The sequence below is a fragment of the Clostridium moutaii genome, assembly GCF_041205085.1.
GTDB classification, from domain to species: Bacteria; Bacillota; Clostridia; order Clostridiales; family Clostridiaceae; genus Clostridium_B; species Clostridium_B moutaii.
On the sequence record NZ_JBGEWD010000021.1, the window covers coordinates 1 to 48,625 of the forward strand.

Annotated in this window: 86 protein-coding genes and 1 pseudogene; 82 read left to right on the forward strand and 5 right to left on the reverse strand. The window is 32.1% G+C overall.

The annotated features are described in order from the left end of the window. The 64 genes and pseudogenes from AB8U03_RS15420 to AB8U03_RS15735 form a co-directional block, all read left to right on the forward strand. A pseudogene (locus tag AB8U03_RS15420) lies at window positions 1-286 on the forward strand (DUF7666 domain-containing protein); the annotation flags it as partial. A gap of 50 nt (window positions 287-336) precedes the next feature. Further along, window positions 337-576 (forward strand): hypothetical protein, encoded by a 240-nt coding sequence (locus AB8U03_RS15425; RefSeq protein ID WP_369705446.1) that lies wholly within the window; start codon window positions 337-339, stop codon window positions 574-576. Between the two features lie 215 nt (window positions 577-791). Then, a complete protein-coding gene (locus AB8U03_RS15430) occupies window positions 792-995 on the forward strand; it encodes a hypothetical protein (protein ID WP_369705447.1) in 204 nt (67 codons plus the stop codon). A gap of 89 nt (window positions 996-1,084) precedes the next feature. Further along, window positions 1,085-1,345: a hypothetical protein gene (locus AB8U03_RS15435; protein ID WP_369705448.1), complete on the forward strand. Its 261-nt coding sequence runs from the start codon at window positions 1,085-1,087 to the stop codon at window positions 1,343-1,345. Next, a complete protein-coding gene (locus AB8U03_RS15440; RefSeq protein WP_369705449.1) occupies window positions 1,345-1,869 on the forward strand; it encodes a host-nuclease inhibitor Gam family protein in 525 nt (174 codons plus the stop codon). The genes AB8U03_RS15435 and AB8U03_RS15440 overlap by 1 nt, the downstream gene beginning before the upstream one ends. A gap of 12 nt (window positions 1,870-1,881) precedes the next feature. Next, window positions 1,882-2,451: an ERF family protein gene (locus AB8U03_RS15445; protein ID WP_369705450.1), complete on the forward strand. Its 570-nt coding sequence runs from the start codon at window positions 1,882-1,884 to the stop codon at window positions 2,449-2,451. Between the two features lie 4 nt (window positions 2,452-2,455). After that, complete coding sequence (locus AB8U03_RS15450) at window positions 2,456-3,352, forward strand: phage replisome organizer N-terminal domain-containing protein (RefSeq protein WP_369705451.1); 897 nt, start codon at window positions 2,456-2,458, stop codon at window positions 3,350-3,352. Window positions 3,353-3,366: 14 nt separating this feature from the next. After that, complete coding sequence (locus AB8U03_RS15455) at window positions 3,367-3,888, forward strand: hypothetical protein (protein ID WP_369705452.1); 522 nt, start codon at window positions 3,367-3,369, stop codon at window positions 3,886-3,888. Beyond that, complete coding sequence (locus tag AB8U03_RS15460; RefSeq protein WP_369705453.1) at window positions 3,875-4,132, forward strand: hypothetical protein; 258 nt, start codon at window positions 3,875-3,877, stop codon at window positions 4,130-4,132. Before AB8U03_RS15455 ends, AB8U03_RS15460 begins: the two co-directional genes overlap by 14 nt. Before the next feature lie 12 nt (window positions 4,133-4,144). Then, complete coding sequence (locus tag AB8U03_RS15465) at window positions 4,145-4,327, forward strand: hypothetical protein (RefSeq protein WP_369705454.1); 183 nt, start codon at window positions 4,145-4,147, stop codon at window positions 4,325-4,327. Between the two features lie 61 nt (window positions 4,328-4,388). Beyond that, window positions 4,389-4,565 carry a hypothetical protein gene (locus AB8U03_RS15470; protein WP_369705455.1) on the forward strand — a complete coding sequence of 59 codons (177 nt, stop codon included), beginning with the start codon at window positions 4,389-4,391 and terminating at the stop codon, window positions 4,563-4,565. After that, window positions 4,566-4,775 (forward strand): hypothetical protein, encoded by a 210-nt coding sequence (locus AB8U03_RS15475; protein ID WP_369705456.1) that lies wholly within the window; start codon window positions 4,566-4,568, stop codon window positions 4,773-4,775. After that, complete coding sequence (locus tag AB8U03_RS15480; RefSeq protein WP_369705457.1) at window positions 4,776-5,117, forward strand: hypothetical protein; 342 nt, start codon at window positions 4,776-4,778, stop codon at window positions 5,115-5,117. Next, window positions 5,118-5,462 carry a DUF5406 family protein gene (locus tag AB8U03_RS15485; RefSeq protein ID WP_369705458.1) on the forward strand — a complete coding sequence of 115 codons (345 nt, stop codon included), beginning with the start codon at window positions 5,118-5,120 and terminating at the stop codon, window positions 5,460-5,462. A 1-nt stretch (window position 5,463) separates the two neighbouring features. Then, complete coding sequence (locus AB8U03_RS15490; RefSeq protein ID WP_369705459.1) at window positions 5,464-5,958, forward strand: dUTP diphosphatase; 495 nt, start codon at window positions 5,464-5,466, stop codon at window positions 5,956-5,958. Between the two features lie 128 nt (window positions 5,959-6,086). After that, entirely contained in the window at window positions 6,087-6,302 is a 216-nt protein-coding gene (locus tag AB8U03_RS15495) for a hypothetical protein (RefSeq protein ID WP_369705460.1), read from the forward strand. After that, window positions 6,283-6,969, forward strand: a complete 687-nt coding sequence (locus tag AB8U03_RS15500; protein ID WP_369705461.1) for a hypothetical protein — start codon at window positions 6,283-6,285, stop codon at window positions 6,967-6,969. The genes AB8U03_RS15495 and AB8U03_RS15500 overlap by 20 nt, the downstream gene beginning before the upstream one ends. 2 nt (window positions 6,970-6,971) lie before the next feature. Then, window positions 6,972-7,316, forward strand: a complete 345-nt coding sequence (locus AB8U03_RS15505; RefSeq protein ID WP_369705462.1) for a defense against restriction DarA-related protein — start codon at window positions 6,972-6,974, stop codon at window positions 7,314-7,316. A 13-nt stretch (window positions 7,317-7,329) separates the two neighbouring features. Beyond that, window positions 7,330-7,740, forward strand: coding sequence for a hypothetical protein (locus tag AB8U03_RS15510; protein WP_369705463.1), 411 nt, complete (start codon window positions 7,330-7,332; stop codon window positions 7,738-7,740). After that, window positions 7,737-7,892, forward strand: a complete 156-nt coding sequence (locus AB8U03_RS15515) for a hypothetical protein (protein ID WP_369705464.1) — start codon at window positions 7,737-7,739, stop codon at window positions 7,890-7,892. The genes AB8U03_RS15510 and AB8U03_RS15515 overlap by 4 nt, the downstream gene beginning before the upstream one ends. A gap of 16 nt (window positions 7,893-7,908) precedes the next feature. Beyond that, on the forward strand, window positions 7,909-8,100 hold the full coding sequence (locus tag AB8U03_RS15520) for a hypothetical protein (RefSeq protein ID WP_369705465.1): 192 nt from the start codon (window positions 7,909-7,911) through the stop codon (window positions 8,098-8,100). Window positions 8,101-8,158: 58 nt separating this feature from the next. After that, window positions 8,159-8,410: a hypothetical protein gene (locus AB8U03_RS15525; RefSeq protein ID WP_369705466.1), complete on the forward strand. Its 252-nt coding sequence runs from the start codon at window positions 8,159-8,161 to the stop codon at window positions 8,408-8,410. After that, entirely contained in the window at window positions 8,403-8,558 is a 156-nt protein-coding gene (locus AB8U03_RS15530) for a hypothetical protein (protein ID WP_369705467.1), read from the forward strand. Before AB8U03_RS15525 ends, AB8U03_RS15530 begins: the two co-directional genes overlap by 8 nt. 2 nt (window positions 8,559-8,560) lie before the next feature. Beyond that, complete coding sequence (locus AB8U03_RS15535; protein ID WP_369705468.1) at window positions 8,561-8,866, forward strand: hypothetical protein; 306 nt, start codon at window positions 8,561-8,563, stop codon at window positions 8,864-8,866. Window positions 8,867-9,071: 205 nt separating this feature from the next. After that, window positions 9,072-9,656, forward strand: a complete 585-nt coding sequence (locus AB8U03_RS15540; protein WP_369705469.1) for an MT-A70 family methyltransferase — start codon at window positions 9,072-9,074, stop codon at window positions 9,654-9,656. Then, the gene (locus tag AB8U03_RS15545) at window positions 9,653-10,447 is read left to right on the forward strand and encodes a DNA-methyltransferase (protein ID WP_369705470.1); all 795 of its coding nucleotides are present in this window, start codon (window positions 9,653-9,655) and stop codon (window positions 10,445-10,447) included. Before AB8U03_RS15540 ends, AB8U03_RS15545 begins: the two co-directional genes overlap by 4 nt. Window positions 10,448-10,538: 91 nt before the next feature. After that, a complete protein-coding gene (locus AB8U03_RS15550; RefSeq protein ID WP_369705471.1) occupies window positions 10,539-11,099 on the forward strand; it encodes a hypothetical protein in 561 nt (186 codons plus the stop codon). Window positions 11,100-11,118: 19 nt separating this feature from the next. Beyond that, window positions 11,119-11,283 (forward strand): Lar family restriction alleviation protein, encoded by a 165-nt coding sequence (locus tag AB8U03_RS15555; protein ID WP_369705472.1) that lies wholly within the window; start codon window positions 11,119-11,121, stop codon window positions 11,281-11,283. Between the two features lie 64 nt (window positions 11,284-11,347). Beyond that, window positions 11,348-11,560, forward strand: coding sequence for a hypothetical protein (locus tag AB8U03_RS15560; protein WP_369705473.1), 213 nt, complete (start codon window positions 11,348-11,350; stop codon window positions 11,558-11,560). Next, window positions 11,560-11,733 (forward strand): hypothetical protein, encoded by a 174-nt coding sequence (locus AB8U03_RS15565; RefSeq protein WP_369705474.1) that lies wholly within the window; start codon window positions 11,560-11,562, stop codon window positions 11,731-11,733. Before AB8U03_RS15560 ends, AB8U03_RS15565 begins: the two co-directional genes overlap by 1 nt. 122 nt (window positions 11,734-11,855) lie before the next feature. Continuing rightward, window positions 11,856-12,290, forward strand: a complete 435-nt coding sequence (locus AB8U03_RS15570) for an HNH endonuclease (protein ID WP_369705475.1) — start codon at window positions 11,856-11,858, stop codon at window positions 12,288-12,290. Beyond that, complete coding sequence (locus AB8U03_RS15575; protein WP_369705476.1) at window positions 12,287-12,475, forward strand: hypothetical protein; 189 nt, start codon at window positions 12,287-12,289, stop codon at window positions 12,473-12,475. Before AB8U03_RS15570 ends, AB8U03_RS15575 begins: the two co-directional genes overlap by 4 nt. 13 nt (window positions 12,476-12,488) lie before the next feature. Next, a complete protein-coding gene (locus AB8U03_RS15580) occupies window positions 12,489-12,932 on the forward strand; it encodes a hypothetical protein (protein ID WP_369705477.1) in 444 nt (147 codons plus the stop codon). Next, window positions 12,932-13,084 carry a hypothetical protein gene (locus tag AB8U03_RS15585; protein WP_369705478.1) on the forward strand — a complete coding sequence of 51 codons (153 nt, stop codon included), beginning with the start codon at window positions 12,932-12,934 and terminating at the stop codon, window positions 13,082-13,084. Before AB8U03_RS15580 ends, AB8U03_RS15585 begins: the two co-directional genes overlap by 1 nt. Further along, window positions 13,085-13,603, forward strand: coding sequence for a hypothetical protein (locus AB8U03_RS15590; RefSeq protein WP_369705479.1), 519 nt, complete (start codon window positions 13,085-13,087; stop codon window positions 13,601-13,603). It abuts the gene before it with no gap. A 13-nt stretch (window positions 13,604-13,616) separates the two neighbouring features. Further along, window positions 13,617-13,970, forward strand: coding sequence for a hypothetical protein (locus AB8U03_RS15595; RefSeq protein ID WP_369705480.1), 354 nt, complete (start codon window positions 13,617-13,619; stop codon window positions 13,968-13,970). 10 nt (window positions 13,971-13,980) lie between these two features. Next, window positions 13,981-14,133, forward strand: a complete 153-nt coding sequence (locus tag AB8U03_RS15600) for a hypothetical protein (RefSeq protein WP_369705481.1) — start codon at window positions 13,981-13,983, stop codon at window positions 14,131-14,133. Between the two features lie 90 nt (window positions 14,134-14,223). Further along, window positions 14,224-14,751 carry a hypothetical protein gene (locus AB8U03_RS15605; RefSeq protein WP_369705482.1) on the forward strand — a complete coding sequence of 176 codons (528 nt, stop codon included), beginning with the start codon at window positions 14,224-14,226 and terminating at the stop codon, window positions 14,749-14,751. Window positions 14,752-14,857: 106 nt separating this feature from the next. After that, window positions 14,858-15,454, forward strand: a complete 597-nt coding sequence (locus AB8U03_RS15610) for a hypothetical protein (protein ID WP_369705483.1) — start codon at window positions 14,858-14,860, stop codon at window positions 15,452-15,454. A 14-nt stretch (window positions 15,455-15,468) separates the two neighbouring features. Then, complete coding sequence (locus AB8U03_RS15615; protein ID WP_369705484.1) at window positions 15,469-16,125, forward strand: hypothetical protein; 657 nt, start codon at window positions 15,469-15,471, stop codon at window positions 16,123-16,125. Window positions 16,126-16,317: 192 nt separating this feature from the next. After that, window positions 16,318-16,992, forward strand: a complete 675-nt coding sequence (locus AB8U03_RS15620) for an endonuclease domain-containing protein (protein WP_369705485.1) — start codon at window positions 16,318-16,320, stop codon at window positions 16,990-16,992. A 510-nt stretch (window positions 16,993-17,502) separates the two neighbouring features. Next, window positions 17,503-18,204: a phage antirepressor N-terminal domain-containing protein gene (locus AB8U03_RS15625; RefSeq protein WP_369705486.1), complete on the forward strand. Its 702-nt coding sequence runs from the start codon at window positions 17,503-17,505 to the stop codon at window positions 18,202-18,204. 43 nt (window positions 18,205-18,247) lie between these two features. Next, window positions 18,248-18,499, forward strand: a complete 252-nt coding sequence (locus AB8U03_RS15630) for a hypothetical protein (protein WP_369705487.1) — start codon at window positions 18,248-18,250, stop codon at window positions 18,497-18,499. A 9-nt stretch (window positions 18,500-18,508) separates the two neighbouring features. After that, window positions 18,509-18,742 (forward strand): hypothetical protein, encoded by a 234-nt coding sequence (locus tag AB8U03_RS15635; RefSeq protein WP_369705488.1) that lies wholly within the window; start codon window positions 18,509-18,511, stop codon window positions 18,740-18,742. Between the two features lie 81 nt (window positions 18,743-18,823). Beyond that, window positions 18,824-19,024, forward strand: a complete 201-nt coding sequence (locus AB8U03_RS15640) for a Com family DNA-binding transcriptional regulator (RefSeq protein ID WP_369705489.1) — start codon at window positions 18,824-18,826, stop codon at window positions 19,022-19,024. Between the two features lie 62 nt (window positions 19,025-19,086). Beyond that, window positions 19,087-19,344 carry a hypothetical protein gene (locus AB8U03_RS15645; protein WP_369705490.1) on the forward strand — a complete coding sequence of 86 codons (258 nt, stop codon included), beginning with the start codon at window positions 19,087-19,089 and terminating at the stop codon, window positions 19,342-19,344. Window positions 19,345-19,361: 17 nt separating this feature from the next. Beyond that, window positions 19,362-19,733, forward strand: coding sequence for an HNH endonuclease signature motif containing protein (locus AB8U03_RS15650; RefSeq protein ID WP_369705491.1), 372 nt, complete (start codon window positions 19,362-19,364; stop codon window positions 19,731-19,733). Window positions 19,734-19,998: 265 nt separating this feature from the next. Next, window positions 19,999-20,556 carry a P27 family phage terminase small subunit gene (locus AB8U03_RS15655; RefSeq protein WP_369705492.1) on the forward strand — a complete coding sequence of 186 codons (558 nt, stop codon included), beginning with the start codon at window positions 19,999-20,001 and terminating at the stop codon, window positions 20,554-20,556. Further along, on the forward strand, window positions 20,553-22,277 hold the full coding sequence (locus AB8U03_RS15660) for a terminase large subunit (RefSeq protein ID WP_369705493.1): 1,725 nt from the start codon (window positions 20,553-20,555) through the stop codon (window positions 22,275-22,277). Before AB8U03_RS15655 ends, AB8U03_RS15660 begins: the two co-directional genes overlap by 4 nt. Before the next feature lie 17 nt (window positions 22,278-22,294). After that, a complete protein-coding gene (locus tag AB8U03_RS15665; protein ID WP_369705494.1) occupies window positions 22,295-22,558 on the forward strand; it encodes a hypothetical protein in 264 nt (87 codons plus the stop codon). Between the two features lie 85 nt (window positions 22,559-22,643). Next, window positions 22,644-23,906, forward strand: a complete 1,263-nt coding sequence (locus tag AB8U03_RS15670; protein WP_369705495.1) for a phage portal protein — start codon at window positions 22,644-22,646, stop codon at window positions 23,904-23,906. A gap of 18 nt (window positions 23,907-23,924) precedes the next feature. Further along, window positions 23,925-24,800, forward strand: coding sequence for a head maturation protease, ClpP-related (locus tag AB8U03_RS15675; RefSeq protein WP_369705496.1), 876 nt, complete (start codon window positions 23,925-23,927; stop codon window positions 24,798-24,800). Between the two features lie 41 nt (window positions 24,801-24,841). Beyond that, a complete protein-coding gene (locus AB8U03_RS15680; RefSeq protein ID WP_369705497.1) occupies window positions 24,842-26,125 on the forward strand; it encodes a phage major capsid protein in 1,284 nt (427 codons plus the stop codon). 12 nt (window positions 26,126-26,137) lie between these two features. Then, a complete protein-coding gene (locus tag AB8U03_RS15685; protein ID WP_369705498.1) occupies window positions 26,138-26,560 on the forward strand; it encodes a hypothetical protein in 423 nt (140 codons plus the stop codon). Between the two features lie 38 nt (window positions 26,561-26,598). Further along, window positions 26,599-27,246: a head-tail connector protein gene (locus AB8U03_RS15690; protein WP_369705499.1), complete on the forward strand. Its 648-nt coding sequence runs from the start codon at window positions 26,599-26,601 to the stop codon at window positions 27,244-27,246. 122 nt (window positions 27,247-27,368) lie between these two features. Continuing rightward, on the forward strand, window positions 27,369-27,752 hold the full coding sequence (locus AB8U03_RS15695; protein ID WP_369705500.1) for a head-tail adaptor protein: 384 nt from the start codon (window positions 27,369-27,371) through the stop codon (window positions 27,750-27,752). An 18-nt stretch (window positions 27,753-27,770) separates the two neighbouring features. Then, a complete protein-coding gene (locus tag AB8U03_RS15700) occupies window positions 27,771-28,250 on the forward strand; it encodes an HK97 gp10 family phage protein (RefSeq protein ID WP_369705501.1) in 480 nt (159 codons plus the stop codon). A gap of 8 nt (window positions 28,251-28,258) precedes the next feature. Further along, window positions 28,259-28,723 (forward strand): phage tail terminator family protein, encoded by a 465-nt coding sequence (locus tag AB8U03_RS15705; RefSeq protein WP_369705502.1) that lies wholly within the window; start codon window positions 28,259-28,261, stop codon window positions 28,721-28,723. A 9-nt stretch (window positions 28,724-28,732) separates the two neighbouring features. After that, window positions 28,733-29,851, forward strand: coding sequence for a phage tail sheath C-terminal domain-containing protein (locus AB8U03_RS15710; RefSeq protein WP_369705503.1), 1,119 nt, complete (start codon window positions 28,733-28,735; stop codon window positions 29,849-29,851). 74 nt (window positions 29,852-29,925) lie between these two features. Further along, on the forward strand, window positions 29,926-30,348 hold the full coding sequence (locus AB8U03_RS15715; protein WP_369705504.1) for a phage tail tube protein: 423 nt from the start codon (window positions 29,926-29,928) through the stop codon (window positions 30,346-30,348). A gap of 17 nt (window positions 30,349-30,365) precedes the next feature. Further along, window positions 30,366-30,776 carry a hypothetical protein gene (locus AB8U03_RS15720; RefSeq protein WP_369705505.1) on the forward strand — a complete coding sequence of 137 codons (411 nt, stop codon included), beginning with the start codon at window positions 30,366-30,368 and terminating at the stop codon, window positions 30,774-30,776. A gap of 47 nt (window positions 30,777-30,823) precedes the next feature. Continuing rightward, entirely contained in the window at window positions 30,824-30,946 is a 123-nt protein-coding gene (locus tag AB8U03_RS15725) for a hypothetical protein (protein ID WP_369705506.1), read from the forward strand. Window positions 30,947-30,957: 11 nt separating this feature from the next. After that, window positions 30,958-31,470, forward strand: coding sequence for a hypothetical protein (locus tag AB8U03_RS15730; protein ID WP_369705507.1), 513 nt, complete (start codon window positions 30,958-30,960; stop codon window positions 31,468-31,470). Between the two features lie 27 nt (window positions 31,471-31,497). Then, window positions 31,498-31,743 carry a hypothetical protein gene (locus tag AB8U03_RS15735; protein WP_369705508.1) on the forward strand — a complete coding sequence of 82 codons (246 nt, stop codon included), beginning with the start codon at window positions 31,498-31,500 and terminating at the stop codon, window positions 31,741-31,743. Here AB8U03_RS15735 and AB8U03_RS15740 read toward each other — a convergent pair. Further along, a complete protein-coding gene (locus AB8U03_RS15740; RefSeq protein ID WP_369705509.1) occupies window positions 31,740-32,738 on the reverse strand; it encodes a hypothetical protein in 999 nt (332 codons plus the stop codon). The two genes, AB8U03_RS15735 and AB8U03_RS15740, sit on opposite strands and share 4 nt — an antisense overlap. 114 nt (window positions 32,739-32,852) lie before the next feature. Here AB8U03_RS15740 and AB8U03_RS15745 point away from each other — a divergent pair, with 114 nt between their 5' ends. The 14 genes from AB8U03_RS15745 to AB8U03_RS15810 are packed head-to-tail and all read left to right on the forward strand — an operon-like array spanning window position 32,853 to window position 44,693. After that, complete coding sequence (locus AB8U03_RS15745) at window positions 32,853-33,404, forward strand: SHOCT domain-containing protein (RefSeq protein ID WP_369705510.1); 552 nt, start codon at window positions 32,853-32,855, stop codon at window positions 33,402-33,404. Window positions 33,405-33,455: 51 nt separating this feature from the next. Further along, window positions 33,456-36,794: a phage tail length tape measure family protein gene (locus AB8U03_RS15750; RefSeq protein ID WP_369705511.1), complete on the forward strand. Its 3,339-nt coding sequence runs from the start codon at window positions 33,456-33,458 to the stop codon at window positions 36,792-36,794. 42 nt (window positions 36,795-36,836) lie between these two features. Continuing rightward, window positions 36,837-37,367: a hypothetical protein gene (locus AB8U03_RS15755; RefSeq protein ID WP_369705512.1), complete on the forward strand. Its 531-nt coding sequence runs from the start codon at window positions 36,837-36,839 to the stop codon at window positions 37,365-37,367. Between the two features lie 12 nt (window positions 37,368-37,379). After that, on the forward strand, window positions 37,380-38,363 hold the full coding sequence (locus tag AB8U03_RS15760) for an XkdQ/YqbQ family protein (RefSeq protein ID WP_369705513.1): 984 nt from the start codon (window positions 37,380-37,382) through the stop codon (window positions 38,361-38,363). Continuing rightward, window positions 38,364-38,666: a DUF2577 family protein gene (locus tag AB8U03_RS15765; protein ID WP_369705514.1), complete on the forward strand. Its 303-nt coding sequence runs from the start codon at window positions 38,364-38,366 to the stop codon at window positions 38,664-38,666. A 10-nt stretch (window positions 38,667-38,676) separates the two neighbouring features. Further along, entirely contained in the window at window positions 38,677-39,126 is a 450-nt protein-coding gene (locus AB8U03_RS15770; RefSeq protein ID WP_369705515.1) for a DUF2634 domain-containing protein, read from the forward strand. A gap of 13 nt (window positions 39,127-39,139) precedes the next feature. Then, window positions 39,140-40,258 (forward strand): baseplate J/gp47 family protein, encoded by a 1,119-nt coding sequence (locus AB8U03_RS15775; RefSeq protein WP_369705516.1) that lies wholly within the window; start codon window positions 39,140-39,142, stop codon window positions 40,256-40,258. Beyond that, window positions 40,251-40,778 carry a putative phage tail protein gene (locus tag AB8U03_RS15780; RefSeq protein ID WP_369705517.1) on the forward strand — a complete coding sequence of 176 codons (528 nt, stop codon included), beginning with the start codon at window positions 40,251-40,253 and terminating at the stop codon, window positions 40,776-40,778. Before AB8U03_RS15775 ends, AB8U03_RS15780 begins: the two co-directional genes overlap by 8 nt. Before the next feature lie 13 nt (window positions 40,779-40,791). After that, window positions 40,792-42,228 (forward strand): hypothetical protein, encoded by a 1,437-nt coding sequence (locus tag AB8U03_RS15785; RefSeq protein ID WP_369705518.1) that lies wholly within the window; start codon window positions 40,792-40,794, stop codon window positions 42,226-42,228. Window positions 42,229-42,269: 41 nt separating this feature from the next. Beyond that, complete coding sequence (locus tag AB8U03_RS15790; RefSeq protein ID WP_369705519.1) at window positions 42,270-42,626, forward strand: hypothetical protein; 357 nt, start codon at window positions 42,270-42,272, stop codon at window positions 42,624-42,626. Window positions 42,627-42,638: 12 nt separating this feature from the next. Continuing rightward, the gene (locus AB8U03_RS15795) at window positions 42,639-42,776 is read left to right on the forward strand and encodes an XkdX family protein (RefSeq protein ID WP_369705520.1); all 138 of its coding nucleotides are present in this window, start codon (window positions 42,639-42,641) and stop codon (window positions 42,774-42,776) included. A 34-nt stretch (window positions 42,777-42,810) separates the two neighbouring features. Further along, window positions 42,811-43,074, forward strand: coding sequence for a hemolysin XhlA family protein (locus AB8U03_RS15800; RefSeq protein ID WP_369705521.1), 264 nt, complete (start codon window positions 42,811-42,813; stop codon window positions 43,072-43,074). Between the two features lie 13 nt (window positions 43,075-43,087). Beyond that, a complete protein-coding gene (locus tag AB8U03_RS15805; RefSeq protein WP_369705522.1) occupies window positions 43,088-44,089 on the forward strand; it encodes a GH25 family lysozyme in 1,002 nt (333 codons plus the stop codon). 16 nt (window positions 44,090-44,105) lie between these two features. Continuing rightward, window positions 44,106-44,693, forward strand: a complete 588-nt coding sequence (locus tag AB8U03_RS15810) for a hypothetical protein (protein ID WP_369705523.1) — start codon at window positions 44,106-44,108, stop codon at window positions 44,691-44,693. Between the two features lie 23 nt (window positions 44,694-44,716). Here AB8U03_RS15810 and AB8U03_RS15815 read toward each other — a convergent pair whose 3' ends face one another. Beyond that, window positions 44,717-44,842 carry a hypothetical protein gene (locus tag AB8U03_RS15815; RefSeq protein WP_369705524.1) on the reverse strand — a complete coding sequence of 42 codons (126 nt, stop codon included), beginning with the start codon at window positions 44,840-44,842 and terminating at the stop codon, window positions 44,717-44,719. Between the two features lie 280 nt (window positions 44,843-45,122). Between AB8U03_RS15815 and AB8U03_RS15820 the strand changes: the two genes are divergently transcribed. The 4 genes from AB8U03_RS15820 (at window position 45,123) to AB8U03_RS15835 (ending at window position 47,350) form a co-directional block, all read left to right on the forward strand. Then, entirely contained in the window at window positions 45,123-45,296 is a 174-nt protein-coding gene (locus tag AB8U03_RS15820; protein WP_369705525.1) for a hypothetical protein, read from the forward strand. Between the two features lie 100 nt (window positions 45,297-45,396). Further along, entirely contained in the window at window positions 45,397-45,558 is a 162-nt protein-coding gene (locus tag AB8U03_RS15825; protein ID WP_369705526.1) for a hypothetical protein, read from the forward strand. A gap of 117 nt (window positions 45,559-45,675) precedes the next feature. Continuing rightward, window positions 45,676-46,851, forward strand: coding sequence for an FtsK/SpoIIIE domain-containing protein (locus tag AB8U03_RS15830; protein WP_369705527.1), 1,176 nt, complete (start codon window positions 45,676-45,678; stop codon window positions 46,849-46,851). Further along, a complete protein-coding gene (locus tag AB8U03_RS15835) occupies window positions 46,835-47,350 on the forward strand; it encodes a hypothetical protein (RefSeq protein ID WP_369705528.1) in 516 nt (171 codons plus the stop codon). Before AB8U03_RS15830 ends, AB8U03_RS15835 begins: the two co-directional genes overlap by 17 nt. A gap of 127 nt (window positions 47,351-47,477) precedes the next feature. Here AB8U03_RS15835 and AB8U03_RS15840 read toward each other — a convergent pair whose 3' ends face one another. The 3 genes from AB8U03_RS15840 to AB8U03_RS15850 all read right to left on the reverse strand — a co-directional run. Beyond that, window positions 47,478-47,630: a hypothetical protein gene (locus tag AB8U03_RS15840; protein ID WP_369705529.1), complete on the reverse strand. Its 153-nt coding sequence runs from the start codon at window positions 47,628-47,630 to the stop codon at window positions 47,478-47,480. Window positions 47,631-47,702: 72 nt separating this feature from the next. Further along, window positions 47,703-47,945, reverse strand: coding sequence for a helix-turn-helix domain-containing protein (locus AB8U03_RS15845; RefSeq protein WP_369705530.1), 243 nt, complete (start codon window positions 47,943-47,945; stop codon window positions 47,703-47,705). A gap of 402 nt (window positions 47,946-48,347) precedes the next feature. Beyond that, a partial coding sequence (locus tag AB8U03_RS15850) for a helix-turn-helix domain-containing protein (protein ID WP_369705531.1) occupies window positions 48,348-48,625 on the reverse strand: 278 nt, incomplete at its 5' end.

The following is a 48,625-nucleotide window of genomic DNA, read 5'->3' on the forward strand; positions in this document are numbered from 1 at the left end:
CCAGAGTGCAGCAACCAATACAGGATACCAGAGTGCAGCAACCAACACAGGATACCGGAGTGCAGCCAGTGTTGAAGGTAAGGAATCCGTTGCTATAGCCACAGGAATAGAAAGTAAAGCTAGAGGTTCTTTAGGATGCTGGATAGTAGTTGCAGAATGGTTCAAAGACGAAGAATATAATTGGCACATTAAAGAGGTTAAGACAGCTAATGTAGATGGAAAAAATATAAAAGCTGACACTTACTATAGACTAGAAGATGGAGAATTTGTAGAAGCAGATAATTAACCTACATTTCGTAAATATAGCCATACATAAAATTTTTAGGAGGTTTTATTATGGAAACAAATTATACTTTTACAGTTACTAAAGATAGAGAGGTTATATTTACAAAGGATAAAGAACAAGTAAGATATTCGCACGAGAGACTAGTAGAAAACATTATATCTTCTTTTAAGTACAGCTATGATGATGCAGACTATTACGCAAGGCACATGGAAGATATATGTTTGATTGAATATGCTAGAGCTTTTAAAAGGAGGAAAAATGGAACAGATACTTGCAATCTTAAGGCATAACTTTTACCTATATTACAAAACTTTTGGACCTTATGACGAGAACACACAGCATGCATATGAAGAATGGGAAGATACACTTATAGGACATTTGGAAGAAGGAAGGGTTAAATGAGCATTTATATATTAATTGAATATGTAGAAGAGTGCAAGAAAAGAGGCGTTAAACCTACTAAGAAAGGGCTGAAAAAATTTAAAAAGTTATGGAGGGATTAAAGATGGATGAATCTACAGAAAGGAGAACTAAAAAGGCTGTTGAATTATATTTCTCTGGCTATTCTGCAAAAGAAGCTGTGGAACAAGCCAGGCATTGGAATATGGACAATGAAGCACAGGTTTATAACGAAGATACAGGAGAAATTTATAAAGATGCAGAGATGCTTACAGATGCAGAACTTAAAGAATTTCTAAAAAATATATAAAAAGAAAGCCTTTAGTTAAAAAGGCAAAATTAAAAATCGTTAGTTCCAGTATATACTAAGCTGGAAAATAAATCAATGGAGGGTTCGGAATGAAATTAGAATATAGCAATAATGGCTGTCTAATAAGGAAGGCATATGGGCTTGATATAAAAAAAGTTGGGCAAAAGGATTATGAAAGGCTGGGGGAGTTTTTACAGAAAAGAATGCCAGAGATGAAGGAGTTTGAAGATTACCCTGCTAAGATTACAATTTCTATAGAGATTTTGGACAAAGAGAAAGTTGAAACAGAGGGCTATATATTGGAAAAATCTAAGCCAGAAGAAAATATAAAAAGTGAGGATGATGAATAATGGAAAATAGATTAATTAATGCAGAACTGCAAGAAATAGAAGGGCAGGAACAACAGGGGTTTACTGTAAATGACTTAAATCAGGCAAATTGGTGTTTTAGGAAGATAAGAGCATTGAAGGAGAAAATAAATAATACAAAGGTTCTTGCAGATAAAGAAAGGGAAAGGATAAATGATTGGGAAACTAGCGAAACCAAAAGTGCAAAAGATTCTATTGCCTATTTTGAAAGTTTATTAAGTGACTATTATATAAGGTTAAAGCAGAAAGATCCAAAAGCTAAGGTTAGTACTCCATATGGCAAAATAAGCAGCAGAAAATCGGCTAAGTGGAATTATAACAATGAAGATGAACTATTATCCTACCTAAAGGAAAATGATGCAGCACTTGTAAAAATTAAAGAAAATATAGACAAGGCTGAACTTAAAAAGAAATATAAGGGTGGAGTAGATCCAGAAACAGGAGAATTGCTTCCAGGGGTTTTAATATCTACGGAGGAAACTATACAAATTAAGTCAATAGAATAGAAGGTGACATTTTTGGAGACAAGCGAGGAAATAAAAAATATTTCTACTGCAATGATAGCTATAGAAAAAGAAATACAAGGCATGACACCGGATGCGAATAATCCATTTTTTAAGTCAAGCTATATAACTCTTGACGGGATATTGGAATATATAAGACCTATTTTAGCTAAAAACAACGTGTGGTTATTTCAAAATGCTTTTGGAGATGGGGAATATATATGTGTTGTAACTAGGCTTAACCATAGTTCAGGTGAATTTATAGAAACTGATGTGTTAAAAATGAAGCCACAAAAGAATGACCCTCAACAGTTAGGAAGTTGTATAACATACGCAAAAAGATACCAGCTAGCCTCCTTGCTAGGGATATCAAGTGAAATAGATGATGATGGCAACAGAGCAACTAGAGACAACAGCAACCAAAATAATAATAATCAAAATAAAACAACAAATACAAATAATAATTCAAATAGAAAATTTAAATGCGAAAAATGTGGATCTAATATAGCTGAAAATGTTGCACAATATAGCAAAAGTAAATTTGGACATTTGCTGTGTAGAGATTGCCAGAAAAACATGAGGTGATAGGATGGCAGACGTTAAATGGATAAAGATTGTTACAGATATATTCGATGATGAAAAAATATTGCTAATTGAAAGTTTGCCTGAGGCTGATGCAATAATAGTGATTTGGTTTAAACTGTTATGCTTGGCAGGGAAAAATAATAATAAAGGGGTATTTGTCTTAAATGACAAAATCCCCTACACAGACGAAATGCTGGCAACAATATTTAGACGGCCACTGAATACTGTGAGATTAGCTCTTAAAGTGTTTGAACAATATAAAATGATAGAAATAATAGAGGGCGTTATTACAATACCCAATTGGAGCAAACATCAAACTTTAGATCAGATTGAAAGTCGAAGAGAATATCAAAGGGAATATATGGCAAGAAAAAGATATGAGCAAAAACTTATTGCTGAAAGAAAATGTGAACCTAACAGTAAAACTAACTGTGAACCTAACAGTAAAACTAATGTTAGTCCTATAGAAGGAGAAGAAGAAAGAGACCGAGATAAAGATAATAAAGAAATAGATATAGAAAATACTAATAGAGTTTCTTGGCAGGAAATTTTGACAGCATGGAATGACTTGCCAAGCCCTATAAACCCTATTAGATCTATAACAAATAAACGTAAAGACAAAATAAAAGCACGTATGAATAGTTTAAAACTTAAGCAGGAAGATATTATGCAAGCTATTAATAACATAAAAAATTCAAATTTTACACAGGGAAAGAATAATAGAAATTGGGTTATAGACTTTGAATGGTTATTTAAGGATGATACAAATTTCAGCAAGGTGCTAGAAGGAAAATATAATGGCAATAAACCCACAAGTAAAGGACAATTTAATAACTTTAAAGGCAGAGATTACAGTAAGGAGCAAATAAAAGACCTAGAAAGTAAACTTCTGGGGTATTAGAAAAGGGAATAAATATGGGACTCAGAAAGTGGGATAACAAGAAAATAACTAAACTGAAAAAGTACTGGTTATTAAGAACTAATGCTGAAATAGGGAAAATACTAGGGATGTCTGCTATTGCAGTAAGCAAGAAAGCTTGTAGCTTAGGATTGCCAGATAAAAGGAAAATGTCCAGAAACTTAGATGGAGTGTGGTATAACCCGGATTATACACTCGATTCAAAAAATGAAGAATATGGACCAAGGCTGGACACAATTAAAGAGATTAAGGGTAGACTGGCTACAGAGAAACTTAAAACAATAAAAAAGAATTTTAAGCTGGGGGATGTACTGAAATTAATAGACCATGAGGCACCGGGTAATTCAAGCAATAGAAATAACATGGAACGTTCTATTCCTGTAAAGAAGCATGGCAAAGTAATAGGCATAACAAATTACCAGGTTGTAGTTCAAAGAAAAAATTACCCAGAGTGCTTTAAGTTTGTAGATATATTAAGTGGCAAAACAATAGTGGAGGGATTAAATGTATGTAGCTAGTCAAGGAGGCAGACCTATATCGGTAGAAGAAATAAAAGGAATAAAGAACAGATTCCGTATAAAGGAAAAGGTTCGGCTAAAAGAGCATATGGGTAGAAATAAGGATAGATACATTCGAGGCACAGTAATCCATAGAACAAACTATTTTATAACGGTTTTAGTGCGGAAAAATGGCGTAGAGAGGTATTCAGAAAGTTTTAAATATGTGGATTTTGTTTTAGGAGATATAGAAAAAGTTATTTAGGAGGTAATAAAATTGATAAGTCTACAGCAGTATCTGACAGCTGGGTTAGACTTATTCGAGGAAGGATACAAGAAAGTAGGATGTAGATACAAAGTAAATGGAGTATGGCATAGAGCAAAAATAAATATAGACAAAGGGCTTATATATAGCGCAGACGGTGAAAGAGTAATTAGAAGGTGTCATATATGTATATAGTTATTGGGATATCGGCGGTTATATGCGTGATTTTGTGTTTTAAATGGAGGGAGAAATAAAAATGTTAGATAGAAAAAATGGGAAATTAGCTTTTAATTGTTTAGATGCTCAAATATTCTTAGGAGATATGTTTGCAAAGTGTAAAAATGAACATGAAGTTGAATGGGTGCAGGAACAATTGAAAGACTGTGTGGAAGGTATAGCAGAAGAAAGATTAGAAGAATTGGAAGGTGAGTAAATGAGTAAATATGATTGCTCTATAAAGGAAAGACGAGGATGTAATTATTGTCTAAGACGAAAAACTATTTATACAAAAGATGGTGATTCCAGTGCCACCATTCTTGAAGAAGAAAATATTATGAGGTTGTATGACTACCAAGAAGAAGTAATAGGAGATATACCTATAAGATACTGTCCTATATGCGGAAGAAAGTTAGAAGGTGAATAGATGAATAAAGACTTAATTGATATAGAACCAGTTGTAAGATTTACAGAAAAGCCATATCAGCTTAGAAATAGAATTGAAAGACAATGTAACCCATATCTAGGAGAGAAAATAATTCATATGGCAAAGCCGATATACAGAAAGAGCTATGAAACATATTTATTCTGCAAAGTTTGTTTAGATGATTGGGAAAATGTATGGGATATAAAGGAATTTAGACTGTATATAAATGCTAACAATCCTAAAGAAGCGCGAGAGAAAATAATAGCTTGGCTAGATAAAAGATATATGGATTTTGAAATATTATTTGTAAATGTAAAGAAAATCGAAAGTGAGGATAAATAGATGAAATATTATAATAACACAGATAATTTTAGAAAGAGAACACATACGGTAAGAGTTACATTTCAATTTGAAGATTATAAAGGACATATAGCTTATAAAATGGGCGGAAATTGTATGGGGTTAGACATCTTAAATACATTCGACCCAGATTGCATAGATCAAGATGATATAGAAGGTCTTGTAGAAAATGATTGTAACTTTGCTTATAACGAGGATATGAATTTATTTAGTTTGACATTGAATAACGATAAAGGAGAAACAGTTGAATTTGAAGAAGATGAAGCTTCTGACATAAGTGCAAAAGTTGTTACTATAGAGATTATAGATTGCAAGGAGGACAAATAGATTGGATATAAGACAGATGTTAGCAGACCAGAAGAATTTAGATGATGAAATACTTAGTAATGCAGGAATAAAGGAATATCCTTTAAAAAATATGCAATTAGCTTTATTGGTAGAGTTAGGGGAATTGGCGAATGAATGGCAGGGATTTAAGCACTGGAAGAAGCATAAGGAAATCAACATGGATAAGTTGCTTGAAGAATTTGCAGATTGCTTACACTTTGCTTTAAGTCTACAAAACAACCTAGATACTGAAGAATTTAGTTTTGAACATATACAAAACAGTTATGATTTAATGAATGCAATTGAGGGTTCAGCTTCTATATCTAAGTTATTTATAGATGCCTATATAGAGATATCTGCAAATATAAAGAATACTTCCCTACTGCTTGTAATAATAGCTTTAGGATTAAATCTAGGAATTACAGGGGAACAGATGGAACAGGCTTATTACAAGAAAAACAAAGTTAACTATAAAAGACAACGGGAAGGCTATTAGATTAAGCAAAGATAAGCCTTAAATTAAATAAAAACATAAAGAGATATAAATACACCTTTAAATGTAAGATAGCTTTAAATTAACTGTATTAGAGTTTTAGTAAGATAGTTTAGTAGGAGGGATAAATAGTGATAGCAAGACCTAAATATAATCGTATATCTAAGAAATGGAATATAGCTTGTATGGTGGATGGAGAAGAAATACCTTTAGGACATCAAACGGGAATTTGCTTTAAAAATGTAGAGTTTGGAAGTAAGGATAAAGCAATAGAGTATATAGAAAACAGAGAAGGAATGGAACTTAAAGTAGAGGAGGCAAAGAACGTTGAAACCAATTCTATTTAATACAGAAATGGTAAAAGCAATACTAGAGGATAGAAAAACAAGTACCAGAAGAATTATAAAGCCACAGCCAAGATATGAGCTAAGACAAAGAGAGATAGACAAAGGCACAAATCGTTGGAATGAATACGGGAAAGAGAAAGTATTAGACAAAATTACAGGCTCAACTTGGGGATATGGAAGAATATGTAGATATCAAGTAGGAGATATTCTCTATGTAAGAGAAACATGGATGATTCAAAGCATGAGTAATTTTGATAAAAGAATTAAGTTTATGTATAGGGCACAAGGAAATAAGGACTTAGAAATAAGACATGTAAGTGATGAACGGTACGAAAAATTACTTAAATATGGATGTAAAAACGGATGGCAACCCTCTTTATTTATGCCACGTGAGGCAGCAAGGATATTTTTAAAGGTTACAGATATAAAAGCACAGAGATTGCAAGATATTACGGAAAGAGAGGTATTGAAAGAAGGGATTAGGAGATATCATTTCAATATGAATATGCCTGATGCATACGGAGATAAGTTATATACAGACCCCAAAGTGGCATTTCAAACATTGTGGAATAGCACGGTAAATAAAAAGGATATTGATGTATATGGATGGGATGCAGACCCATACGTGTGGGTAATAGAGTTCCAGAGAGTAGATAAGGAGGGATAAAAGTGTATAGATATTATTCAACTGAAAGACCTGTAAGTTTAGGAACTTATCCTAAGATAAGAGGTAATATGCCTATAAATATAGAGAATTTTAAAACGAAGATATATGTTCATGAAATAAACCGCGAAGCTTATGGATATTTAGAATATGAACATGAATTGACTGATAAACAGATATTTGGTTATGAATTATGCACTGGAAGAAATAGAGCTAGATATGTACTAGATAAAAAGAATATGGCAATATTGGATACTAAAAATAATTGTTGGGTGTGTGGAGTAGATACTAAAAGACCTGATTTGTTTGAAGACAAAATAAAAGAATTGTTGGATTTAGCTAATAGATAGGAGTGGGTAAACCTTGGATGATGATAAAAGCAGATTAATTCATATTGATGTAGTGAGAGCAAACTGGAATTTTGAAAAAAAGTGCAAATGCATGGATAGAAAATTTGTAATAGATCCTAGAAATAAAGAAGTATATTGTGCAAGTTGTGGAGCATGGGTGGATCCCTTTGAAGCACTTATGGAAGTATCAAATTATTTTGAAAAAGAAAATAATAGTCTTGATAGATTATATGATCAAAAACAGGAATTAATGAAATATAAACCATATTTAAGAGTTATTAAAAGTCTAGAAAAACAATATAGGGGACATAAAATGATACCTATTTGTCCAGTGTGCCGTCAACCTTTTTATCTTGAAGAATTGACAGAATGGGAAGGCAAAGACTATGCGGATGCAAGAATAAAAAGGAGAAGCAAATCTTGAGTATTAAAATAGGAGCTACAGTAAAACTAAAAAACGGTAATACAGGTAAAGTAATAGGGCAGCTAGAGAGTAGAGAATACATGGTAAAGAGCAGTAAGAAAGGAGAGGTTATATATTGCCAGAAGAAAGATATTGTAAATGTAGAGAGATAGGTAGGGAGAAATATTTATGAAGAAAAAAATTCCAATAAAAATCGTTGCCGGTAAGACATATAAGAATTTTGCTGACAATTGGAGAACGGTACTGACGGTTACAGAAAGTTCAACAGGGGTTAAGGTGATGTACGAAGATGGCACAGGGCTTCCAAGGACTTGCGAAATAGATACATTTAGGCAGTGGATAAAAAAGAATTATTACTAAAATTGAAGTATAGAAAGGTAGGCAATATGAAATTAAGGCAAAGGAGTGAATCACAATAATGAATTTTAATGTAACTTTAGATAATAAACAAATTGATGAAATTGCAAATGTTACAGCAGATAAGGTTTTAGCAACCGTTAAATACCAAAGAAACAATGAAGATTGGTATGAAAGCGAAATGAAAGATCTTAAATTAGCAGTTCGGAAAAGAGACAGTATGTTAGTTCAGAAAGATTTATGCATAGAGAGGTTAAGAGAAAGAATAAAAGAACTAAGGACCCGGTATAAAGGGAGGAATGAGAATGCGTGAAACAGATATGGATAATCCAAAAGTTAAATATATGATATGTGCTTTATGCCATAAGAAATTACATCCATTAGATGCACACATGATTAGAATAAATGGTAAATTAGATGTTGCACATATAGATTGTTGCAAAAAATTAAGGAGAAATTGAAATTGCCAAGGAAAGATAAATATTATGGTACGTATATAAACCTGCATGGATTAATGCTTAAAAAGATAAGAAAGCTTGGATATAAAGGCTATCATGCTCAATTTAGGATAGTGTGTAAAGCGAAATCAAGAGCAGAAGCCAACAGAATTGGAGAAAAGTATGGATTGGGTGAAAAAGCATTTGTTCCAAATTATACATCTGAAACAGCAAATGAAACAGCAATAAATATGGCTGATAAATATGGGCTGACAATCTGTTTAAATGGCACTACTGGGAGAAATTATATAGACATAAGATCAATTCTATAAAATTTAATTTAAGGCACTAATACACTAAATGCGGAATAGTTACAGATATAGTGTATTAGTGTAATAAAATAATATAACAGGTATAAAATAATGCTTATAAAAAATAAAAAGCCTATAAAGTTTGGTAAGCAAATAAGTATATGGGATAGAAAGATACTTAAAGGGGAGCAGTTAAAAATGGATTTAGATAAGGGAGGTAATGATTATGGGAAAATATCAAGTAATTTATACAGATCCACCCTGGAGTTATAGGCAGCAAGGGAAAACAGCTAGAGGAATTGCAGCTAATCATTATTCCACAATGTCTACAGAAGATATATGCAATTTGCCAGTAAGAGATATAGCAACAGATACATCCGTATTGTTTATATGGTCTACATTCCCCAATATACGAGAGGCATTTAAGGTTATAGATGCGTGGGATTTTATATATAAAACAGCTGCTTTCGTATGGATAAAGAAAAATAAAAGGAATAAGGATACTAATTTCTGGGGTATGGGAGCTTATACAAGGGCTAATGCAGAGGTGTGCCTATTGGCTGTATCTAAAGGCACAAAACCAGGGAAGCAAATATTAAGGCACGATATACACCAGATTATAGAAGCTCCAGTGATGTTGCATAGTGAAAAGCCCAGGGAGGCTAGAGACAGGATAGAAATGTTGTTTGGAGATGTACCACGGATAGAATTATTTGCAAGAGAAAAAGCTCTGGGATGGGATGCGCTGGGTTATGAAATAGATGAAATGGATATAAGGGAAAGCATTAAAAAGATAGGAGGGAATATATGACGGAAATCAATGTAGTTCATAATATGGATTGTTTGGAAGGTTCCAAAGATATAAAAGACAAGAGTATAGATATGGTCTTTACTGATTTGCCATTTGGTGAAACTAAAAATTCATGGGATAAAGTAATTCCTTTCAATGATCTATGGAACGTAATAAATAGAGTAAAAAAAGATAATGCTGCGGTATGTCTATTTGCTAAAGGAAAATTTCTAGGACAATTGATGTGTAGCAATCTTAAAGATTATAGATATAAGATAGTCTGCAAGAAAAAACAGCCTAAAGGATGGTTAAATGCTAAAAAAATGCCTTTAAAGGCACATGAAGATGTTTTGGTATTTTATAAAGAACTGCCAATATATAACCCTCAAAAAACACATGGGCATTCTCCCGTTCATAAATATACCAAGCATCAAACAGATGGAAGCAATTATGGGAAAACTAAAACAGGAATCAGTGGAGGAGGGAATACAAATAGAAACCCTATAGATGTTTTGGAATTTGCATGGGATACATTTCCTATACACCCTACACAAAAACCTCTGGAATTATGCGAATGGTTTATAAAAACATATACAGACGAAGGAATGACTGTATTAGATTTAACTGCAGGTTATGGGAGCATTCCTCTAACAGCCAGAAAGTTAAATAGAAATTTTATAGCTTTTGACAATGGCAAGTGTGAGAACAAAAAGAAACTAGAATATTACGGTAGATATTGGGCTGATTTAGCTAATAAAAGAATAGAAAGGGAGGTAATCTATGAAGAAAGTATATATACTATCCAGCCGTGAGAAAAAGGATATATGGTGGGGAGAGGTATTGGGTGCTGCTGTAGGGTTATTGGCAGTTATTAGATTTTTAATATAGAAGGAGAGGTAATAGATGAATAAAAGTGATATAGAGTTTTTAAAAGAACTTCAAAACGAGATGCTTACACAAGATACTGTTAGCCAGGCGGACCCGCGGTTTTGGGTAGTTATGCAAACCGTAAGGGATTATTGGGTAGATGATGATGTAGACGGATTTTGTATCTATGATAACAATAGTGCAGAAAATGCATTTGAGGGTGAATTTGAAGAATTAGTAGATTGGTTGAAAGAAAACTTTAATGTAATAGTTAAATGCGAATATGATGGAAGTTTCATTGATATAGTTTGTGAAGATGAAAATGAATTTTTCACTGACAATATATCAGAAATAGAGGACTTTTTAGAAGCATATGCTCCTGGTGAATATTCAATTTGTAATTACAGAGACAGAGAAGAAATAGCCCAAGATACAATGTTTCTTACTCTTAGAGAATGTAAGAAACATATAAAGACTAACGGATATCACTATAACAAACCTCATCCGTATGCAATGACAGCATGGAGAAGCCCACAAGTAGAAAGGTTGTATAAGATACTGCAAAATACCAATTGGGATGAATTGTTAAATTCTTAATATAAAGGAGTTGCAAGAAATGGAAAAGATGAAGGAATGCCCATTCTGTGGAGGAGAAGCGAAAATTGCTATATGGGAGCATGGATATATACCAGTTTGTAAAGAGTGCCCTGCCATGATTAAACCACTTGTTGCTTTTAGAACAGAAGAAGAAGCCATTCGTGCATGGAACATTAGAAAATGAAAGGGAGTCAAGCTAAAATTACGTAACAAGGTGAAGTGATTAAAAATTGTATAAATATAATGATTTGGAAAAACTTAGAAAATATTTAAAAGAAGCTGGAATTGAAATTGAGGAAATCCCAGAATTAAATAGATTTAAAAAAATACTTTCAGAATATTCAAGACCAGTTAGTGATAAAGAAATACTTGAAAATACAAAAAGAGATTTAAGAAAAACTAAGCTACCTAAAGGAATAGAACAAGATTTAAAATTATTATTTTGGGAGGATGAAGATTAATGTTTAAGAAAATTAATGAAACAGAAAATTTAGGCAATGAAGAGCAAAGAATAAAATATCAAATAAATAGAGCTAAAGAATACCTAGAAAAACATAAATCAAGGAATGGAAGCGAAAACAGTTTAGAATGTTGTATTATTAGTGATTTATTAAGGATAATCGAAAATAAATAGATCACAGTCTCAATATTTAAGAAATTAAGCTAAAAACATGCAACAGTTCTATATTAAGTGTATTAGATAAATAATAATGTAGTACAGTATAAAAGCTGTACTACAAACAAAGGAATGATCAGATGGGTACAAGAGAAATACATCATTGTTCTATATGTGGAACATGTTATCAAGTACAGTTACACCATGTTGCGTTTAGAAGTCGGGCTCCTCTATTAAAAAATATACGATTAAATTTTAAATATTTATGTAATAAACACCATCAAGGTAAGAATGGCCCACATAAAAACAGGTATGTTGATCTCACTTATAAGCTGGAACTTCAGGATAAATTATTTGAGTTATTCAGCAAAGATTTCTACTCAGAAAAAGAAATACAAGAGTTATTGAATACCACATCTAGTACAGCAAAAAAGATATGTAAGAAACTTAGATCATATAAAGATGGATATAGCAGTAAAGAACTTGTTAAAAGACTTATGGGAGATAGGATATATACGCAAGAGGAATTAGAAGAAGTGGAATATGAGGATCCGTGGGAAGGAGTATTGAAATGACTAAAAGCGATTTAGATAAAAGAATATGTGATGTAGAATCTAAGGCTAAAAATACAGATACTTACAGAGAGTTTATAACACAATCCGAGGATGAATTTGGGCTAAAGCATGAGCCTATAGATGATTTTACAGATATAGAATTAGAGAAATATATAGAGCGGTTAGACCATATTTGGGAGAAATAGGAGGATTAATTAAATGAAAACATATAGAACTATAGATTTACTTAATGCAGTATACAACGGAAAGATATTTAAGCATGATTTTAAGAATGCTAAGACAGGAAGAATAATTACTCAAGGAACCGACCATACAAAAGATGGTATTTACAACAGTGACCAGTCTAAGTGCTTCTTTTGGGTGGGAAGTGGAATGAATTTTATAAATGTAAAAGATATGGATACTCCACTACAACTTGAAGAGTTTCTTGAAGAAGAATGGGAAGAAGTCCAAGAGCCAGTAAGTTTTATGGAAGCTATGACAAAATGTAAGCCAATAAGAGTAGAACATAAAATGCTTGACAGGTGGGAGTACCAATATGCTGATGACTTATTGCAGAAAATGGGTGATTGCCTTACCTTAAAAGAAATTAAAGAAATAGTAGAACATGGTAAATGGTATATAAAGGAGGATGAAGAGTAATGAGTTGTAAGTGTGCAACATTTGATGAAGATACAGGAAGATATGACTGTAGTGTATCAGGAGACCAGTGCATGTATTTGTTTCCTAATTCCAAACAGTGTGCAGAAGATTATGGAGAAGGTCCGGATGCAGAAAGTGAGGATGATGGATAGATGATTTTAGCTATTGATCCAGGCAATGAAGAAAGCGCATTTGTTTTATTGGAAAATAATCTAAGCGTAAATGATAAAGGCAAAGTTGGGAATAAAGAACTTCTTGATATTATGTATGACTATTTATCAGAAGATTTAGAAAAACATGAGATAAAAATAGCAATAGAAATGGTAGCAAGTTATGGAATGGCTGTTGGCAGAGAAGTATTTGACACCTGCGTTTGGATAGGAAGATTTTTTCAACATGCAGATAGATTTGGATATACTCCAACTTTTATATACAGAAAAGACGAGAAAATGGATCTATGCCATAGCATGAAAGCTAATGATAGCACTATAACCCAGGCTTTGGTAGATAGATTTGCATATGGAGTACGAAACCATGGTAAAGGAACTAAAAAAGAAAAAGGGTGGTTCTATGGGTTTAAAAAAGATATATGGCAAGCCTATGCAGTTGGGGTTACTTATTTTGATAAGTATTTAGTAACTGAAAATGCAAATGAAATTTATAACAAATAAGGAAGGCGATTAAATGAGTATAAAACCAATAGAAACTATAGAAGTAACTAATGCTATATGGACTACTGCCAAAAGGTTAAATAGTGGCGTGGATATAATAGTACAAAAGGCAAAGGAGTATGCACAAGCTGAAAGGGATTACAGAATGGCTCTATCTATTAAAATTGTAGAATTAAAAACTCAGAGAATGCCAGTTTCTATCATAAATGATGTTGCCAGAGGTAGTGAAAATGTGGTTAATTTGAAATTTAAAAGAGATTTGGCACAAGAGGTATATAAAGCTTCAAGAGATAAATTAAATGCCCTTAGTAATGAATTAAGCGCCATGCAAAGTATTCTTAGAGTGCAAACTAATATAGAAAAGTGAGGGGGTATGTATGGATTTATCGGAAATGACAATACAAGAAATAAGAGATTGGATTAAAATAAACGAAGGGAACATAAAAGAATATGAAGAAAAAATTACAAAAATAAAAAAGTTAAATAAGAAATTAAGATATGCCATAGACGTTAAAATAGCCACGAAATAGTGTACATTCTTAATATTCAAAACAATATATGCTAAACTATATAGTAGATGTTATATATGTTCTATTATAAGTATAATAAGGAGGTGTGATATGGACACCAAATTAAAAGAAATGGAACAAAAATTATATAATTATTTCAACAGAGAAAAAAGGTTGCAGGCTCTTAATAAAAGGCTAGAGGTACTTAAAAGTCAGATTTCGCAGATAGATTATAAATTAGGACACATAGATTACAGTTTGCCGGAAGAATCTATTCAAATTGGATATGAGGAAAGGGTGCAAACAAGCCCTACAGGATATAGTTTTGCAGAGAAAACATTGTATAGCATAACAGATAAGCTAATAAAGAATAAAGCTTATAAACAACAGCAGGTAGCAGATATAGAAGATAGGATTATGCAGATACAGGAAGATAACATTATTATAGAGGATAATATAAAAGACCTGAGAGATGGAGACAAAGAGTTTCTAAAAGAAAAATTTTATGGGTACGGGAAAACGGACTGGCAGATGGGGTTCAAATACGGGATAAGTCAACCCGCAGCTACAGAGAGAAAAAATAAATTACTAAGGAATATATTAAATTGGGAAGATTGGATAATGGTTAGTAGAGTATAGATTAATTTCTATGCTCTTTTATTTTTTTAAAAAGTTCAAAAAAGTATTGACATAGTATCCACGTGGATATATAATATAAATATAGAAAGGAAAGGGGATATAAAAGATGAAATTTAATGGAGAATTAATAAGAAAGGCACATAAGTTAACAAAAGAGATTAAATCAGAATATCCGGAGGTAAATTACCAGTTTCAGTTTGGATTGAGTTTAAAATATCTCCTTTCCAATAAGGAAGAAGGGAAAATGGGTAAAATAGAAATTATCATTAACTTTATAGAAAAAGGTATAGATGAAATTACCAACCCAGCTAAACCGGATATAAAAAAGAGAAGATTAAAAATACTACAAGAAAATAAAAATTTATTTAAAGAAGAAGATTTTGAGCAATATATAACCTTAAAGGAAGGGCTTAATAAAGCCATGGAAATTGCAAGATACGCAGTAAGCAAAGGAAAAGCTCCTAAGCAGCTATATGTAATACTCCATAATATCTTATTTATGGTAGGACCAAAAATGGAAGGTATTTTTATAGAAGATAAGAAAAATTTAGTTTTAATCAAAATGCCAAAATGGTTAGCAGCAAAAAAATTAATAAGAGAAGAAACTGTTTGTAAGATAGAAAAGGAAACAGAGAAAGCAGTATATACATCTACTCGTATCTGGCTACCTAAAAACCAGATTGAAATAATAAGAGAATTTTAGAGGAGGAATTAATTATGCAATTAAAGGACGTTAAGACGCTCAGACAAGTGGCAGAGGAAACAGGTATATTTATTAAGACTCTGCAAAAAAGACTAGATAGTAAAAGTTATAATCTTATAGAAGGAAAAGATTTTGCGAGGCTTGGAGATAGGCAATCTACAATATTATCTCCTATAGGAGTAAGAAAAATAACTGAAGGAGTAGGATGCACATATACCGATATAAAAAAATACGACTTAGAAGCAGAGGATAATCTTGTATTGTCATGGACAGAGGAACGACTTGGAGATGCACAAAAATATATAGTAGTTGGAGAAATGGAAAAGGTAGAGCCACAATATTATTTTTCCGAAAAATATGAGGGATATGTAGACTTAAGTTTGGATCCATCCATGGCATTTGTATTCATAAAGGGGCTGGATGATGCAAAAGATATTTTAACAAATTATTGGCTCCTATCTAAAAAACCAATAAGAAAGTTTTTTGAACTTATTACAAAGCATGAAACCTGGTTTTTACCATGGAGTTTTAAAGAGTATATGGAGCATACTTATTTAATAGAGGAATTAGATTGCCTGCCAAAAGAGAATTATTATATACAGTATAAAAAGACACATAGTGCAGAAGAAAATAAACTTATGGCTCAATTACTTATAATTGAAAAAGATTAATAAAATATAAAAAATTCAGCTTATGAAGAGGTTATTAAGTGCTTATGAACTACTTATTAAAATATTGTCAAAATGAGATATAATAATACTAATGAGAAAATTAAATGGGATAGGGTAGCGCCCGAAAGTACATACGCCTAATGTATTTCTCATTTATTTTAATTTAGGTATTAGCACAAAGGCGGTGTTATAATGGGTTATCAGGAAGCTATAAAAGACAATATATCTATGTTCAAGGATCGATATGGGGATAATATATACCGAGCTAGATGTTATATATGTGGCAAACCTGTTAATACAAGAGTATATCATTCTAATACAAATTATAGATGCAAGGAATGCAAAGAGAAAGAAGCTAATAAAACAAGATTAATAAGTACTGAACTAAAGCGTAAAAAATTAGAAAATGCTATTAAAAGGATAAAGAGGCAAAAGAACAATATTAAGCAATATGGACATGCTATAGAAAAAATAAAGGAACTTTTGCCAACACCTAATTGGTTCCAAAGCACAGAAGAGATAATGGTTGGTATAGAATTATATAAAAGAAAGATAAAGTTTAATCATCAAGTTAAAATAAATAAATATATTGTAGATTTTGTATTACCAGAACAAAAAATTGTTTTAGAGGTTGATGGAGAATTATTCCACAATGAGTTGACTATAGAAAAAGAAAAAATAAGAGACAGTATAATACTTTTAAACTTGGGACCAGAATGGGAAGTTATAAGAATAAAAGATAAATATATAAATAAAAATATAAACAAATTAACAACTGCAATTACTAAGGTAAATAACATGAGAAAACATTATAGACTATCACACAATGGCCAATTGCCTAAGGGGTTTAATGAACATTGTGTTTGATATTATAGTATTAGGGACTACAGATAGTAAAGCGTAACAATTTAGTTAATCTTCCATTGCCTGTGGCTGTAGGGCATAATAATATACAGCCCCAAATGAGCTTATATAGCCTCTTAACAATGCGAAACTATAAGACCAGGTTAGCCACCTGCCTAAGGAACAAAGGAAACGGCTATTTAATATATCCCCTTATAAAGACACTTAGATTAAATTCTAGGTGTCTTATTTTTATGGATAATTTCTTGAAAGTGTTGTTAGGTTTTGATATTATATATTTACAATATAAATTTTAAATATATATCTTGAAAGGCGCCTGGTTTAACTGGGTGCCTTTTGTATGCAATAAAATATTAAAATTAATGATTAAAGACAAGCTAAAACGGTTATATATTAAATAGAACAAGCTTTTTAGGTTTGCAGGAGAACACCTGCCACCTTCCCAGGGGAGACGAATAGCCGGGTATGCTCCGGCTGCTCCTGAAGTATATAAAATCATGAGAGGGATTAACAATGAATGATTTGATAATTAAAAATGTAAATTTTGAAACTATAGATATGTTAGCATGTAAGACTAAAGATAAAAAAATATTTGTTGGGATTAAAAGTATATGTGGTGGATTAGGGATTGATTATTCTAGCCAATTAAAAAGAATTGGCAGAGATGATGTACTTCCGGAGGGGATGGTTAAAATGACCATACCTTCAATTAGTGGAAACCAGGAAACAAATATGATGGATATTGATTATTTACCATTTTTCTTAATAGGAATAAAAGCATCTATGTGCAGAAAAGAAGTAAGATCCAAGCTAAAAGAGTTCAAACTAAAAGCAAAAGATATATTAGCTCAAGCTTTTATAAGGGAAAGACAATATAATGGACATTATCTATTACAACGTGAAGCTGGAAAAATAGTAAGAAATATGTTAACAGATACAATAAAAGATAAAATACCAGATAGCCCGCATAAAAAGTTTGCATATCCAAATTATACAAAATTAATTTATAAGATATTGTTTAATAAAACAGCAGGACAGTTAAGAGAGGAAAGAAAAGTACCAAAAAGAAAAAGCTTGCGAGATTATCTTAATTTTGATGAATTGAAGGAAGTTCAGGAACTTGAGAATATCATAACAGGATTAATTTCATTAGGTATGGGATATGATGAAATTAAGGATATATTGAATCAAAAATACATAAAGAAAATAGCTTAGAGTACCAGATAACCTGGTACTTATTTTTTATATGGAGGTACGTATGACTATTACAAGTTATAATAATGGTAATTTAATATATTACAGAAATAAACAATGGCTATATGAAGATGGAACTTCTATAGATAAAGAGAATAGACCTTGCCCTAAATGTGGTAAAATGCCTACTAAAAAAGGATATGATGCTTGTTTAGGATATATTCCAGGAGTTATAAATGCATGCTGTGGGCACGGAGTTGCTAAAGGATATATAATGTATAAAGATGGCGGTATAAAGGAGTTACCTAAATTATAGGAGATACATATGAAATATGAAGTTTTGAACTATAAAGAAAATAAAGAAGACGTTGCATACATAGGTTCATCTGGAACCCAGCAACTTATAACATCAATTGAGTTTAAATTAAAAGTAACGCAAAATGGAAAGAACGTAATAAAACCATATAATATACAAACATATGGGGAATTTATTTTACCTACTGATTTACAGGATTTTATAGAGAAAGAAGCTAAAAAGATAGCCAAATTAATTAAATAATAAGAGCACCTTAGAGAGCCTATATTATAGATACAAAAGTCTATAATATAGGCTCTATTTTTATGTAGAGGAAGTGAGAATATGAAGTTAAGATGTACTAAATGCGGTAAGCTTTTAGGGAAAATAGATGGTACAGCAGATGCAGAAATAAAATGTCCAAGATGTGACACTATGAACAAATACAGTATAAAACCTACTGATATAAATAAAGAGGATGTTGAAGAATTGATGAAGCCCAGGAGTTACAAGAGAGTTAACGGAGCATTAAGGGAAACGAGGTAAGGAGATATGAAAGCTATATTTGGATTTATTTTAGATGTTATTACTGAGCAATAAAGAAAGTATTGAAAGATGAAATTGAATACTACTCTAATAAAGACAACCCAGATTGGAGTAAGGAAAAGAATAATGGGTTTAGAAAAGGAATAAAGTATTTCTATGATTTAGTAATGAATATGGAGAAGACAGAGCAATATATACCAACTCAAATGATAAGTACGTCTTGTGTAGGAGTTGAGATATCTAATAGCCATGGCATTAGATATATTAATAGTGACCCACCTCAAGGAAGTAAACCACCTAAACCTACAAGACAGTATTAAAAGGTAGGTGATAAGTAATGCCCAATAGACCATTAAGACCATGTAGAAAGCTAGGATGTCCCAAGTTAACAAGAGACCTGACAGGATATTGTGATAACCATAGACATATCTATGAAGAAAAGAAGAAAGAAAGATGGAATGAATCAGATAAGAATAGAAAGAGTGCAAGTAAGCGAGGATACAATACAAGATGGAATAAGGCAAGGAAGACTTATTTAACCAATCATCCTTTATGTGTTGAGTGTATGAAGGAAGATAAGGTTACTCCTGCCACAGTGGTAGACCATATTAAACCACACAGAGGCGACATGAAGTTGTTCTGGGATGTCAGTAACTGGCAATCATTATGCAAGATACATCACGATAAGAAGACAGCAAGAGGAGAGTAACACTATTAAATAAATGATTGTTAAATTACAAAATAATAATTAGATAAAGTTAAAATAAAAAATAATATTTTAAAAAATAAAAAATCAATTTTGAAATATTAATATTAATTAGTATATGTTTCATGGATATTGGGTTATATGTTAGAATATAACATTGGAATATGGGTAGGGGGATAGAAAATCCTTGGGACCTTTTCACGTAAGACCGTATGGGGCTAGTTCTTCGTGAGAAATTCCCTTTATGAAATTTTTGGAGGTGTAGGTCATGGGTAGAAATGCAAAACCTATAGAATTATTACTGGCTCAAGGCAAGAAACACTTGACTAAAGCTGAGATTAAACAAAGAAAAGATTCAGAACTTAAACTTGGAAATCATAAATTAATATGCCCCAATTATATAAAAAATGATGTAAATGCATATAAAAAATGGAAGGAAATCACTAAAATATATAAGGAAGTTGACTTTGTTTCTAGCGGTGATACTGGTTTATTGGCTAGATATTGTATGACACATTCCGAATATATTAACTTACTGCAGAGGATGAAAAGAATCAGCTCTATAGTAGAGGAAGACAGTGACGGTGTAGAAGATTATATTGACAATTCAGAGGAATTTGATAGAAGAATAAAAAAACAATTAAAAGATATGGTTTCAGCAGAAGCGGTTTTAAGATTAGAAACAGCAATAAATAAAAAAATGGATATGCTCATAAAGATGGAGGATAGATTATTTCTTAATCCTTTGGCAAAAGTTAAAAATATACCTAAAAAGACATCTGAAAAGCCTAAGACTGAATTTGATAAAAGATTTGGTAATGTATGAGCCTAAGAGATGAATTAATACAATATAGTAATGACATAGTAGAAGGTAAAATAATAGCTTGTGTAAAACATAAGTGGGCATGTCAAAGATTTTTAAATGATTTAGAGAGAGAAAACACTAAAGAATTTCCTTATATCTTTAATGAAGATAGGGCTAATAGATTTTTAGAGTGGATGACCTTTTTTAAACATACTAAAGGACCACTACAAGGACAATTTATACAGCCCCATATTATCCAAAAGTTTGTTTTTGGCAATATATATGGATGGGTAAATGTAAAAACAGGATATAGAAGATTTAAAAAATCATACTGGCAAGTAGGAAGAAAAAATGCAAAGTCTCAAAGCGAGGCGTGCGTTGGTACCTATGAAACCTTTGCAGATGATGAAGGTGCTTCAGAGGTATACTGTGCTGCAACGAAAACTAAACAGGCTAAAGTGGTTTGGAATGAAGCAAGGCTACAAGTTAAAAAGTGTGAATTTTTAAAAGGTAAAAATAAAATAGCCAATGGTCAAATAACTCATCTTAAATCAGATTCATATATGACATATTTAAGTAAAGAAGATGGCAAAACAGGTGATGGATTTAACCCACAATGTGGAATAATAGACGAATACCACGCTCATCCAACTAGTGAAATGTACGATATAATAGTTTCTGGTATGGGTGCTAGAGTTCAACCATTAATGATGATTATTACTACTGCAGGATTTGAATTAAATCATCCTTGTTATAGAGTAGAGTATAAATACGTTAGCAATATATTAAATCCGGATAGCCCAATCGAGAACGATGAATATTTCGTAATGATAAATGAATTAGATAAAGATAAAGGCGGAAAATTAATTGATGATATAAAAGATGAAAAAGTGTGGCTAAAGGCAAATCCTATTGTAGCAGAAAATGAAACTGGTCTTAACTATTTAAGGGGTGAGTTAAAAACAGCCTTAGACGTTCCAGAAAAAATGAAAAACTTCCTTACGAAAAACATGGATGTTTGGATTGATAAAAGGGCAAGTGGATATATGGAGATGGATAAATGGAAAGCTTGTGGTGTAGGCAACTTTAATTATAATAATTTGTTGGATATGGAATGTATATCAGGAGTCGACTTATCAATTAAAAACGACTTAACGTCTACAGGTTTTGAATTTAAACTTGATAATGGAAAACATGCAGTATTAAGTCATAGTTTTTTGCCTAAAGAGCGTTTGCAAGAAAAAGTAATAAAAGATAAAATGCCATATGATGTATGGGCGGAGCAAGGCTGGATTACTTTAACACCTGGAAGTGTAGTTGATTATTCTTTTGTTAAAAAATATTATGAAGAAATGTACCAAAAATATAGATGGAGATACAGGGAAATAGTATATGATCCTTGGAACGCTACACAGTTTTCCATAATGATGGAGAATGATGGTTATACAATGGTTGAAATGAGGCAAGGTATAAGAAGCCTTGGGGAAGGTACTAAAAGCTTTAGAGATGAAGTATATGCAGGCAATATAATTCATGATAATAATCCTGTGTTAGAAATGGCACTAAGAAATGCAGTAACAAAAGAAGATGCGAACGAAAATATAATGCTTGATAAAGAAAAAAGTACTATGAGAATTGACCCTGCAGCAGCAATGATAAATGCACATTCCAGAATGATTATTATAAACCCAGACGAAGGCACATCTATATATGAGAAACGTGGTATGAGAAGTTTATTATAAGGAGGAATATTAGAATAATGAGTGATTTATTAAAAAGAAGAGGTATTTTCAAAGTAACTAGAGATCTTATTATAAATAATCCTGAGGCCATAAACGAACTATTAAAAGATGTTTTGGTAGTGGACGTAGACAATGATTTTATTACGGATACTTTAATTTACAAGGGATATTCTAAGCATTTTGATTTATTAAAAGATAATGAAATGCCACCCGGATATATTGCTCGTATTCATACTGATGATAAAAGTGAAATAGAAAATATAGCTTGGGAAAAAGTATAAAGAATTTTAGGGAAAAAGTTAAAGATAATTGGGCAAAGTCTTATAAACAAGGCTTTTTTATTTTACCTTGAAAGGTGGTGAGATATTGAATGTATTTCAAAAAACAGTTGCTAGAGTGATATTTGGGAAAACTTTTCAAGAGAAAATTTCAGATTTCTTGACAGGCAATGACTTAGATAATACAGCAGATAATTTTAACGTTGACCAGACTACGGCAATGAAATATAGTGCTGTATTTGGGTGCGTAAGAGTTTTAGCTGAGACTTTAGCAAATACACCTATTATGCTATATAGAAAAAAATCTGACGATGAAAGGGAAATAAGAAATGATTTAGCTATTTATGATATTTTGCATAATGCACCCAATGAAGAAATGGCACCATTTAATTTTAAAGAGTTTTGCATGACTTCTCTAAATCTTGGGGGTAATATAGTATGCCAAAGACTTGTAAATCAAAGAGGAGATTTAGTAGGGCTATATCCTTATAACTATAATCGAGTTTATATCCATAGAGATGATGCAACTAAAAAACTAATTTATAGGGTAGATCAACATGATTTTAGAAGAGAAGAAATATTTCATATACCAGGTATAAGTTTAGATGGTATAGTAGGACTTTCGCCAATTGAATATGCAGCAGCAGCTATAAGATTAGGACTATCATATGAACAATTTGGAGTAAATTTCTACAAAAATGGTGCTAACTCCACAGGAGCTTTTAAAAGTCCAGGAGTATTGCAAGAAGAAGCGTTCCAAAGGTTAAAAAAGGAGTTAAAAACTAATTATGCAGGGCTAAAAAATACAGGTACTCCAATGATACTTGAAGATGGTCTAGAATTTCAACCATTTCAGATTAAACCTGTTGATGCACAACTCTTAGAAAGCAAATATTTTCAAATTGAAGATATATGTCGTATTTATAGGGTGCCACAGCATCTTGTAAATAAATTAGATAGATCTACTAATAATAATATTGAACAGCAAAGTCTTGAATTTATAATGTATACTATGCTTCCATGGTTTAAACGCTGGGAAGACAATATGAATATGCAATTATTAACTCCAGAGGAAAGGATGGCAGGCTATTATGTTGAATTTAAGGCAGATGTCCTGCTGAGAGGCGATATAGCAAGTAGAGCGACATATTATGCACAAGGCAGACAATGGGGCTGGCTAAGTGTAAATGATATAAAAAGGCTTGAGAATATGCCCCCAATAGAAAACGGAAATATTTACCTACAACCTCTAAATATGGGCGAAGCTGGCAAAGTGCAGACACAAGATCAGTTAAAAGCTATGACAGAGGCTATTTATAATATGATTTCTAATAAAGATAAAACAGCTTAATTGAAAGGCGGTGAAAATGTGAAAGTATATGAATTTACCAGGAAAGATAAAACTGGCAAAATAAAGAATGTTGGTAAAATGCAAATAAAGAATCAAGATACTCCAAACCCTGAACTTTATTTCTACGGAGATATAGTTGGTTCTAGTTGGGATGCTTGGCAATCCGAAGACATGTGTCCTCAGGATGTGCAAGACTTTTTAAGCCAGCTTGAAGGAACTAAAAATCTTGACATATATATAAATAGCGGCGGTGGTGATGTATTTGGTGGGCTTGCTATTTATAATATGTTAAAAAGAAATACAGCCAATAAAACTGTTCATGTTGATGGTCTGGCTGCGAGTATAGCGAGTGTAATAGCATTGGCAGGTGACACAATAATAATTCCATCTACAGCACAATTTATGGTTCATAATCCATGGAGTATTTGTATAGGCAATGCAAATGATATGAGGAAGCTGGCTGACGATTTGGATACTTGCAATAAATCAATTCTAGCTGTCTATCAAGAAAATTTAAAAGATGGTGTAAATATTAATACAATTCAGGGACTTATGGACAATGAGACATGGATGACTGGAAAAGAAGCAGCACAATATTTCAATATTCAAGTTGAAGAAAATGCCAATGTTGCAGCTTGTACAAATAGTGAATTTTTCAGTAGGTATAAGAATGTGCCAGAGAATCTTATTAAACAAGAGCCAAAAGAGCCTGAACCACCTAAGGATATACAAAATGACGATAAAAACATACTGAAAAAATTAGATGATATTACTAGTAAGCTTGATGAAGTTGAAAATAGGTTAAAAGATCCACCAAAAGAGCCTGAACAACCTAAAAATGATAAGAAAATTGAACAGTTAAAAGCAAAATTAGCCTTAGAAATTGAAATCTAGGCCTATTTTTATGCAAAAAAATAGAAAATTGGAGGCAAAACATGGATAAATTAAAAGAATTACAGGATAAACTGACAAATTTACAGGCAGAATCTAAGGCTTTAATAGCAAAAGATGATGCTACAGCAGAGGATATTGACGCAAAATTGGATGAAATTAAGGCTACAAAAGCTAAAATCGAAGCCCAAGAACAGATAATTGAAGATGAAAAGGCACAAGCAAAAGCTCAAGTAGCAGCAAAAAAGCCTGCAAATGAGCCTGTATATGCTCAACCTATAGATCACGATGAGAAGAAGTGGAAAGGTGGTATGGGAGAATTTCTCCAGGCTGTTGCAGTAGCATCAAAGCCAGGTGGAAAATTCGATAATCGTCTAACTTTTCATAATTCAGCAAGTGGAGCAAATGAAGGAGTCGCAGCCGAAGGTGGATTTTTGCTTGAATCAGATTTTATAGCAGATTTGATGTCTACAATGGATGCTGAAACTCAGGTCGCAAATAGAATAAGGAAGATACCAATAGGTGCAAACACAAATAAATTAACTACACCGGCTGTGGATGAAACAAGCAGAGCAGATGGAAGCCGTTGGGGTGGTGTTCAAGCTTATTGGGCTGCCGAAGCTGGTACTGTTGCTAGTTCAAAGCCTAAATTTAGAGAATTTGAATTAAAACTTGAAAAATTAATAGCACTCTGTTACGCAACAGATGAATTATTAGCAGATTCAACAGCGTTGAACGCAATAATCAAACAAGCGTACGCAGAAGAAATGTCATTCAAAGTTGATGATGCAATTATAAATGGTGATGGTGTTGGGAAACCACTTGGTATACTAAATTCACCTGCTTTAGTAACCGTGCCAAAAGAAAGCAGCCAAACTGCAGGAACTATTGTGCCAGCGAACATAAATAAAATGTGGTTAAGGATGCCGGCAAGGTTAAGAAAAAATGCAGTTTGGTATATGAACCAAGAAGTAGATACTCAGCTAACTGAAATGGCTCTTAATGTAGGTACTGGTGGTACAATTCATCCGTTAGCACTTGAATATCAACAAAAAGGCACCTTAAAAGGTGCGCCAGTTATTTCTATAGAGCAATGTGCTGCTTTAGGCACAAAGGGAGATTTTATCCTTACAGATCCTACCCAATACGTAGGAATTGACAAGAGCGCACCGTCTGCAGATGTATCTATACATGTAAGATTTTTATACGATGAACAATTATTTAGATTTATTTACAGATTCAATGGAGCACCATACAGGAACAAGCCTATAACTCCATATAAGGGCAATTTTGAATTAAGCCCATTCGTTACATTGGCAAATAGATAAGGAGGAATTTAAATGTTTGAAACAGAGGAATATAGAAATAGAGTGCTTTTAGCACCACAAGGAACAGCAGCAGGAGCAGGAGGATATTTAGCACCAACTCCTGGTACTCAATATCTAACGGTTAGAGCAATTGTAAATATGGGAAATGTGGCAGATTTACCATTAAGCCTTAAATATTCAGATGATGCAATAGGAACAAATGCGGCAGACTTTGAAGACGTGCCTATATATATAAATGGAGTAAGACAAACATCAAATGGGCATGAGCATACAGTATCGGATGATAGTGGGGTTTTTATAGTTGATTTTTCTGTTTTACCAGGCCAAATTCCACAAGGTAAAACTCTAGGATTAGCGTATGGCACAAGCAATTTAGCAAATTTTATAGCTGCAGAGTTAATTGAAGATACAACTTATGAACCGGTTGAGGCATAATTAAGGCGGAATAACCGCCTTTTTAAGGTTGTGATTTTGTGAATAAAGAATATAATTTAACATTAATTACACCACCAGTAATTGAACCTTTATCACTTGATGAAGTAAAAAATTATTTAAGAACTGATGATATAGCAGATACACAGGAAGATGCTTATATTAGTTCACTTATTACTGTTGCCAGAGAATGGTGTGAAGACTATCAACACAGAGCTTATATAACACAAACATGGGAGTTAGCTTTACAGGAATTCCCTTTTGATAATACCGATACTCTTAATGACAATGAAGAAAGTGACATAATCGAAATACCAAAAGGCAATTTGCAATCTATTAATAGCATCACTTATAAAGATCTATACGGTAATGTAAAATCATTGGCGGAAAACACAGATTATATAGTGAGCACAAGAGGAATTATAGGAAAGATATGTCCACCATATGCGTGCGTATTTCCTACTGTTCCATTGTGGCCATTAGACCCCATAGTAATTAATTTTACTTGTGGCTATGGTGATGATAGCTCAAAAATTCCTAAAAGGATTAAGCAAGCCATGTTGTTATTAATAAGCCACTGGTATGACACAAGAGCAGTAATAACCGATTTAAGAAGTGTGGATGTAACAAAAGAAATAGGATTTACAGTTAGTGCTTTATTAAGTGTAGATAAAATTTATAAATTATAGTATTTAGCAAATAAGGCTACCACAATTCCAAAGGTACAATTACATGTCTGAATGTTTAATATGTTGTCAAAAGCTAAATTTGGCGGGAACAAAAATGTACCAATATAAAAGATGGTGATATTTTGAACGCAGGGCAATTTAATAAAAAAATAGAAGTTTGGGGAAAAATCCCATTTCAGAATGAAGTACATGCTAAAAGTTTTAAAAATAGTAAGATAAAAACAATATGGGCAAGTATAGTACCACAAACGGGTAGCCTGGCTAAGCAAAAAAATGCAGATACTTTACTTGCCAATGTAACTCACAAAATAATTATCAGATATAATTCAGGGAAAAATATAGTAGATGATATGTGGCTTATGTATTTTACAAATGATACTGATAGAGAGGCATATTTAAATGATCAAACTTTAAAAGTTGGACACAGGTTTGATATATCCTATATTCTTGACCCGTTTTATAAACATGAGACTTTAGAAATTTATTGTGTTGAAAGCTTAGAATAATATAGAGGCGGTGATTGTATGGCCGAAACCGGCTTTAGCGGGCTAGAAGAATTAGATAGTTTTGTAAAAGATATGTTATCTTTGGCAAATGAAGAACTTCCAAGAGAATCTAAAACTTTCTTAAAGAAAAATGCCAATCAACTAACAACAGCAACTAGAAACAAAGCTAAGGAACTTGGCATAATGGAAAAGACAGGGAACTATTATAAAGGCTTTAAATCTGGTAAAGTCTATACTTATCATGGGCAGTTATCTTGTAGAGCTTATAATTCATCTCCACATGCTCATTTATTGGAATATGGTCATAAAATAAAAAATGAAAAAGGTGGAAAATATCTCACTGCAAAATATGGTAAAGATAAAAACGGTAAAGACATAGAAAGCGATTTTGTACCAGGTTTCCATCCATTTTTAAGAGCATATGAGGATTTTATGAGTAAATATTACAACAATTGTGAATCCTTTGTTGACGATATGATAAATAAACATGGTCTGTAGGTGATATTATGATTGGAATAAAAGATATAATAACGGCTATAAATGATTTACTAGCTCAAAACTTTACAGATGTTACTATACAGAGTACAGATATAACAGAGGGGTATACTAGACCTTGCTTCTACGTAGAATTGGATAAAAATAGTGCAAGTAAAATAAATACTAAACTAAGAGATAAATCTATAAGTATTAGAATTTATTATTTCCCAAAAGATAGATATAACAATGAAGTTGAAAATTTAAATATACAAGATCAATTAGAAAACATATTTTTAGAAGGATTATGGGTTAATCCTTCTTTTTTTATGCCTACTTTTCAGCAAGATGGCCAGGACAGCGGACTTGATTTTGTAATCGTAGATGGTGTGTTACAATTGCAATTTTACTTATATGCAGTACAGGCAATTGAGGATACTGATACCTCAGAACCTTTGGAAAACTTAAATGTAAACACTGATGTTAAAACAAATTGATAGAAAGGAATGATGAACTTGGCTATAAATTTACCTGTTATTAATATTACATTTAAACAGTTAGTTGCTTCTTTTATACAAAGAAGTGAACGTGGCAATGTAATATTGATTGTAAAAGATGATACTGATAAAACATTTACTACCAAGGTGTATGAACAGCAACCGGATTTAGACGCAGATAAGACATTATATACAGCTGATAATTATACTTATATAAGTGATTGTTTTTTAGGAAAGCCCAATAAGGTTACCGTAGTTAGAATAGATGCTACGGGTGGTTTATTTACAGATGCTTTGAATATTATAAAAGGCTTAGAGATAGGATGGATAGGAACTATAGAAGAAACTTCAACACAAGCAGATCAAGACGCTTTGGTTACATTCGTGAAAGCGCAGAGAGCCAATAAGAAAAACTTTAAATGTGCCGTATTTAGCCCTACAACACCACCAAATGATAAAGGGATTGTTGTGTTGGGAAATACTAATGTAACCTTCAAAGATAACCGAGTGACACAAACAGGAGATAAGGCAATTCCAACTCTTATAGGATATCTGGCAGGAGCAAATGTAATGAAAGGTACTACTTATATACTTTTAAGTAATCTTACTAGCGTTACGGAACCCGTAGACGTAAATACTGCCATAAATGCCGGACAATTGATACTTATTAATGATGATGCAGAAGTTAAGATAGGCGTTGGTATAAACAGCTTGACAGATGCACCGGAAGGAGAACCTATTGGTACTGAAAATGACGAATCATACATCGAGATAGTGGAAGCAGAGGATATGATACAAGATGATATAGGAAAAGCTTTTAAAGCTGGATATATAGGCGTACTTAAAAATAATTTAGATAACCAAATGCTATTTATAAATGAAGTAAATCAGTATTTTGGCGGACTTGAAACTATAAACGTATTAGACAATCAATATAATAATGTATCTGATATAGACGTTGACGCTCAAAGGGCTGTTTTGGTTGCTAATAATATACCTGGTGCGAGTGCAATGACAGATGCTCAAGTAAAACAATATACCTACAAAAGAGATATGTACTTAAAAGCTGATATAAAAATACTCTTTGCAATAGCAAACTTAAATTTTGGTATTACTATGCACAATTAAATAGGTTAAATATAAGGACAATTTTCGGATTGTTCTTTTTTTATACCCAATTTTAGAATAAGGAAGTGATTATTTTGGATATATCAAATAAAGTTCTTTCTGGAACAGAAGCAGATCTTTGGATCAATGGAGATGAAATAGAAGAAAGAAATAAAGTGGAAATAAAAGTAGAAGGTGTGTATGACGCTATAGAACTTGCAGGGGATTACGCAACTCACAACAGATATATGGGCTGGAAGGGTACTGGCACACTTACGTTGTTTAAAATGCACTCCAGAGCCTTAAATCTTATAGGTGGAGCCTTTAAAACAGGTGTGTTTCCCGATATTGACATAATAGGCTCTATGACTAATAAACAGACAGGGGAAACTGAACGTCTTGCAATACACGGTGTTCAAATTACTGAATTTGATTTTCAATATGAAACGAAAAAATCGACGCAGGAAGCAATCCCGTTTACTTTTACAGATTACGACGTATTGGAAGCAATATCTTAATTAGGAGGAATGAAAAAATGGCAGAGAATAAACAGGTTAAAAAGTTAACATTAGAAGATCTTATAAGCGCAAAGATAGAGAAGGATAAAGCAAAAGAAAAAACAGTAGAAGTAAATGTAAAAAGCTTGGGTGGATTAGTAACTTTCGTTACGCCGCCAGTAAAGTTTACAAAAAAGGTATTTAATAAGATTCAGGGCAAAAATGAAGAAGAAGCTTTAAAGGCACAAGATAGTTATATATATAATTGTTGCCCTATAGTAAAATCTAATTATAAAAAATTAATGGATGCATATGAAGTAAAGGGCGAGCCGACTGGTTTAGTAGATAAACTATTTGATGCACCAGAACAGGATACAATTATTTCTAAACTTATGAAATTGGCAGGATATGATGTTGAGAAGGCACAGGAAGAAATAAAAAACTCATAGAGGAGGACGACTGGATTAATACAGTCGCCTTCTATATTAATAAGGGTGTGGATATTGATAAACTTGTAAACGCTACTGAATATGAAAAGATATTTTATATAGAAGCTAGAAACGCCTATTACAAGGAAAGAAATGAGTTCTATAATGCTTTATTTGGTGATGGAAAATAGGAGGATAAGATATGGATATAAATTTTCCGATTTTAGAAATTAAAGACGGGAATGTATACTTAGATGGTAATGAAATAAGAAATATAATAGAATTTAATCTCGACAATGGAGTAAAAAAAGTACCGATACTTAGTTTAAAAATAGCTGTTGATTCTAAAGTGAATCCGCAGAAGAAGGTAATTAAAATGGATAAAAGTCTTACCGAGAAAGAAAACATAGATTTGTTTTGCATAGCATGGCATTTAACCAACTACTGGGAAGATGATAAGGTGAATCGAAAGGCAGATGCTACAAAAGCTTGTAACACCTGCAAATACAATGAGAAATGCAGCAATGACCCTAATATGTCATTCTATGAACATTTTAAAACATTAGAAAGTTTAACTGGAATAAGGTTATCTGCTGCTATAGGCGACAGAGAATATACTGTAAGAAGAGCCTTATTCAATAGACTCTCCAATGGGGCTACAGAACTTGAGGAGCCTTCTCAAAAATCGGGCAGATTTGCATATCACAGCCATTAAATTTCATTTATAAAGGAAGTGTAAATAATGGATAAAGAGCAACTCATACCCAAATTACCATCAAGCACATTTGAAAAATTATATAGTCTTAAAGCCAAACAAGAGCTTATAAATGAAGGGGCTATAACATGGTTACCACTAAATGGCGGTTTAATTAAAATGCAATTTGATGTTACTAACATACCTTTTAAGAACATTGACGATGCGGTCAATATATTAACCAGTATGTTTCATAATTTATTGGTCGATGGATTTATTAATAAAATTTGTTAATTCAAATTTCCTAGATATCCTATTAATGATGTACCAATTAGCTGAATTATGCCCCAATGTTTTGTAATAACATCATCGAATTTGCTAAGAACTCCTTTATGGATAGGTTTGTTATTCTCAGTTAAATCTTTAATACAGTTAATAAGTTCTATTAATTGTTGTTTATCACTTAAATTGATATTGTTTTGTTCTTGAATCAATTTTGAAATTTCATCAAAGGACATCCCGTTATTAATAGTTGCGTTATTGCTATTGCCTATTATAGAATTTTGAGGGTTCTTAACATTATAGATAGTTTGATTTTGGATAAAGCCTTTTTGATTATTATTGCATTTTAAAGACAATTGTGAATTAATAAAGTCAATTAATATACTAAAAACTTTATTTTTGCCTATTTCAAATAAATCATTATAATCATTAACTGCTGAATCAGAAAATTTACTAGCATAAGAACATATATCTAAATAACTTGTTTTATGGTTTAAAACAATGTCATATGAAATTTTAAGAAATTGGTCTGTTCCTGCCGGTTTTATATTTGACTCTTTAAAAAAATATGCGTTGCCGTCAAAATCCATTTTTGATATAGGTTCAAGGATGTCTATTAATATTTTTTCAGATGTACAAAGATGCCTAAAATTATATAGATCTATATTAAAGGTTTCCTCTGTAGATTCCAGCAATTTATTTGAAAGGAATTCAAATCGGTTTTTAACATCAGATAAAGCATCTGGATCTTTATTAAAATTTTCTATAAAATTTAAGCCTTCTTCAGACAATCTTGGGATGCCTGTTCGGCTTAACATGGGTATGTTATCTGCTGAAAATGTTAAAGAAACCCCTAATAAATATTTTTTATCAATGCATAATTTTAAAGCATCAAGGATGTCTTGATTGTCTTTTTCTGGTATAATATCGTAAAATTGTTCGCCCTTTTGAATCCTCAGTAGAAAATCAAACATTAAAGATTTAAGCTCTTTTGAGCTCTTAATCATATATATCATCTCCTTTCAGATGATAATTCTATGTTCAAACGCAATGCCCCTCTTTTTAGTGGAAAGTTTTTCCCTCTTTTGGTATTATATAAGTATTAGAAGGGGGAATAAGCTATGTTTGGGAAGAAGAAGAAAGACGAAATACCTGAGAATGTTCTTGAAGCTGCTAATTTAAAAAATGAAGATATAGAATTATGGGTGAAGGGTGCTGAAAAAGAATGGTTGATATGTACCGATAACCAGGTATATATAGTTAAAAAGGGATTTATGACTGGACATACATTTGGATTTGGGGTATTTCAAATGCCATATAAGAATATTACTGGTGCTAATGTTAATTATCACCTAGCAACTGGGTATTTTGAAATAAGTGCGGGAGGTATGCAAAATACCCAAAAAGATTATTGGTCACATGATAAAAATTCTGATCCACATCAAGCACAGAATTGCATTAGCGTAGCAGGAAAAGAAATGGCAAATAAATTTAGGGAGGCTAGTTCTTATATATTAAATAAAGCACATGAATTTAATTCTAATAATAGTCCTACAAATAATATTGTAGATATTCCTGAGCAAATTAAAAAATTAGCAGATCTAAAAACACAAGGGATATTGACAGAAGAAGAATTCAATAAAAAGAAAAGTGAACTATTAGCAAAAATGTAATTGAGATTATTTAAATAAGCAAATAGAAAAATTTTTAGAGCTTATAGCTTTATGCTATGGGCTTTTTCTTTTGCAAAAAAAATAATTGGAAGTGATAAAATGGCGAAACAAATATCAACAGTTTTGAATTTGGTAAACCATTGGAGCAATCCAATGGAGGCATGTGCAAGAAGCACATTAGGGTTCTCAAAAATAACAGAAAAAGCTACAGCAATAACGAAGGCGTTAGATAAAGATGGAACCAGAGCTGTTAGAAATTATGCTGATCAAATGTCGCATCTCCATAACCAGGTAAAAACTTTTGGCTCTGGTATAACTGGGACATTTAAAAATATGGCAAGTAGTGCTATAAGTTTTGGGTTAGGATTAGCTGGCGGGTTAAGTTTAAAGACAATGGTTGCAAATGCTCAAGCAGCTCAGAAAGCTACAGCTCAAATGAGTGCAGTTTTAAAATCTACGGGTGGAGCAGCTGGATTAACGCAAAAGCAATTACTAGATTTAGCAGCAGCACAAAGTAGAGTAACAACATATTCTAAAGGTACAGTAATTGGAGCGGAAAATTTATTACTTACATTTACTAAAATAGGGAAACAAACTTTTCCAGATACAATAAGGGCTGCTGAAAACATGAGTACTAAAATGGGAACAAATCTCAATTCTAATGTGATGCAGTTAGGTAAAGCTTTGAATTCCCCTGCTGATGGTCTTTCAAAATTGACCCGTGCAGGTGTAACATTCTCAGATAGTCAGAAAAAAATGATAAAATCAATGCAAACCGCAGGTAATACTGTGGGCGCACAGAAACTTATGTTGCAAGAATTAAATAAAGAATTCGGCGGGAGTGCAGAAGCCGCGGCAAAAACAATTCCCGGGCAATTAGCAATAATAAAAAATACGTTTTCTGGATTAGGTTCAGTGATAATGACTACAACAATACCGTATTTTTACAAATTAACTAGTTGGCTTGGTGAAGAAATACCAAAGGGAGTATCTGTTGCCCAGAAATATTTACCCAGCATATCAAAAACATTAGCAAATATAGTTAAACAATCTTCACCTATAGTAGGGGGGATTATTAAAGACATTGGAAGCATTGCTAGCCAATTAATACCTAAATTTGGGACTTCTACACAAGGATTAGGTAAAACAATAACAACTCTTGTAACAGGGCCGTTATATGGTTTGAGAGATATATTGGATTATTTAAAGAATCATATTGGATTAGTTAGAATAGCACTTATCACATTAATAGGCACCTTTGCAACTTTTAAAGTAGTAGGTGCCATAAATTCTATGTCTAAATTAGTTAGATCTTTTATGGATGCAAGACGAGCAATTAGTATCGCTCAAAAAGCAATAGGTGGATTAAAATTTAATCCTGCAAATTTTCAAGCTATGGCAATAGTTGGTGGTATAGCACTAATAGCAGGGGCAGCATATTTAATAATTAAGAATTGGATACCTATAAAACAGTTTTTTAGCAATACATTTACCTCTATAAAAAATACAATAAACAGTGCTTATAATACAATAAATTCTAAAATTAATGACTTCCTTGGTGTATTGAAAAATCATCAAGCAGCTATAAGAAATACAGCTATTATATTGGGGACTATCTTCGGGCCAGCATTAATTAAAAGTGGAACTCAAGCAGCTATAGCGGGAGGTAAAATTGCAGGTTCATTTATTGCCAATACTATAAAGGCAGGCACACAGGCAGCTATAGCTGGCGGAAAGGTTGCGATTAGCTTCACAGGAAATTTAATAAAAAGTGGTGTTCAAGCAGTAATAGCAGCTGGGAAAATTACAGGAAGTTTTATAGCTAGTATGGCAAAAGCAGGATTGCAGGCTGGAATAACTGGGGCAAAAATAATGGGCAGCTTGGTAAAATCTATAGTTAGTTATGCAGCGGCCGGTTGGAGAGCAGTTGGCTCAATTGCTGCCTTTACGGGCGGGATAGTTAAACAAGGTGCGATTGCAGCAATTAACGCAGCACGAATTGTAATACTTAAGACTGCAACATTGGCAGTTTCAGCGGCTCAAAAGATAGCAACAGGGACACAAGCGGCACTAAATTTTGTTATGAATATGAATCCCTTGGTAAGGATAGTAACTATAATATTTAGTTTAGTTGGTGCATTAGTAGTCTTATATAATAAAAATGTATGGTTTAGAGAAAAGGTTAATGCTGTATTTACATGGTTTTCTACTTTACCTACTAAGTTTAAAACTTGGGCACATGATATGGTGCAGGGATTTGTCCAAGGTATAGAGGATAAAATAGAAGGAATAAAAAAAGGGGCACAGCATATAGCAGATACAATTCATAAAATATTGCATTTTAGTAAACCAGACGAAGGGCCACTGACAACATATGGACAATGGATGCCTGATTTTGTAAATGGCATGAGTACTGGAATAGTAAATACCACTCCTAATATATTAAAATCTACAACAGGCATGACTACAGGAATGGCAAATACAGTACAATCCTACGTGAATACATGCAGACCTACAGGAATGAATGTAGTAAGCGAACTTGCGGCAGGTATAGGAAATAGTGAAGCACAGAGTAATATATTGTCTGTAGTAAAAACTTTAACAGCAAAAATTATAGATGCCTTTAAAACTGGGTTCGGAATACACTCTCCTTCGAGGGTGTTTTTTAAGTTAGGGAATTATATAGTACAAGGATTTGTGAATGGATTGAACAGTAAAGACATGGGAGGATTTATAAAGAATTGGATTGGAAGTATGACTTCCAGTGCTGGTTCTGCATCCGGCAATGTTGCAAATTGGTTGACAGCGGCTATGGCCATTACAGGAACGCCTATGAGCTTCTTACCCATGCTTGAGAATATAGCAATGAATGAATCAGGTGGTAACCCTACAGCCATAAACCTTTGGGACAGTAACGCAAAGGCAGGGCACCCAAGCAAGGGCTTAATGCAGATGATAGACAGCAGTTTTAATAGATATGCAATTCAGGGATTAGGTAATATATATAACCCTATTGCAAATGCAGCAGCATCTATACGATATATGATAGGTACTTATGGAAGTATATCGAATGTACCTGGAATAGTATCTCAACTTAGAGGTGGTGGGTATAAAGGATATGCACTTGGAACTAGTAGTGCCAGCCCTGGAGTTGCACAAGTGGCTGAAAATGGTATGGAATTAATTGTAGGAAGACAATTTAGGAGATTCCAGGGTGGAGAAAAAGTTTTAAATAATACACAAACTAAAGCTATATTAGGCGACAATGGTAATCCCCAAATCTCTGTTTTCGTTACAGTACAAGGTAATATGATTGGAAATAAAGAATATGCAGAAGAAATGGGAGAATATATAGGCAATAAGGTGCTTATAGAATTAAATAACATGTAAAAGGGGTGGCTAATAACTGCCTTTTTATTTTGAGGTGATTTTATGGATATTTATTTCAGTGACCTGGATAGAACACAAGTATATCAATTACCTATATTGCCTACTGATATGCCGGAACTTTCTAAAAGTACTAAGAATGAAGAATTCGAAAGCTATCAAGACGGAGTATATAACGTTATAGGCAATGTGGAGCTTACGACTTTTCCTATAGATTGTTGGCTTCCTGAATATGCAGGAAAATATAATTGGGCAAAGAGCCAAATAAATCCGTATCTTTTAATTAATTTATGGAACAATGCAATGATTACTAAAAAACCATTAAAGTGTGTTATGTCCAGAGGGCAGAATAAAAATAATATAAGTTCTGAAATATTAAACTGGTCTGTAACTATAGAAGATATGAATTGGTATCCAGAAAAAAATGGAGATATAAAATATAAAATTGATTGCAAAGAATATAGGAGCCCTTTAATTCTTACAAGTTCACAATTAAGTACTCTATCTTCTGCGGTAAATTCAGTTTCTGAAACTATAAGTAAATTAAATTTAAAATTATTTGGTAATAGTCTATAGGAGGTGATGGAAGTGTGGGCACTTTATACAGATTATATGATAGGCTATAAAAATGATGGCAGTTTTAACAATATAATGCCTTATGCCAATAATCTACAATGGACAGACGATAAGGATACTTTGGCTGTGACACTTACCTTCGATTCTATATTGGATTTGGCAGAAGGAAGGAGCCACGTAATATTAAAGAAAGATAATAAAATAGTCTTTTATGGGGTTATGACACAAAAAGTAAATAAAGATAAATCTAGCAGTTATACAGTACAGGATTACGCCTTTTATCTAAACAAAAATGAGGATATATTTCAATGCAACGGAATAAATGCCAAGGAAGCAATATATCAACTTTTAGCAAAATATTATATAGGCGGAGCAGTTATACCTTTAAACACTAAAATAACGAAATTTTATAAGGGTAAAACTATAGCAGATATAATAAAGGACATTATTTCTCAATGCTCCTCTGAAATCAATGAAGATGTAATAATGGAGATGAGAAGTACGGTCCTATGGATTGATAAAGTAAGTAATTTAAAATTGGATTGCCAATATATTTTAGCCAACGATTTTCAAATCACAAGAAGCATGGAAGACATGGTAAACAGTGTTATTGTATCAAGCAATACTGAGAGTGACGCAAGTATTTTAGCTCAAGCTTCAGATGAAAACAACATACAAATTTTCGGACGTATGACAAAAGTTCTGACAGTAGACGGGCAAAATGAATCTCAAGCACAAAATACGGCGCAGAATTACTTAAATAATTTTAATTCTACCAAGAGAGAACTAACAGTTACATTGTTGGACGTGGCAGGGTGTGAAGATATAAGAGCAAATAGAAAAATAAATATTCAAATACCTAAGTATGGGATGGATGGATATTATGGAGTTAAATCAGCACAACATACTTTGGCAAATAGCATCCATAAAATAGCTGTAACTATAGATTTTAGCAATGCTAATTTTGTAGATAGCTCTACTACGGGAAGTGATTAAATGAGCAGATGGCATACTAAGATAGCTGCAGAATTAAAGAAAAGAGATAATCAGGATTATATTGGTGCAATAATAGGTACGGTAGTACAAGAAAGCCCTTTAATCATAAGTATTTATAATGGCCAAGGGGTTTTTTTAGGTGACAAATTATATGTATGTAAAAATTGCACTGAATATACAATGCAAGTAACTACATCGCAAGGCAATGGTACAGCCAAACATGAAGGATTGAAAGAGGGAGATAAAGTGGCTTGCATAGCTACAGAAGATAACCAAAAATTATTTGTTATAGATAAGTTATAGGGGTGATTATATGACTAATATATTCCCATTAATACCAGGGTTACAGGAACAACTTGACAATATAAGTAATACATCTACTGCAATACAAAAGCTTGGTAAAACTTTTAAGTTTGATTTTAATACCAATACATTTGTATTACAGGATGGGAAGTTAGTAGAATTGTCTACCGTAGAAGCTGTAGAACAATGGATTTCTCTAATATTAAGAACATATAAGGATAAATACAACGTATATAAAGGCACTGACTTTTATTGTAATATAGAGGATTTAGCAGGTGGGAAAAAGGATAATTTTTCGATAAGTGAGATAGATGGGGAAATAAGTGAGGCACTATTAAAACATAGATATATAACGGATGTTAGTAATTTTAGCGTATCTTATGATAGAAGAACTATAAATATAAATTTTGATGTTACTTTATTAGATGGTACTACCTTAAGTGAAAACACTAGCTTATAAAGAAGGTGAAAAAATGTATGAAGATCAAACAGTTGATGTTATTTTGAACAGGCTATTGGCAAACATAGGGGATCAATATGAAAAAACGCCAGGGAACTTAGCTTATGATTTATGCAGATCTGTTGCTATAGAAGAAAATATATTATATCAAATACTAGATAAGATAATTGATATGGTCAATGTTGATAATTTAACGGGTGAACAATTAGAACAATATGTATATCAAAGAAAAGGTCTAACACGAAAACCTGGAGGATATTCTTCAACTGCATTGGATGTGCAAGGTAATACAACTATAAATACAGGGGACTTATTTTCTATATCAAGCAATATACAATTCAGCGCTACAGAAAGTGCAACTATAAATGGGACAGGACAAATCCATGTACAATGTACGCAAATAGGTGCTATAGGGAATGTACCTGCGAATTCCATTACCCAAATGCCGGTTACAATAGCAGGCATAGTTTCCGTAACTAATGTGAGTATAGTAAATAACGGGTATGACGAGGAAAGCGATGATAACTTAAGGAATAGATATTATCAAGCATTGCAAGAACCTGCTACAAGTGGAAATAGAGATCATTATAAAGAATGGGCTGAACAATATGTAGGCGTAGGAAAAGCAATGATATTTTCTTTATGGAACGGGGATAACACTGTAAAAGTTATTATTATAGACAGTAATAAACAATTGCCAGCTCAAAATTTAGTTGATGCAGTACAAGAATATATAGACCCAAAAGGAACGCAAGATAGTAACGGGAATTGGAGTACTTGGGGCATGGGATATGGTCAAGCACCTATAGGCGCATATTGTACTGTTGCAAGCCCTACAGCAAAAACTATAGATATATCTGTATCTATAAGTAAAGATAGTAATTATACAGATGATGAAGTAAAGCAAAATATAACAGATTATATAACAGGTTACTTACAAAGCATAGCATTAGATGAAATAAATAATTATGTATCTTATGCCAAAATAGGTAACCTTATTTTAAATGCAAATGGTGTATTGGATTATAATTCTCTTATTATAAATGGTGGCAATTCTAATATCCCTCTAAATTTAACCAATGCCAATTGTGAAATACCAGTGCTGGGGGCGGTGACAATTACAGATGTTTAAAGATGATTTAATAAATAATCTGCATAAACTATATAGACAAGATCCATATATAAACCAAATATTTAACTCTGCCGGTTTAGATTTAGACAATTTAGCAACTAATGTACAAGATGCATTGAATCAATATGATTTTAGTACAATGACATGGGGCATACCAATATTAGAAAATACATTAAATTTTAAAACTAATTCCAATAGCCCTATAGAAGATAAAAGAAGCCAGCTTCAAGCCAAGTGGAGAAGCAATGGTAAATCTGATATTTATTTATTGCAGGCTGTAGCTAATTCATGGAAAAATGGAGATTGTACAGTAACTTTTGTAAATGGGAAAATACAAGTACAATTTACAGGTGAATATGGTACTCCAACGGATTTAGATAGTCTTAAAAAAGCATTGGAGAATGTTAAGCCTGAACATTTAGCAATAGTTTATAGCTTTAGATATTTAACTATAGGAGAAGTACAAAATATGACTTTAGCGCAAATGGAACAAACTCCACTTAGTAAATTTGCATTTTAAGGAAGGTGATTAAATGGCTAAAAATACAGAACATCTCGGACTTTATGAAAAAGAGAGCACAGATGGTAATGATACATTTAATGTACAGGCAATGATGAATGACAACTGGGATAAGATAGATCAATTTGCTAAAAATACAGATGATAAAATATTAAATTTAGGAGCAACATCAAATTCAGGAAATGCATATTCAGTATCTGCTCCGTCAAGTTTCATATTACAGGATGGGCAATTATTGCTAGTAAAATTTAATGCAGATAGCACTGGGGCTATAAGCTTAAATGTAGGCGGTACTGGTGCAAAATCAGTAAAAGATTATTTTAAAAATCCTGTAACAAATGTATCTGCTGATTTACCAGCTATATTATCGTATGAATCATCTTCAGATTCTTTTATCTTATCGGGTAAAGGGGGTGATGGTACAGCAGTAAGCAATGACATACGTCTGGGTAAAACTGCTACAACTAAGAATGGATTAGTAACAGGGACATTAGATTTGTCAAATGTAACTTCTGATAATTTAAGATCAGGAGTAGTAATTGATGGTGTTACAGGTAAATCTAGTGTAATAGATACAGCAGATGGAACAGCAACAGCGCCACAGATAAGGCAAGGGCAGACAGCTTATGTAAACGGAGCAAAAGTAACAGGTACTAATCCAGTACAGGCTACAGGAGCACAAACTATTACACCTGGAACTTCCGATGTTGTGAAACCAGCAGGTATATATGATGGAGACATTACCATAAAAGGTGATATTAATTTAGTTGCAAGCAATGTTATATCTGGTAAATCCATATTTGGAGTGGCAGGAATTGTAGAAGAAAAACAAGAATTTAGCGATTATTTAAAAAACTATAATGCGAGTAATTTACAACCTATAGGATATTTTGAAAACGAAGGTATGTGGGCAAGTAAAACAGACACAGCAACCTCCGCAAATAATATAGCTATACTTTATAATAATATAGGAAATATTGTAAAACAAGTAATTAATCCAGATAGCACAGGTTGTTATTTACCCATACAAGTTTCAAAAAATTATATTTTATGGCTAGGACATGGTTCATTTTCTCAGCATATTCAAATAACTGATAAAAATGGTACTATAATAAAAAATATTACTTTAACAAATAGCCCATATAGTTGTGGATTTAAAGAGGTAAGTGGTGGTTTAAGAATATATTGTGAAAGTGCTAATAGTTTTACTATTTATGATATGAATGGAAATCAAATTGGATATTTTACTGCTACACATGGTATAAATTACTGTACTGCTTATATTCCAACTAAAAATGGAATGATTTTTAGTGGTGGTGCAACAGGTTCGCCATATACATCTTATGTATTATATATAAATGATAGTGATAATACTTTCAAAGATATATTCTATTCAGCAAGTGCAATAATATCATGTATGTTTATGTTTAGTAATTCATTACAATTATAATGGAATTATACAGAATAAAAATAAAATAAGGGGGCATTTAAATGAATTTAGGCAGAAGAATAATATATGATAGTCAAACAGGAACTATTATATTAGATACAGGAGAGCAAACAGATGCTACAGCAGAAAGACCTGTATGGAATGGAATTACTTATATAGATTTGGTATACGGGCAAAATGCAGATGAATTCAGTAGAGTGATTAAATGTCATGTAGATATAAGCACAAAAACCGTAGTATTTGATGAATTAAGCCCAATACCGATAACAACAGATGATCAAATAAAAACAATTTCACAGACACTTTTTATTTTCAACAAAGCCTTTACTAGTTCAAACCAAAACGCTGAATTAGTAGAGGCTATTATAAATGCTATAAATAGTTTGAAAACAAGTTAAGAGGGTGAAAATATGTTAGGATATGATTTTTATAAAATGTTTTATACTTTAGGTTATCTTACAATAGATGATTTAAAATGGGCTGTAGCAAATGGGGATTTAACAGCAGATCAATTTAAACAGATTACAGGGCAGGACTATATAGCATAGTCTTTTTATTTTGCCCAAAAGCAGGAGGTGCTATATGAGTGAATGTTATGATGCTAAACTAGATGAAGAAAAGCATGAACACATAAAAGAAAAATTAAAGAAACATGATAATGTACTTGATGAACATGATACCAGGTTAAAAAAATTAGAAAACAGGAGTGAAAGAGTAGACGAAAGGTTGGGCGATCTATGCGATAGGCTTGGTAGTTTAACAAGCGTTTTAATGTGGAGTGCAGGGCTTATAGGAGCTTCATTTTTGGGGCTCTTTATTTATTTATTGGAACAACATTTAAAATAAAAGAAGGGATTATATGAAAAAAAGAATAGTAATATTTATTGTGGCACTGGCATTTATGGCTGGTGCTTTTTTTATACCCCAAAATGTACAAGCCACAAGTATATATAATGGTGTGGATGTATACGAATATAGCAAAATTTCAGACTATCAACAACTTAAAAATTCTGGAGTATCTGTGGTAATTCAAAAAGCCAGCGAAGGTATGACGTATAATGATAGTCTTTTAAGTTATAGGGCTTCTATGTTACCACAGTATGGCTTTAAAGTAGGCTACTATCATTTCGCAACAAACAACGGACAGCCTGTAGCACAAGCACAACATTTTTTAAATCAGATACAAGGTCTTCATATGGACACTATTCTTTGGCTGGATATAGAGAACCAAGGAAGTTGGAGTAAACAGCAAGCTATAGATTTCACTAATAAGTTTATTGGCTATGTACAGGATAGAGGATACAAAATAGGAATTTACACAGGGCTTTCGTTCTATTATGAATATCTATCTGGCAATATCGGCAATGTACCTATTTGGCTTGCAAGTTACGGGAAACAGCCACAGCAATATTCAGATACTGCTTCATGGCAATATACAGATAGAGGGAGTATTTCAGGCATGATTGGTGGCGTAGATATGGATTATTTTAATGATTCTATATTCTCTGGGGCTGTATCTACAAAGGAATTTACTACATTACAAAAACAGACCTATGCTCTGCAATATCAACTAAATAATGACTATAATGCTAAATTGCTATGTGACGGTATAGCAGGCAAAAATACTTTAAATGCTCTACAAGGTATAAAGCCTTTTATTACGAAAGGGCATAGAAGCCATGTAGTAGAGTGGTTACAGCAAAAACTTGTTATGTATGGATATCTAAAAGAAGGTTCCTATACATCTATGGTTTATGATGAACCTACATTCCAAGCAGTAACTAACTTACAGAAGAATTGGGGTAGATCCACAGATGGGATATTAGGATTAGATACTTGGTCAATATTTTTAAATAATTAAAATGGAGGAATGTAAAATGGAAAATATATTTATTATAATTGGAAGCATAGCTGTTGCGGTTTTAGCAATATTTATTGTAGGTTATTTAAAATATAAGAAAATAAATATACCTAGTTTATTTACAAAAGTAGAATCTGCTTTATCAACTGTTAAAAATATAGAAGCTATAATTAAAGATAATACAACAGGAAAATTACAAATTGCGACAGCTAACGCACAATTGATAACTGATGAAGCATTAAAACTTGTTGTAGGTGCAGAAAAAAAATATCTTGCAGGAGATATTAAGGCAGAAGATAGAAAACCAACAGTAATAACAGATTTAACAAATTTTTTAATTTCTAATAAAATTACCATAGATGATAATCTTGCCAAATATATAGATTTAATAGTAAGTTATGCAGTTAAAAAAAGTGGGATGGATGATACAAATAAACAGATTGACGCCAAAATTGCTGCTATAACAAAAACCAATAATGAATTACAACAACAGGTTAGTAAATTATCTATAGAGAATTCAACTTTGCAGCAAAAGCTTACTACTGTACAAAATACTGTAGCTCCTACACAAAATACGAATACCCCAGCTCCAGTACAGAAATAATTATACCCCGGGAAACCGGGGCTTTATTTTTTTAGTAAATTTTTAGCAACTTTTTTATTTACAAGAATAGGTGTAAAGTTGTATTTACCTATCTTTATTATTTCTGGTTCTTTAATATTTTCTTTTTTATTCTTTGCAGATTTTTGCATATCTAACCCCCTAAATTAGTTTCATTAAATGTATTGAGAATAAAACTATATTTTATTTCTATTGTAGCATTTATTTATTATCTTTTATATTATAATGAACTCTTATCTCTCAATTCCCTTTCTCTTATCCACTTAGTAAGCAATTCATTTATTAAATTACTTAAACTTTGATTTTAATCATTAGAACGAACACTTTATGCCTTTGAAATTTATTAACTATAAAAGGAAAATGCAACCATCTTGTAGAATATTTACATAAAGACAATACGAGGTGATGCATATGGTAAAAACAAAGAAAGGCAATTATGAAAGAGTGGAATTAACTTTCTCTAAAGATAATAAAATTGAAATGGATATATATAAATTTATTTTAGAAAAAAGTAACCTAATAGGAAAAGGGAAGTATGTTAAAAACCTTATATATGAAGAAATGAAGAAGGCTACGAAAGAGTAGTCTTTATTTTTATGCAAATTTTTCCGTAATAATTAGGAAACTTTTACGTAAACTCTGCATACATTGTTATTAAAGAATAAGAAAAATACAGGAGGATTTAATGAAAGTAGATGTAAGTTTTAAGCAAACTACCAGAGATATTAAATTATATACTGCAGTGATGTCGCAGGAAGAGAAAAGTGAATTCGTTAAGAAGGCATTGGAATTTTATATTAAGCATTTAGAGAAGGAGAAAGAAAATGGATCTATTTGTATTAGATAAATTGGTTATAACCTATTTTAAGTCTTTAATGTGTAACGTGTATACCCAATTTGCAACTTTTGTTGGACTGTGGACGATTTTAGAAATAGTTTTACACACTAAGAAGGTGGCAAAGAAATGATTACAGAAGTCTTAGTATTAGGAAGCTTATATTGCATTAATAAGAATAAAGACAAAATACGAATAAGAAGAAAGTGGAAACAAATAACTTTTTCCAGAAGGGAATTTACTAATAGATTGGAGAAGACCCTTAAAATCCATCATATAGAGCGCACGGACTATGGGCATATTATTACCATAGAATTACCTTATGGATATACTGTAGAACAGCTTGAAAAAGATCTAGGTGTATTTAAAGAAGGGCTTGGATACAAAAGCATACAGCTAAAAAACATAGATAACTTAGTTGATATGTACTGTGTTAAGAAGTTTAAATTCAAAGAGTATATTCCTTTTAAATTGCCGCCATACAAGCTTTTAATTGCAGATGGACTTATCAATCCTATAATAGTGAATATGAATAAGTTCCCTCATGTGCTTATAGGGGGAGACACAGGCACAGGCAAGTCCAGAATACTTCTACTTATACTAACTAATCTTATAAAATACTGTGACAATGTAGACATTTATTTATTGCAGATAAGAAAAAATGATTTAGGTGTTTTTAATGACTGCAAGCAGGTAAAAATCAATTCCAAGACATTGGAGGAAGTCCTGGAAAACTTGAAGAATATTGATAAAGAATGTAAAAGAAGAGAAAAAATAATTGATAATAGAAAAGGTTACTATAATATAGAAGATTATAATAAAAGAGCACTCTGCAAACTAAAGTATGTTTACATTGTAATAGAAGAATTTAGCTTTTTAAATATATCCAGGGGAGATGGTAAAGAAGAGAAAAAATTGAAATCTGAATGCCTTAAATATATAAAGACTATAGTCAATGTGGGTAGATCCAGTGGAGTATTTTTAATTACAGCACTTCAAAAACCAACATCTGATAGTATCCCCAGTGATATTAAATCTCAATTATGTACTAGAGTAAGCCTTAAGATAGCAGATGAACCTGCGGCAATTGTAATTATGGGTAATGGAAAACCATCTAAATTACAAGAGAGAGAATTGATTTGCAGGACTATAGATGAGCAGCAAGGATATAGTTATACTATAGATCATGATATTATAATGCAAAATATTAAACATAGGATTATAAATAAAAAAGAAGAAGCTGCTCCGAAAATTGAAAGTGATATAAGCAATATATTGAGTATTTTAAATGAAATTAACCGATAGAGATATAAAAATTATAAATTTCATAAAAAATAATCAAGGCGCCACAATAGGGCAACTTCAAAAATTATTCTTCCCTTCATATAATATGACGGCTAAAAGATTAAAATTACTTTTGAATAACAAGTTTTTAAAAGCACAGATGCATCCAGTATTGGGGAAAAAGGTTTATTATTTAAAAAAACTGCCATCTTTCCATACATTAGTTATTACAGATATGACCATATTACTTAAAGATAAAATTAAATTCATGCAAAGAGAATATAAAATAAAAAATAATTATATAGATTGTATATTTATCTTAAAAGAGGGTAAAATAATAATATTAGAAGTTGATATATACAATCGTACAAAAGAGACTAAAATAAAAGAGATCTTAAAAACTTTAGCAGAAACAAAAGCAGTAGTAGAATTTTGGGTTGTCTGCAGGTGCGAAAGACGTGCGCATGTGCAAGAAATAAAATATATAAAAATAAATGATATTAAGAATATTAAGTTATAAACAAAATACTATAAGTATCATAGGAATTTTTAATATACTAAAGCAAGTAAAATCAACAGCTAAGATAAGATTAAGGTATCAAGTCCACTTGATACCTTTTTTGATATACTTTTTGAATTTGAAGCCTCTATTCATTATCCTTTATTCCATAACGATCTTTTATTATTTTGCGGATCATTCCACTAACGGATCTATCTTCATATTCAGCTTCTTTTACAATCATTTTATATACTTTCTTAGGTATTACGGTTGTAACCATAACATTTTCTTTTTTTATCATATGCCTCACCTAAATAAAGTATATAAAAAGTTATGAACTGTGTAATAAAAGTTGATAATAGTTAATAACTTTTTAATCAAAATATTTATCATAGTAATAACATTTAGGGCTACAAAATTGGCTGCAATAACCTCCTAATAATGTCATAGGGCATATCCTAAGTGCATGCGCTATTTTTTTAATTAAGGTCCAGGATGGATTTCTTCTTTTCCCATTTTCAAGTTGACTTAAATAACCATAGGAACAATCAGACAAAACGGAGAGTTCTCTTAAGGTAATATTTTTAGCAAGTCTATATTTTTTTATTAGCAGCATCTTCAAGCGTTCCCCTTTAATTCGACATCTATTTTATAATAATATAAAATATGGTAAAAAATAAATATTAAAATACTGGAAATTGTTAGACTATGCAGAACGATTTTCCTCTGTTTGTCGAAACCTTTGCTACCAGTAAACAAGAACGGGTTTATAATATAGGCATAAGAGATGCATCTTTAATTACATATAGAAAGAAGTGGATATATTTAATAAATTGTGGTAATATAATAAATAAACATAAGAACAAGTGTTCGTATAGAAACATTACAAGGGGGATTATAAATGACAAAGGAAGAAGGAAATGAAAAATTAAAACCAGAAGAAAAAAATGGTATACATAAAGCTAAAAAAATAAAAAGGGTAATATTAAAAATAATTAGGAGCCATTAATTTGGCCCTCTAATTATGGAAGTAGTTGAGAGGTATGCTGAATGTATTGCATATCTTTTTTAGATTTTTTATATCAGGATTCTGCCCAATTTCATATTTACATAGGGATGAATACCCGATAGAGCATATGTTTGCAAAATCACGCTGAGTATATCCATGTATCTTCCTTATCTTACGAATTTTCTGAGCTATTGTTTTTTCGGGAAGGTAATTATATATTTGAGATGTAGTATTTTCAATAGGTTTAAATACTTTTTGATAAGTTGCAGTTTTGTTTATACTGCATG

Excerpts from the sequence above, each read along its gene's own strand:
- AB8U03_RS15425 (WP_369705446.1), top strand. The coding sequence starts at position 337 with ATGGAAACAAATTATACTTTTACAGTTACTAAAGATAGAGAGGTTATA.
- AB8U03_RS15430 (WP_369705447.1), top strand. The coding sequence starts at position 792 with ATGGATGAATCTACAGAAAGGAGAACTAAAAAGGCTGTTGAATTATAT.
- AB8U03_RS15435 (WP_369705448.1), top strand. The coding sequence starts at position 1,085 with ATGAAATTAGAATATAGCAATAATGGCTGTCTAATAAGGAAGGCATAT.
- AB8U03_RS15440 (WP_369705449.1), top strand. The coding sequence starts at position 1,345 with ATGGAAAATAGATTAATTAATGCAGAACTGCAAGAAATAGAAGGGCAG.
- AB8U03_RS15450 (WP_369705451.1), top strand. The coding sequence starts at position 2,456 with ATGGCAGACGTTAAATGGATAAAGATTGTTACAGATATATTCGATGAT.
- AB8U03_RS15455 (WP_369705452.1), top strand. The coding sequence starts at position 3,367 with ATGGGACTCAGAAAGTGGGATAACAAGAAAATAACTAAACTGAAAAAG.
- AB8U03_RS15460 (WP_369705453.1), top strand. The coding sequence starts at position 3,875 with ATGTATGTAGCTAGTCAAGGAGGCAGACCTATATCGGTAGAAGAAATA.
- AB8U03_RS15470 (WP_369705455.1), top strand. The coding sequence starts at position 4,389 with ATGTTAGATAGAAAAAATGGGAAATTAGCTTTTAATTGTTTAGATGCT.
- AB8U03_RS15475 (WP_369705456.1), top strand. The coding sequence starts at position 4,566 with ATGAGTAAATATGATTGCTCTATAAAGGAAAGACGAGGATGTAATTAT.
- AB8U03_RS15480 (WP_369705457.1), top strand. The coding sequence starts at position 4,776 with ATGAATAAAGACTTAATTGATATAGAACCAGTTGTAAGATTTACAGAA.
- AB8U03_RS15485 (WP_369705458.1), top strand. The coding sequence starts at position 5,118 with ATGAAATATTATAATAACACAGATAATTTTAGAAAGAGAACACATACG.
- AB8U03_RS15520 (WP_369705465.1), top strand. The coding sequence starts at position 7,909 with ATGAAGAAAAAAATTCCAATAAAAATCGTTGCCGGTAAGACATATAAG.
- AB8U03_RS15525 (WP_369705466.1), top strand. The coding sequence starts at position 8,159 with ATGAATTTTAATGTAACTTTAGATAATAAACAAATTGATGAAATTGCA.
- AB8U03_RS15530 (WP_369705467.1), top strand. The coding sequence starts at position 8,403 with ATGCGTGAAACAGATATGGATAATCCAAAAGTTAAATATATGATATGT.
- AB8U03_RS15540 (WP_369705469.1), top strand. The coding sequence starts at position 9,072 with ATGGGAAAATATCAAGTAATTTATACAGATCCACCCTGGAGTTATAGG.
- AB8U03_RS15545 (WP_369705470.1), top strand. The coding sequence starts at position 9,653 with ATGACGGAAATCAATGTAGTTCATAATATGGATTGTTTGGAAGGTTCC.
- AB8U03_RS15550 (WP_369705471.1), top strand. The coding sequence starts at position 10,539 with ATGAATAAAAGTGATATAGAGTTTTTAAAAGAACTTCAAAACGAGATG.
- AB8U03_RS15555 (WP_369705472.1), top strand. The coding sequence starts at position 11,119 with ATGGAAAAGATGAAGGAATGCCCATTCTGTGGAGGAGAAGCGAAAATT.
- AB8U03_RS15565 (WP_369705474.1), top strand. The coding sequence starts at position 11,560 with ATGTTTAAGAAAATTAATGAAACAGAAAATTTAGGCAATGAAGAGCAA.
- AB8U03_RS15570 (WP_369705475.1), top strand. The coding sequence starts at position 11,856 with ATGGGTACAAGAGAAATACATCATTGTTCTATATGTGGAACATGTTAT.
- AB8U03_RS15575 (WP_369705476.1), top strand. The coding sequence starts at position 12,287 with ATGACTAAAAGCGATTTAGATAAAAGAATATGTGATGTAGAATCTAAG.
- AB8U03_RS15580 (WP_369705477.1), top strand. The coding sequence starts at position 12,489 with ATGAAAACATATAGAACTATAGATTTACTTAATGCAGTATACAACGGA.
- AB8U03_RS15585 (WP_369705478.1), top strand. The coding sequence starts at position 12,932 with ATGAGTTGTAAGTGTGCAACATTTGATGAAGATACAGGAAGATATGAC.
- AB8U03_RS15590 (WP_369705479.1), top strand. The coding sequence starts at position 13,085 with ATGATTTTAGCTATTGATCCAGGCAATGAAGAAAGCGCATTTGTTTTA.
- AB8U03_RS15595 (WP_369705480.1), top strand. The coding sequence starts at position 13,617 with ATGAGTATAAAACCAATAGAAACTATAGAAGTAACTAATGCTATATGG.
- AB8U03_RS15600 (WP_369705481.1), top strand. The coding sequence starts at position 13,981 with ATGGATTTATCGGAAATGACAATACAAGAAATAAGAGATTGGATTAAA.
- AB8U03_RS15605 (WP_369705482.1), top strand. The coding sequence starts at position 14,224 with ATGGACACCAAATTAAAAGAAATGGAACAAAAATTATATAATTATTTC.
- AB8U03_RS15610 (WP_369705483.1), top strand. The coding sequence starts at position 14,858 with ATGAAATTTAATGGAGAATTAATAAGAAAGGCACATAAGTTAACAAAA.
- AB8U03_RS15615 (WP_369705484.1), top strand. The coding sequence starts at position 15,469 with ATGCAATTAAAGGACGTTAAGACGCTCAGACAAGTGGCAGAGGAAACA.
- AB8U03_RS15620 (WP_369705485.1), top strand. The coding sequence starts at position 16,318 with ATGGGTTATCAGGAAGCTATAAAAGACAATATATCTATGTTCAAGGAT.
- AB8U03_RS15625 (WP_369705486.1), top strand. The coding sequence starts at position 17,503 with ATGAATGATTTGATAATTAAAAATGTAAATTTTGAAACTATAGATATG.
- AB8U03_RS15630 (WP_369705487.1), top strand. The coding sequence starts at position 18,248 with ATGACTATTACAAGTTATAATAATGGTAATTTAATATATTACAGAAAT.
- AB8U03_RS15635 (WP_369705488.1), top strand. The coding sequence starts at position 18,509 with ATGAAATATGAAGTTTTGAACTATAAAGAAAATAAAGAAGACGTTGCA.
- AB8U03_RS15640 (WP_369705489.1), top strand. The coding sequence starts at position 18,824 with ATGAAGTTAAGATGTACTAAATGCGGTAAGCTTTTAGGGAAAATAGAT.
- AB8U03_RS15650 (WP_369705491.1), top strand. The coding sequence starts at position 19,362 with ATGCCCAATAGACCATTAAGACCATGTAGAAAGCTAGGATGTCCCAAG.
- AB8U03_RS15655 (WP_369705492.1), top strand. The coding sequence starts at position 19,999 with ATGGGTAGAAATGCAAAACCTATAGAATTATTACTGGCTCAAGGCAAG.
- AB8U03_RS15660 (WP_369705493.1), top strand. The coding sequence starts at position 20,553 with ATGAGCCTAAGAGATGAATTAATACAATATAGTAATGACATAGTAGAA.
- AB8U03_RS15665 (WP_369705494.1), top strand. The coding sequence starts at position 22,295 with ATGAGTGATTTATTAAAAAGAAGAGGTATTTTCAAAGTAACTAGAGAT.
- AB8U03_RS15680 (WP_369705497.1), top strand. The coding sequence starts at position 24,842 with ATGGATAAATTAAAAGAATTACAGGATAAACTGACAAATTTACAGGCA.
- AB8U03_RS15685 (WP_369705498.1), top strand. The coding sequence starts at position 26,138 with ATGTTTGAAACAGAGGAATATAGAAATAGAGTGCTTTTAGCACCACAA.
- AB8U03_RS15700 (WP_369705501.1), top strand. The coding sequence starts at position 27,771 with ATGGCCGAAACCGGCTTTAGCGGGCTAGAAGAATTAGATAGTTTTGTA.
- AB8U03_RS15705 (WP_369705502.1), top strand. The coding sequence starts at position 28,259 with ATGATTGGAATAAAAGATATAATAACGGCTATAAATGATTTACTAGCT.
- AB8U03_RS15710 (WP_369705503.1), top strand. The coding sequence starts at position 28,733 with ATGATGAACTTGGCTATAAATTTACCTGTTATTAATATTACATTTAAA.
- AB8U03_RS15720 (WP_369705505.1), top strand. The coding sequence starts at position 30,366 with ATGGCAGAGAATAAACAGGTTAAAAAGTTAACATTAGAAGATCTTATA.
- AB8U03_RS15730 (WP_369705507.1), top strand. The coding sequence starts at position 30,958 with ATGGATATAAATTTTCCGATTTTAGAAATTAAAGACGGGAATGTATAC.
- AB8U03_RS15735 (WP_369705508.1), top strand. The coding sequence starts at position 31,498 with ATGGATAAAGAGCAACTCATACCCAAATTACCATCAAGCACATTTGAA.
- AB8U03_RS15740 (WP_369705509.1), bottom strand. The coding sequence starts at position 32,738 with ATGATTAAGAGCTCAAAAGAGCTTAAATCTTTAATGTTTGATTTTCTA.
- AB8U03_RS15745 (WP_369705510.1), top strand. The coding sequence starts at position 32,853 with ATGTTTGGGAAGAAGAAGAAAGACGAAATACCTGAGAATGTTCTTGAA.
- AB8U03_RS15750 (WP_369705511.1), top strand. The coding sequence starts at position 33,456 with ATGCTATGGGCTTTTTCTTTTGCAAAAAAAATAATTGGAAGTGATAAA.
- AB8U03_RS15755 (WP_369705512.1), top strand. The coding sequence starts at position 36,837 with ATGGATATTTATTTCAGTGACCTGGATAGAACACAAGTATATCAATTA.
- AB8U03_RS15765 (WP_369705514.1), top strand. The coding sequence starts at position 38,364 with ATGAGCAGATGGCATACTAAGATAGCTGCAGAATTAAAGAAAAGAGAT.
- AB8U03_RS15770 (WP_369705515.1), top strand. The coding sequence starts at position 38,677 with ATGACTAATATATTCCCATTAATACCAGGGTTACAGGAACAACTTGAC.
- AB8U03_RS15775 (WP_369705516.1), top strand. The coding sequence starts at position 39,140 with ATGTATGAAGATCAAACAGTTGATGTTATTTTGAACAGGCTATTGGCA.
- AB8U03_RS15780 (WP_369705517.1), top strand. The coding sequence starts at position 40,251 with ATGTTTAAAGATGATTTAATAAATAATCTGCATAAACTATATAGACAA.
- AB8U03_RS15785 (WP_369705518.1), top strand. The coding sequence starts at position 40,792 with ATGGCTAAAAATACAGAACATCTCGGACTTTATGAAAAAGAGAGCACA.
- AB8U03_RS15790 (WP_369705519.1), top strand. The coding sequence starts at position 42,270 with ATGAATTTAGGCAGAAGAATAATATATGATAGTCAAACAGGAACTATT.
- AB8U03_RS15795 (WP_369705520.1), top strand. The coding sequence starts at position 42,639 with ATGTTAGGATATGATTTTTATAAAATGTTTTATACTTTAGGTTATCTT.
- AB8U03_RS15800 (WP_369705521.1), top strand. The coding sequence starts at position 42,811 with ATGAGTGAATGTTATGATGCTAAACTAGATGAAGAAAAGCATGAACAC.
- AB8U03_RS15805 (WP_369705522.1), top strand. The coding sequence starts at position 43,088 with ATGAAAAAAAGAATAGTAATATTTATTGTGGCACTGGCATTTATGGCT.
- AB8U03_RS15810 (WP_369705523.1), top strand. The coding sequence starts at position 44,106 with ATGGAAAATATATTTATTATAATTGGAAGCATAGCTGTTGCGGTTTTA.
- AB8U03_RS15815 (WP_369705524.1), bottom strand. The coding sequence starts at position 44,842 with ATGCAAAAATCTGCAAAGAATAAAAAAGAAAATATTAAAGAACCAGAA.
- AB8U03_RS15820 (WP_369705525.1), top strand. The coding sequence starts at position 45,123 with ATGGTAAAAACAAAGAAAGGCAATTATGAAAGAGTGGAATTAACTTTC.
- AB8U03_RS15825 (WP_369705526.1), top strand. The coding sequence starts at position 45,397 with ATGAAAGTAGATGTAAGTTTTAAGCAAACTACCAGAGATATTAAATTA.
- AB8U03_RS15830 (WP_369705527.1), top strand. The coding sequence starts at position 45,676 with ATGATTACAGAAGTCTTAGTATTAGGAAGCTTATATTGCATTAATAAG.
- AB8U03_RS15835 (WP_369705528.1), top strand. The coding sequence starts at position 46,835 with ATGAAATTAACCGATAGAGATATAAAAATTATAAATTTCATAAAAAAT.
- AB8U03_RS15840 (WP_369705529.1), bottom strand. The coding sequence starts at position 47,630 with ATGATAAAAAAAGAAAATGTTATGGTTACAACCGTAATACCTAAGAAA.
- AB8U03_RS15845 (WP_369705530.1), bottom strand. The coding sequence starts at position 47,945 with ATGCTGCTAATAAAAAAATATAGACTTGCTAAAAATATTACCTTAAGA.